This window comes from Bacillus sp. UNC125MFCrub1.1, assembly GCF_000701305.1.
GTDB lineage: Bacteria > Bacillota > Bacilli > Bacillales > Bacillaceae > Bacillus > Bacillus altitudinis.
In genome coordinates this window covers 889,147-944,437 of the sequence record NZ_KL370769.1, presented here as the reverse complement: position 1 = coordinate 944,437, position 55,291 = coordinate 889,147, and the positions used below count along the sequence as shown (strand labels likewise).

Annotated in this window: 64 protein-coding genes, 1 tRNA gene, 5 pseudogenes and 2 riboswitches (2 of these 72 running past the window's edge); of the genes and pseudogenes, 44 read left to right on the top strand and 26 right to left on the bottom strand. The window is 39.9% G+C overall.

The features are described 5' to 3' along the window. Positions 1-171 carry the end of a competence protein CoiA gene (locus N521_RS17615; protein WP_035392426.1) on the top strand. 990 nt of this gene lie to the left of the window's left edge, so 171 of the gene's 1,161 nt are visible here — the last part of the coding sequence; the start codon falls outside the window, past its left edge; the stop codon is at positions 169-171. 214 nt (positions 172-385) lie between these two features. After that, positions 386-2,212 carry an oligoendopeptidase F gene (gene pepF / locus N521_RS17610; RefSeq protein WP_285891535.1) on the top strand — a complete coding sequence of 609 codons (1,827 nt, stop codon included), beginning with the start codon at positions 386-388 and terminating at the stop codon, positions 2,210-2,212. Between the two features lie 234 nt (positions 2,213-2,446). Here the strand turns inward: pepF and N521_RS19740 are convergent, their stop codons facing one another. From N521_RS19740 to N521_RS17585, 5 genes are all read right to left on the bottom strand, one after another. Then, a complete protein-coding gene (locus N521_RS19740) occupies positions 2,447-2,620 on the bottom strand; it encodes a hypothetical protein (protein ID WP_035392421.1) in 174 nt (57 codons plus the stop codon). Between the two features lie 295 nt (positions 2,621-2,915). After that, a complete protein-coding gene (locus tag N521_RS17600; protein WP_007499002.1) occupies positions 2,916-3,827 on the bottom strand; it encodes a ClpXP adapter SpxH family protein in 912 nt (303 codons plus the stop codon). Then, positions 3,824-4,222 (bottom strand): globin domain-containing protein, encoded by a 399-nt coding sequence (locus tag N521_RS17595; RefSeq protein ID WP_007499001.1) that lies wholly within the window; start codon positions 4,220-4,222, stop codon positions 3,824-3,826. The genes N521_RS17600 and N521_RS17595 overlap by 4 nt, the downstream gene beginning before the upstream one ends. A gap of 277 nt (positions 4,223-4,499) precedes the next feature. Further along, a complete protein-coding gene (locus N521_RS17590; RefSeq protein WP_008348461.1) occupies positions 4,500-5,264 on the bottom strand; it encodes a lytic transglycosylase domain-containing protein in 765 nt (254 codons plus the stop codon). A 25-nt stretch (positions 5,265-5,289) separates the two neighbouring features. Then, the gene (locus N521_RS17585; protein WP_007498999.1) at positions 5,290-5,865 is read right to left on the bottom strand and encodes a CYTH domain-containing protein; all 576 of its coding nucleotides are present in this window, start codon (positions 5,863-5,865) and stop codon (positions 5,290-5,292) included. Between the two features lie 217 nt (positions 5,866-6,082). On the opposite strand from N521_RS17585, the gene N521_RS17580 reads away from it, so the two are divergent. The 4 genes from N521_RS17580 (at position 6,083) to N521_RS17565 (ending at position 8,888) form a co-directional block, all read left to right on the top strand. Further along, positions 6,083-6,448 (top strand): UPF0738 family protein, encoded by a 366-nt coding sequence (locus N521_RS17580; protein WP_008348459.1) that lies wholly within the window; start codon positions 6,083-6,085, stop codon positions 6,446-6,448. 33 nt (positions 6,449-6,481) lie between these two features. Further along, positions 6,482-7,111, top strand: a complete 630-nt coding sequence (locus N521_RS17575; protein ID WP_008348457.1) for a GTP diphosphokinase — start codon at positions 6,482-6,484, stop codon at positions 7,109-7,111. Between the two features lie 65 nt (positions 7,112-7,176). After that, entirely contained in the window at positions 7,177-7,977 is an 801-nt protein-coding gene (locus N521_RS17570; protein ID WP_008355343.1) for an NAD kinase, read from the top strand. A 17-nt stretch (positions 7,978-7,994) separates the two neighbouring features. Beyond that, positions 7,995-8,888 carry an RluA family pseudouridine synthase gene (locus tag N521_RS17565; RefSeq protein WP_035392659.1) on the top strand — a complete coding sequence of 298 codons (894 nt, stop codon included), beginning with the start codon at positions 7,995-7,997 and terminating at the stop codon, positions 8,886-8,888. A 40-nt stretch (positions 8,889-8,928) separates the two neighbouring features. On the opposite strand, the gene prpE is transcribed toward N521_RS17565, so the two are convergent. After that, positions 8,929-9,672, bottom strand: a complete 744-nt coding sequence (gene prpE, locus N521_RS17560) for a bis(5'-nucleosyl)-tetraphosphatase PrpE (protein WP_017359667.1) — start codon at positions 9,670-9,672, stop codon at positions 8,929-8,931. Between the two features lie 160 nt (positions 9,673-9,832). Between prpE and N521_RS17555 the strand changes: the two genes are divergently transcribed. The 10 genes from N521_RS17555 to N521_RS17510 all read left to right on the top strand — a co-directional run bounded on the left by N521_RS17555 (position 9,833) and on the right by N521_RS17510 (position 18,741). Beyond that, entirely contained in the window at positions 9,833-11,680 is a 1,848-nt protein-coding gene (locus tag N521_RS17555) for a monovalent cation:proton antiporter family protein (protein WP_007498989.1), read from the top strand. A gap of 53 nt (positions 11,681-11,733) precedes the next feature. Then, a riboswitch (TPP riboswitch) is annotated at positions 11,734-11,843 on the top strand. A gap of 78 nt (positions 11,844-11,921) precedes the next feature. After that, positions 11,922-12,632, top strand: a complete 711-nt coding sequence (tenA, locus tag N521_RS17550; protein ID WP_035392416.1) for a thiaminase II — start codon at positions 11,922-11,924, stop codon at positions 12,630-12,632. After that, positions 12,607-13,224: a thiazole tautomerase TenI gene (tenI, locus tag N521_RS17545; RefSeq protein WP_035392414.1), complete on the top strand. Its 618-nt coding sequence runs from the start codon at positions 12,607-12,609 to the stop codon at positions 13,222-13,224. Before tenA ends, tenI begins: the two co-directional genes overlap by 26 nt. Continuing rightward, positions 13,208-14,320: a glycine oxidase ThiO gene (gene thiO, locus N521_RS17540; RefSeq protein WP_035392410.1), complete on the top strand. Its 1,113-nt coding sequence runs from the start codon at positions 13,208-13,210 to the stop codon at positions 14,318-14,320. The genes tenI and thiO overlap by 17 nt, the downstream gene beginning before the upstream one ends. Further along, entirely contained in the window at positions 14,317-14,520 is a 204-nt protein-coding gene (thiS, locus tag N521_RS17535) for a sulfur carrier protein ThiS (protein ID WP_017367025.1), read from the top strand. Before thiO ends, thiS begins: the two co-directional genes overlap by 4 nt. Positions 14,521-14,524: 4 nt before the next feature. Continuing rightward, on the top strand, positions 14,525-15,292 hold the full coding sequence (locus N521_RS17530; protein ID WP_035392407.1) for a thiazole synthase: 768 nt from the start codon (positions 14,525-14,527) through the stop codon (positions 15,290-15,292). After that, positions 15,289-16,302 (top strand): thiazole biosynthesis adenylyltransferase ThiF, encoded by a 1,014-nt coding sequence (locus N521_RS17525; RefSeq protein ID WP_035392405.1) that lies wholly within the window; start codon positions 15,289-15,291, stop codon positions 16,300-16,302. The genes N521_RS17530 and N521_RS17525 overlap by 4 nt, the downstream gene beginning before the upstream one ends. A 17-nt stretch (positions 16,303-16,319) precedes the next feature. Further along, positions 16,320-17,126: a bifunctional hydroxymethylpyrimidine kinase/phosphomethylpyrimidine kinase gene (thiD, locus tag N521_RS17520; RefSeq protein ID WP_035392402.1), complete on the top strand. Its 807-nt coding sequence runs from the start codon at positions 16,320-16,322 to the stop codon at positions 17,124-17,126. 149 nt (positions 17,127-17,275) lie between these two features. After that, a complete protein-coding gene (gene fabI, locus N521_RS17515; RefSeq protein WP_035392399.1) occupies positions 17,276-18,052 on the top strand; it encodes an enoyl-ACP reductase FabI in 777 nt (258 codons plus the stop codon). A gap of 113 nt (positions 18,053-18,165) precedes the next feature. Next, positions 18,166-18,741: a CotO family spore coat protein gene (locus tag N521_RS17510; protein WP_035392397.1), complete on the top strand. Its 576-nt coding sequence runs from the start codon at positions 18,166-18,168 to the stop codon at positions 18,739-18,741. Positions 18,742-18,778: 37 nt separating this feature from the next. Here N521_RS17510 and N521_RS17505 read toward each other — a convergent pair whose 3' ends face one another. The 5 genes from N521_RS17505 to N521_RS17485 form a co-directional block, all read right to left on the bottom strand. Further along, entirely contained in the window at positions 18,779-19,222 is a 444-nt protein-coding gene (locus tag N521_RS17505; protein WP_008348434.1) for a CotY/CotZ family spore coat protein, read from the bottom strand. A gap of 212 nt (positions 19,223-19,434) precedes the next feature. Then, positions 19,435-19,926, bottom strand: coding sequence for a CotY/CotZ family spore coat protein (locus N521_RS17500; RefSeq protein WP_017367028.1), 492 nt, complete (start codon positions 19,924-19,926; stop codon positions 19,435-19,437). Between the two features lie 147 nt (positions 19,927-20,073). Continuing rightward, complete coding sequence (locus N521_RS17495; RefSeq protein WP_008348431.1) at positions 20,074-20,559, bottom strand: spore coat protein; 486 nt, start codon at positions 20,557-20,559, stop codon at positions 20,074-20,076. A gap of 88 nt (positions 20,560-20,647) precedes the next feature. Beyond that, positions 20,648-20,983: a hypothetical protein gene (locus N521_RS17490; protein WP_035392394.1), complete on the bottom strand. Its 336-nt coding sequence runs from the start codon at positions 20,981-20,983 to the stop codon at positions 20,648-20,650. A gap of 44 nt (positions 20,984-21,027) precedes the next feature. After that, positions 21,028-21,414: a spore coat protein gene (locus N521_RS17485; RefSeq protein WP_007498962.1), complete on the bottom strand. Its 387-nt coding sequence runs from the start codon at positions 21,412-21,414 to the stop codon at positions 21,028-21,030. A gap of 177 nt (positions 21,415-21,591) precedes the next feature. Between N521_RS17485 and N521_RS17480 the strand changes: the two genes are divergently transcribed. The 5 genes from N521_RS17480 (at position 21,592) to N521_RS17465 (ending at position 23,064) form a co-directional block, all read left to right on the top strand. Next, entirely contained in the window at positions 21,592-21,942 is a 351-nt protein-coding gene (locus N521_RS17480) for a DUF1360 domain-containing protein (RefSeq protein ID WP_008348424.1), read from the top strand. A gap of 71 nt (positions 21,943-22,013) precedes the next feature. After that, entirely contained in the window at positions 22,014-22,142 is a 129-nt protein-coding gene (locus N521_RS19935) for a hypothetical protein (RefSeq protein ID WP_265786067.1), read from the top strand. Positions 22,143-22,226: 84 nt separating this feature from the next. Beyond that, on the top strand, positions 22,227-22,448 hold the full coding sequence (locus N521_RS17475; RefSeq protein ID WP_008348420.1) for a hypothetical protein: 222 nt from the start codon (positions 22,227-22,229) through the stop codon (positions 22,446-22,448). 84 nt (positions 22,449-22,532) lie between these two features. Continuing rightward, on the top strand, positions 22,533-22,670 hold the full coding sequence (locus tag N521_RS19460) for a YjcZ family sporulation protein (protein ID WP_008348419.1): 138 nt from the start codon (positions 22,533-22,535) through the stop codon (positions 22,668-22,670). A 136-nt stretch (positions 22,671-22,806) separates the two neighbouring features. Further along, the gene (locus N521_RS17465) at positions 22,807-23,064 is read left to right on the top strand and encodes a sporulation-specific transcription regulator SpoVIF (protein WP_008348417.1); all 258 of its coding nucleotides are present in this window, start codon (positions 22,807-22,809) and stop codon (positions 23,062-23,064) included. Between the two features lie 16 nt (positions 23,065-23,080). Here N521_RS17465 and N521_RS17460 read toward each other — a convergent pair. Further along, positions 23,081-25,390 (bottom strand): annotated as a pseudogene (locus N521_RS17460) (ATP-dependent helicase). A gap of 126 nt (positions 25,391-25,516) precedes the next feature. Here N521_RS17460 and N521_RS17455 point away from each other — a divergent pair. Further along, on the top strand, positions 25,517-25,774 hold the full coding sequence (locus N521_RS17455) for a hypothetical protein (protein WP_008348414.1): 258 nt from the start codon (positions 25,517-25,519) through the stop codon (positions 25,772-25,774). Positions 25,775-25,857: 83 nt separating this feature from the next. On the opposite strand, the gene N521_RS17450 is transcribed toward N521_RS17455, so the two are convergent. From N521_RS17450 to N521_RS17440, 3 genes are read right to left on the bottom strand one after another with little or no spacing between them, the layout of a single operon-like run. After that, positions 25,858-26,292 carry a GNAT family N-acetyltransferase gene (locus N521_RS17450; RefSeq protein WP_008348412.1) on the bottom strand — a complete coding sequence of 145 codons (435 nt, stop codon included), beginning with the start codon at positions 26,290-26,292 and terminating at the stop codon, positions 25,858-25,860. Between the two features lie 6 nt (positions 26,293-26,298). Then, entirely contained in the window at positions 26,299-26,814 is a 516-nt protein-coding gene (locus N521_RS17445) for a YjcG family protein (protein WP_035392391.1), read from the bottom strand. Positions 26,815-26,866: 52 nt separating this feature from the next. Next, positions 26,867-27,607, bottom strand: a complete 741-nt coding sequence (locus tag N521_RS17440; RefSeq protein ID WP_035392388.1) for an esterase family protein — start codon at positions 27,605-27,607, stop codon at positions 26,867-26,869. A gap of 220 nt (positions 27,608-27,827) precedes the next feature. Beyond that, positions 27,828-27,949, top strand: a riboswitch (SAM riboswitch). 79 nt (positions 27,950-28,028) lie between these two features. Between N521_RS17440 and N521_RS17435 the strand changes: the two genes are divergently transcribed. The 3 genes from N521_RS17435 (at position 28,029) to N521_RS17425 (ending at position 30,523) form a co-directional block, all read left to right on the top strand. Next, positions 28,029-29,147 (top strand): methionine biosynthesis PLP-dependent protein, encoded by a 1,119-nt coding sequence (locus tag N521_RS17435; protein ID WP_035392386.1) that lies wholly within the window; start codon positions 28,029-28,031, stop codon positions 29,145-29,147. Beyond that, the gene (metC, locus tag N521_RS17430) at positions 29,144-30,322 is read left to right on the top strand and encodes a cystathionine beta-lyase (RefSeq protein ID WP_035392385.1); all 1,179 of its coding nucleotides are present in this window, start codon (positions 29,144-29,146) and stop codon (positions 30,320-30,322) included. The genes N521_RS17435 and metC overlap by 4 nt, the downstream gene beginning before the upstream one ends. Before the next feature lie 128 nt (positions 30,323-30,450). After that, positions 30,451-30,523: transfer RNA gene (locus tag N521_RS17425), tRNA-Val, on the top strand. A 158-nt stretch (positions 30,524-30,681) separates the two neighbouring features. Here the strand turns inward: N521_RS17425 and N521_RS17420 are convergent. Together N521_RS17420 and N521_RS17415 are read right to left on the bottom strand one after the other, a co-directional pair. Then, positions 30,682-31,626, bottom strand: a complete 945-nt coding sequence (locus tag N521_RS17420; RefSeq protein WP_035392383.1) for an acetyl-CoA carboxylase carboxyltransferase subunit alpha — start codon at positions 31,624-31,626, stop codon at positions 30,682-30,684. Between the two features lie 32 nt (positions 31,627-31,658). Next, entirely contained in the window at positions 31,659-32,105 is a 447-nt protein-coding gene (locus N521_RS17415) for a MarR family winged helix-turn-helix transcriptional regulator (RefSeq protein ID WP_035392380.1), read from the bottom strand. Between the two features lie 254 nt (positions 32,106-32,359). On the opposite strand from N521_RS17415, the gene N521_RS17410 reads away from it, so the two are divergent. From N521_RS17410 to N521_RS17375, 10 genes and pseudogenes are all read left to right on the top strand, one after another. Then, a complete protein-coding gene (locus tag N521_RS17410; protein ID WP_035392377.1) occupies positions 32,360-33,190 on the top strand; it encodes a sialate O-acetylesterase in 831 nt (276 codons plus the stop codon). A 491-nt stretch (positions 33,191-33,681) separates the two neighbouring features. Beyond that, a pseudogene (locus N521_RS19835) lies at positions 33,682-33,807 on the top strand (response regulator aspartate phosphatase); the annotation flags it as partial. 65 nt (positions 33,808-33,872) lie between these two features. Next, a pseudogene (locus N521_RS19830) lies at positions 33,873-33,944 on the top strand (hypothetical protein); the annotation flags it as partial. 39 nt (positions 33,945-33,983) lie between these two features. Beyond that, positions 33,984-34,364, top strand: a complete 381-nt coding sequence (locus N521_RS19825; RefSeq protein WP_051632390.1) for a hypothetical protein — start codon at positions 33,984-33,986, stop codon at positions 34,362-34,364. 641 nt (positions 34,365-35,005) lie between these two features. Further along, complete coding sequence (locus N521_RS17400) at positions 35,006-35,458, top strand: GNAT family N-acetyltransferase (protein WP_035392376.1); 453 nt, start codon at positions 35,006-35,008, stop codon at positions 35,456-35,458. Continuing rightward, positions 35,451-36,053, top strand: coding sequence for a YczE/YyaS/YitT family protein (locus tag N521_RS17395; RefSeq protein ID WP_007498941.1), 603 nt, complete (start codon positions 35,451-35,453; stop codon positions 36,051-36,053). Before N521_RS17400 ends, N521_RS17395 begins: the two co-directional genes overlap by 8 nt. 307 nt (positions 36,054-36,360) lie before the next feature. After that, positions 36,361-37,023 (top strand): type A chloramphenicol O-acetyltransferase, encoded by a 663-nt coding sequence (gene catA, locus N521_RS17390; protein ID WP_035392373.1) that lies wholly within the window; start codon positions 36,361-36,363, stop codon positions 37,021-37,023. 206 nt (positions 37,024-37,229) lie between these two features. Continuing rightward, entirely contained in the window at positions 37,230-38,348 is a 1,119-nt protein-coding gene (locus N521_RS17385; RefSeq protein ID WP_035392371.1) for a Rap family tetratricopeptide repeat protein, read from the top strand. Next, positions 38,338-38,511, top strand: a complete 174-nt coding sequence (locus N521_RS17380; protein WP_012009624.1) for a hypothetical protein — start codon at positions 38,338-38,340, stop codon at positions 38,509-38,511. The genes N521_RS17385 and N521_RS17380 overlap by 11 nt, the downstream gene beginning before the upstream one ends. Before the next feature lie 110 nt (positions 38,512-38,621). Next, complete coding sequence (locus N521_RS17375; protein WP_035392370.1) at positions 38,622-39,440, top strand: SMI1/KNR4 family protein; 819 nt, start codon at positions 38,622-38,624, stop codon at positions 39,438-39,440. A gap of 41 nt (positions 39,441-39,481) precedes the next feature. Here N521_RS17375 and N521_RS17370 read toward each other — a convergent pair whose 3' ends face one another. Continuing rightward, positions 39,482-39,730: a DUF2651 family protein gene (locus N521_RS17370; protein ID WP_035392368.1), complete on the bottom strand. Its 249-nt coding sequence runs from the start codon at positions 39,728-39,730 to the stop codon at positions 39,482-39,484. Positions 39,731-40,326: 596 nt separating this feature from the next. On the opposite strand from N521_RS17370, the gene N521_RS17365 reads away from it, so the two are divergent. Continuing rightward, entirely contained in the window at positions 40,327-41,223 is an 897-nt protein-coding gene (locus N521_RS17365) for a macrolide 2'-phosphotransferase (RefSeq protein WP_035392365.1), read from the top strand. A gap of 44 nt (positions 41,224-41,267) precedes the next feature. Here N521_RS17365 and N521_RS17360 read toward each other — a convergent pair whose 3' ends face one another. Beyond that, complete coding sequence (locus N521_RS17360; RefSeq protein WP_035392362.1) at positions 41,268-42,143, bottom strand: LysR family transcriptional regulator; 876 nt, start codon at positions 42,141-42,143, stop codon at positions 41,268-41,270. Positions 42,144-42,166: 23 nt separating this feature from the next. After that, on the bottom strand, positions 42,167-42,865 hold the full coding sequence (locus N521_RS17355; RefSeq protein WP_035392360.1) for a cysteate racemase: 699 nt from the start codon (positions 42,863-42,865) through the stop codon (positions 42,167-42,169). Between the two features lie 192 nt (positions 42,866-43,057). Between N521_RS17355 and N521_RS17350 the strand changes: the two genes are divergently transcribed. Then, the gene (locus N521_RS17350) at positions 43,058-43,582 is read left to right on the top strand and encodes a DinB family protein (protein WP_035392357.1); all 525 of its coding nucleotides are present in this window, start codon (positions 43,058-43,060) and stop codon (positions 43,580-43,582) included. Positions 43,583-43,586: 4 nt separating this feature from the next. Here N521_RS17350 and N521_RS17345 read toward each other — a convergent pair. After that, positions 43,587-44,150: pseudogene (locus N521_RS17345) on the bottom strand (GNAT family N-acetyltransferase). 16 nt (positions 44,151-44,166) lie between these two features. After that, positions 44,167-45,072, bottom strand: a complete 906-nt coding sequence (locus N521_RS17340; RefSeq protein ID WP_019743043.1) for a LysR family transcriptional regulator — start codon at positions 45,070-45,072, stop codon at positions 44,167-44,169. Between the two features lie 112 nt (positions 45,073-45,184). Here N521_RS17340 and N521_RS17335 point away from each other — a divergent pair, with 112 nt between their 5' ends. Then, positions 45,185-46,342: an MFS transporter gene (locus N521_RS17335; RefSeq protein ID WP_035392656.1), complete on the top strand. Its 1,158-nt coding sequence runs from the start codon at positions 45,185-45,187 to the stop codon at positions 46,340-46,342. Between the two features lie 113 nt (positions 46,343-46,455). Here N521_RS17335 and lpdA read toward each other — a convergent pair whose 3' ends face one another. Next, a complete protein-coding gene (lpdA, locus tag N521_RS17330; RefSeq protein WP_035392354.1) occupies positions 46,456-47,850 on the bottom strand; it encodes a dihydrolipoyl dehydrogenase in 1,395 nt (464 codons plus the stop codon). Positions 47,851-48,031: 181 nt separating this feature from the next. Between lpdA and N521_RS17325 the strand changes: the two genes are divergently transcribed. Both N521_RS17325 and N521_RS17320 read left to right on the top strand, forming a co-directional pair. After that, positions 48,032-48,601 (top strand): TetR/AcrR family transcriptional regulator, encoded by a 570-nt coding sequence (locus N521_RS17325; protein WP_035392352.1) that lies wholly within the window; start codon positions 48,032-48,034, stop codon positions 48,599-48,601. A gap of 20 nt (positions 48,602-48,621) precedes the next feature. Next, complete coding sequence (locus N521_RS17320) at positions 48,622-49,041, top strand: GNAT family N-acetyltransferase (protein ID WP_017359613.1); 420 nt, start codon at positions 48,622-48,624, stop codon at positions 49,039-49,041. 92 nt (positions 49,042-49,133) lie between these two features. On the opposite strand, the gene N521_RS17315 is transcribed toward N521_RS17320, so the two are convergent. Further along, a complete protein-coding gene (locus N521_RS17315; RefSeq protein ID WP_008348328.1) occupies positions 49,134-49,505 on the bottom strand; it encodes a BLB8/JUQZ-1 family protein in 372 nt (123 codons plus the stop codon). A gap of 338 nt (positions 49,506-49,843) precedes the next feature. Then, positions 49,844-49,903, bottom strand: a pseudogene (locus N521_RS20015) (YunG family protein); the annotation flags it as partial. Positions 49,904-50,155: 252 nt separating this feature from the next. Between N521_RS20015 and alr the strand changes: the two are divergent. After that, positions 50,156-51,337, top strand: a complete 1,182-nt coding sequence (gene alr, locus N521_RS17310; RefSeq protein WP_017359612.1) for an alanine racemase — start codon at positions 50,156-50,158, stop codon at positions 51,335-51,337. Positions 51,338-51,414: 77 nt separating this feature from the next. Here the strand turns inward: alr and N521_RS17305 are convergent, their stop codons facing one another. Beyond that, positions 51,415-52,527, bottom strand: a complete 1,113-nt coding sequence (locus N521_RS17305) for an NAD(P)-dependent alcohol dehydrogenase (protein WP_017359611.1) — start codon at positions 52,525-52,527, stop codon at positions 51,415-51,417. 212 nt (positions 52,528-52,739) lie between these two features. Between N521_RS17305 and N521_RS17300 the strand changes: the two genes are divergently transcribed. From N521_RS17300 to hag, 3 genes are all read left to right on the top strand, one after another. Then, positions 52,740-53,354: a TetR/AcrR family transcriptional regulator gene (locus tag N521_RS17300; protein WP_035392350.1), complete on the top strand. Its 615-nt coding sequence runs from the start codon at positions 52,740-52,742 to the stop codon at positions 53,352-53,354. A 146-nt stretch (positions 53,355-53,500) separates the two neighbouring features. Continuing rightward, entirely contained in the window at positions 53,501-54,982 is a 1,482-nt protein-coding gene (locus N521_RS17295; RefSeq protein WP_035392347.1) for a Kelch repeat-containing protein, read from the top strand. Positions 54,983-55,212: 230 nt separating this feature from the next. Next, a protein-coding gene (gene hag / locus N521_RS17290) for a flagellin Hag (protein ID WP_017367065.1) crosses the window boundary here: on the top strand, positions 55,213-55,291 show its 5' end (the start). The gene runs 824 nt beyond the window's last position; the window shows 79 of its 903 coding nt (coding positions 1-79); the start codon lies at positions 55,213-55,215; the stop codon falls past the right edge of the window.

Below are 55,291 nucleotides of genomic sequence, written 5' to 3'. Positions count from 1 at the left end.
AATGTCACAATAGAAGAAATCAAAGAGGTGATCATTTCATATGTACGGGCGCTTGTGAAACTAGGGTTTTTATACATGACGAAAGAGGGTAATTATCAAGTAACGTCGAATCAAAAGCCTATACGAACAGCAGATGAAGCGATAAAACGAGATGCTTTCTTATTTCATTAGCATGTTTCATGCCCACTTTGATCATGATAAGAAAAAGGTGGTGCTGCTATTGAATAGAAAGAAACGCTTTTTTCTCATTTTTTTAGTTTGTTTGGTATTTATTTCTGCATATGATTTGACAAACATAGTTCAAAACAAAGAAGATAAATACAACACCAATTTCTTTCACTTTCCGAAAGGTTGGTTCAACACAACTCATGCAAGGGGGATTCATATGACTTCACAAAATAACAACAATCATTTACCAGACAGAAGCGAAGTAAAAGAAGAAAACAAATGGCGCCTTGAAGATATTTTTGAAAGTGTCGATTCTTGGAATAAGGAATTCGAAGCTGTAAAAAAAGAAATTCCGAAGCTCGCCCAATTTAAAGGCAAGCTGGCCCATTCTGCTGATGTCTTGTATGAAGCCCTAACATTTCAGGATCAACTTTCTGAAAAGCTTGGCAAGCTTTATACATATGCGCATATGAAATATGATGAAGATACAACAAATTCATCATTTCAGGCTTTAAATGATAAAGCATCCAATTTATTTACACAGCTGTCTAGTACATCTGCCTATATTGTTCCGGAGATTTTATCTATTCAAGAAGATAAGCTGCAGCAATTTATTTTGGAAAAAGAAGAATTAAAACTTTATTCTCACGCTCTCGAAGAAATTAACAAAGAGCGTCCGCATATTTTAAGTGAGGAGCAAGAAGCTTTATTAGCTGAAGCCTCTGAACCTTTATCAACATCATCCACTACGTTTAGTATGTTTAATAATGCAGATATTTCGTTCCCTTCTGTTAAGGATGAAAATGGAGAAGAAAAGAAAATTACTCATGGCAACTTCATTACTTTTTTAAACAGTGATGATCGTGAAGTGAGAAAGAATGCTTTTAAAGCCGTTTATAAAACGTATGATCAATATAAGAATACTTTGGCGTCTACACTCAGCGGCTCGATTAAAAAGGATAATTTTTATGCGAAAGTACGTCAATACAAATCGGCAAGAGAAGCAGCGCTATCACGCAACAGTATTCCTGAAGAAGTGTATGACAATCTAATTGATACAGTTCATCAATATTTACCCTTATTACACCGCTACATTGAATTGCGTAAAAAGGTATTAAAGCTTGATGAAGTGCACAATTATGACTTGTATACACCATTAGTAAAAGATGCTGGCATGAAGCTGACCTATGACCAAGCAAAGGATTATATGCTGAAAGGGTTAGCGCCATTAGGAGAAGAATATGTTTCGGTATTAAAAGAGGGACTCGAAAATCGCTGGGTAGACGTTTATGAGAATAAAGGGAAACGAAGCGGCGCGTATTCTTCTGGAAGCTATGGTACGAATCCTTATATCTTAATGAACTGGCAAAATAATATTGATAATTTATTTACTCTGGCTCATGAATTTGGTCACTCTGTTCATAGCTACTATACAAGAAAGCATCAGCCATATCCGTACGGAAACTACAGCATTTTTGTAGCGGAAGTAGCTTCTACAACAAACGAAGCATTACTAGGTGAATACTTACTCAATCATTTAGAGGACAAAAAGCAGCGCTTGTATGTGCTCAATCACTTGTTAGAAGGATTTAGAGGGACGGTATTCAGACAAACGATGTTTGCAGAGTTCGAGCACCTGATTCATGTGAAAGCGCAAGAAGGGGAGGCATTAACGCCAGAGTTTATGACGAACCTGTATTACGACCTGAATAAGAAGTATTTTGGCGACGGTATGGTTGTGGATAAGGAAATCGGATTAGAATGGACCCGAATTCCGCATTTCTATTACAACTATTATGTGTATCAATATGCGACAGGCTATAGTGCGGCTCAGGCATTAAGTAAACAAATTTTAGAAGAAGGGAAACCTGCAGTGGAGCGCTATACAGACTTCCTTAAAGCAGGAAGCTCTGACTATCCAATTAACGTGCTGAAAAAAGCTGGTGTAGATATGGCATCAAAAGAACCAATTGAGGCAGCATGTCAATTGTTTGAAGAAAAATTAAAGGAAATGGAAGAGCTCATCTCAAAGACTGGTGAGTAACGAGAAGACTTCTGTCAGGTGTGTGAGTGCAAACTCACCTTTTGGCAGGAGTTTTTTCTTGAAATAAAAAAGACCAGATTGTTGACAAAGGGCTAAGATGAACTTGATTTTAGCCCTTTGACTTCTTTTTAGCGTGATAGAAAACCTTTGCACGCAGGACGACTGACACCGAATGCGAGGGTTTGCCTACACGATAGACCTCGTCTATATGAACGAGGTTTGTACATTCAATGATTACGATTTAAAACCTTTGAAGGTTTTTCGGTAATTCATTCGATAGAGTGTAAAGAGAATGGAAGCGAATAGGAGTGGAGATGTCAGGTAAAGAGGCAGCATCTTCATTAAGCCTAATATATTTAAACAGAAACATAAGCCAATGGCAACAAGTCCAATGGTTGTGCTGCGCATGCAGATCCCCCCATTTTTTTGTTACTTTCACTATATGAAAGTGACAGTCCTCTTATGTTTTGTGACAAAAATATGAACATATAGTATATCGGTTGTCATAAGTCGACAAAATTTGATATACTACAGATGTGAAATTAATCACATACAAACATTACCCCTTTGTTTGACCGTGAAAAATTTCTCCCATCCCCTTTGTTGTCGTTAAGACATAGTGAAACCGCGCTTATCCCGGCGCGGTTTCTTCGTACTTACAAATAGAACAAGTGTTCTTTTTGGGGTAAAGAAAAAACATGGGTCAGCACCCATGTTCATTCTCACAGCGGTAGACATCAAGATCTGAATGATTGTCTCCTTCTGTATAACGCCAAAACATTTCTTGATGTACTTGTACACGTTCTACCTTTTTAGCAAATGCGAGCTTTTTCATCTCGCGTTCAACTTCTTCAAGTGTCAGGTCATATACAACGGCAATTTCTTTTGCTGATGCAAATTGAAAGTAAGCGATAAACCATTCAATTGGCGGTCGTTCTGAAGGTGTTGGTTTTTCGCCAATCATTTCAAAGAGAATTTCCTCGTAAATATCATAAGAATATGCACCTGAAATCTTTAATCCTTCTTCACCATTGATCGTATTAAAAAAGGCGAAAGTGGGAAGCTCAGACACATCCATTTCAGCTGCGATTTTCATATCACATTGGAGCGCTTTGACAGCACTTTGAGAATGGATATCTCGCTGGAACTCTTCAATGTCCAGTCCAGCCGTTTTTGCATTTTCTAGCAAGACTTGTTCACTGGTGACGTCCTGCTGATGGCAAAAAAGCGATTCTTGAATGAGTCGTAAAAATTTCATTCCGCATTTTCTGCCTTGAAGTTCAGCTGCTTTTAATGCAAGAGAGGCGAGATAAGGTGATGTCACAATTTGTTCAGACAGCATTTGTTCTTTTTTGGTCTGAGTTTTCGTGGCAAATTTCCCCCACGCTTCGGTTAGCAAATGTTTTTTTCGTTTGCGGTTCAAAGCATTAATACTAGAACTTGTAACCGTTCGTAAAGTGAAGAAACGGCCATATTTCATTTTCAACTTTTTAATTGATGGCTCTAATAACCAGCAGTCCGGGCTGAGAGGATCAATGAATACATAGATTTCAATCGGCTTTTGAGGATGTCCGTGACAATGTGAGAAATATTGCTCATGCGGATTGCAGCTCAAGATCGTCCGTCCTTTTCAGGTATTTGGTTGACCATGTGACGAGCCGTCAAAGACAGTCGCTCAAATAAAAAGTCACGAATATCGCCGGTTAGTCCTACTTGATCCATTGCATCCTCCATGCATTCAAGCCATGCGTCCGCCCGCTCCTCAGTAATCGGAAAAGGGAGATGTCTCGCCCGTAGCATTGGGTGACCATGCTCCTCAGTATAAAGCGGCGGTCCGCCTAAATATTGAGTTAAGAACTGTTTTTGTTTTCTTGCTGTTTCTTTTAAGTCATCCGGGAAAATAGGATGAAGCAAAGGATGACACTTTACATTTTCATAAAAAGTATCAACAAGTTGCGATAGAAGTTCCTCTCCAACCGCTTCGTAAGGTGCGTTAAACGATTGTACCATGTTGACTACTCCTTTAACTCGTAGCTAATAGGATGGCTCACCCTATTGCGAATTTCATGTATTTCAAAAGTGATATTCAGTTTGTTCTATTTTGTTGTTTCTATTCTTGTATACTTATTTTAACAACCTCTACTCAATTCCACAAACAAACCGCTTTGGTCCTTTGGGAATAGTGAGGGAGACAGGTTCCGTGTTCAATTGACCATATCATAACACATTCAGTCAAAAAAGGGTGAAAAGCGACATACAAAAAACCGAAGAGGTTATTCTCTTCGGTTTAGGCGAAATATTGAGCTGTGATTTTCTTTACATAATTTTGTGTTTCTTTAAATGGAGGAATGCCTCCGTACTTATCTACATTCCCTGAGCCTGCGTTATAAGCGGCTAAGGCAAGTGAGACATTTCCATTATATTTTTGCAGCATTTGTTTTAAATACTTCGTTCCGCCTTCAATGTTTTGGGCTGCATCAAAGGCATTGTTCACGCCAAGTGATTTAGCAGTAGACGGCATAAGCTGCATCAGTCCAAGTGCACCTGCATGGCTGACAGCATTCGTGCGATAACCGGATTCTTGCTTGATCACTGCGTGGATCAGCTTTTCTGGAACTCCGTGCTTTTGAGCCATTTGTGAGACGATCTGATTAATCTCTTTTGATGAAGAGCCTGAAACAGCTTTTTGAAGCGGTGGTGTGTAGCTGTTATTTAAGACGTTTCCAATACCATTTGCGGTATTCAATTGGCTGTCATTTGCATAAAGAGACTGAGATTGAAGCTGTTCACTGCCCGCTATCGCAGATAAATATGGGTTCATTCGTGCATATTGCGTGTTCGGAGACGTTGATGGGTCCGATCCCATGAAAGCAGAAATGGAAAGCGGGAGACGAGATAATTCTGATCCGCCTAAAAAATCTTGCAACAGCGACTGGAATGAAGTCTCAGCGCTTGATTCTTGTCCAGCTGTGAGTTGTGTTTGTCCATTATCAGATTGTAACGTTTTGAGTGCTTGAAGCTGCATAAAGGATTGAAGTTGATTGACGTTCATCATGTTCCTCCTTCAAGGAATTCATCTATTCTTTTGTTTTCATTTTTTCTTCATAAAAGCGTACGACTTTGTTTTTCGTGTGTCTTGGTGGGATCTGAAATTGCTGAAGCAATGCTGTAAAGGCGGCTTGTCCAATGTCTAAATCGCTCACTTCAAATTCAAGTTCATAGTCCTCTACTGTTAAATATCGGCTGTGATCCAAAACAATTAAGCCTTCTTTGATCATTTTTTCTGCTCTTGACGTTTCCAGTGAACCAAAATACACGATTTGATCCTTTTGGATGTGAAGGTGTACTAATCTGTCTGCCACTTCACCTTCTGGCAGGTGGAAATGTTCAAGACTTGCGGGAGGATCGATCGTTTGGTGAGTTTCCAAAAGGCCGATCTCATGCGGTTCCTTTAATGTGAGGACCCACTGCCCGCCTTTTTCTCTCATTCGTAATGCAGCGAATTTGGATTTTATATCAAATTGAGGTGTATCAAAATAATAGTTGGTTTGAGTGTGGAAGTCCTCGTCCTTTAATTGAAAATATTCTTTTAGCTGTTCAAATTCTTCTTTCATTAATAATTGTTTTAGTTCTATCTCAATTTCCTGTGCCATTTTGACATCAACCTTTCATTTAGAGGAAATATGATTATTGTACATGAAAAGTTTCATTTTTTCTTATTTATTCCTTAAAAAGAGACGTATATAGATGCTAAATGAGGCAAAATGAACAACGAAATGGAGAAATCAAATTTTCTCAAAAAGTTCGGTTTATCAATATTGAACTTGATATGATAAAATAAAGCTGTACTTTGTTGTAAAGGAGATCATGATGCAAAACAGAATTGAAATCACAGAAGCAACTTTAAAAGAAGACAGGCTGATCTTGACGGTCCAGTCAGATGAGCAAATTCAAAAAGCAAAAGCATCAGGACAAATGCTTGTTGATTCTGATCACTTTGCGTTCGTTTACATACTTGAGACTGAGGAGTCTTTTACGTATCTTATTTTAGGAGAACATACATGGGCTCCATTAAAAGAAGCAATGAATCGTGAAATCCCTGTCTATTTGGCGGCGGAAGAGCAAACGCTAGAACTCATTCAACTTCATCAGGAATTAAACTATTTAATCGACAATATTAAAGACAATGCCAATTACGGAGATATGGAAGAGAAAGTGAAGAGCACATTCCTCTGAAATAATTAGGTATTTGGAATTGGGGGAAGTTTCATGGACAAAAAACAATGGGATCAATTCCTCGCACCATATAAGCAAGCAGTCGAAGAATTAAAAGTGAAACTAAAAGGCATTCGAAAACTGTATGAATTTGAGGATGACCATTCACCAGTAGAATTTGTCACTGGCCGAGTGAAACCCGTTGCCAGCATATTGGAAAAGGCAAAGCGTAAAAACATCCCGATGCATGAGATTGAAACGATGCAGGATATTGCAGGGCTTCGCATTATGTGCCAATTTGTAGAAGATATACAAGTCGTCAAGAAAATGCTTCAGTCACGAAAAGATTTCGTGGTTGTAGATAAACGCGACTACATTGCAGAACATAAAGAAAGCGGATACCGCTCGTACCACCTTGTTGTGTTATATCCGCTGCAAACGATCAATGGAGAGAAGCAGCTCCTCGTCGAAATCCAAATCCGTACATTAGCCATGAACTTTTGGGCGACCATCGAGCATTCTCTGAATTATAAATATAGCGGGAATATCCCGGAGAAGGTCAAGCAGCGCCTTCAAAGAGCTTCTGAGGCAGCATCTCTTCTTGATGATGAGATGTCTGAAATCAGAGGGGAAATTCAAGAAGCGCAAGTGGCATTTTCCCGGAAAAAGAAAAACGATAGCTGAGCCTAAGCTTGATCAAATATGATGCTGCTTTCTCGTCGCAGCAAGGTGGAAAAGGAGAAGAATTCATGAAATTTGCAGTTTCTTCGAAAGGGAATTCTGTATCTGACACACTCAAAAATAAAATACAGACCTACTTATTGGATTTTGGAATGGAATTAAATGAAGAGGAACCCGATCTCGTCATTACAGTTGGCGGAGACGGAACCCTTTTATACGCTTTTCACCGGTATAGCAACCGTCTGAACGAAACCGCTTTTGTCGGCGTACATACAGGCCATCTTGGTTTTTATGCGGACTGGGTACCGAGTGAAATAGAAAAGCTTGTGTTAGCCATTGCCAAAACGCCTTATCATATTGTGGAATATCCGATTCTTGAAGTCATTGTCAGGTACAACGATGGCGGCCGGGAAGAAAAATATTTAGCAATGAATGAATGTACGATTAAAAGTATGGAAGGTACACTTGTGGCAGATGTTGAGATTAGGGGTCAGCTTTTTGAAACATTCAGAGGAGATGGTCTTTGTTTGTCTACACCATCTGGCAGTACAGCCTATAATAAGGCACTTGGCGGGGCTATTATTCACCCATCCATTAGGGCGATCCAGCTGGCAGAAATGGCTTCAATCAACAACAGAGTGTTTAGAACGGTCGGTTCGCCGCTCATTTTGCCGGACCACCATACGTGTGTGATCAAACCGATTAATGATGTGGATTTTCAGGTGACGATAGATCATTTGTCGCTGCTGCATAAAGATGTGAAATCCATTCAATGCCGAGTGGCAGACGAGAATGTCCGGTTTGCCCGATTTAGACCATTTCCATTTTGGAAAAGGGTGCAAGATTCCTTTATCGGCAAAGGAGAATAAGAAAGAGGTTGTTCTCGCTGGAATACTTTAAGATAAACAAAACCATATCAGCCAAAGAAGAAGGCAGGCTGTTGAAGGACTACTTAATCGATCTTGGCATTTCAAAACGAATGCTGACAGATATTAAATTTGATGGCGGTGACCTTCTGATTAATGGAGAGCATGTGACCGTGAGATATGAGCTGCGCGAGGGAGACAGGCTCACCATTTTATTTCCCGAGGAAAAAGTGAGTGAAGGGCTAAAACCTGCGGCCATTCCGCTTGATATTTTATTTGAGGACGAGCACGTGCTTGTGCTGAATAAAAAGCCATATATCCCATCGATTCCTTCTCGAGAGCACCCTGAGCATAGTATTGCAAATGGGTTGCTTCACCATTATGCTAAGCAGTCCGTTCGACTGACTGTCCACTTGGTGAACCGTCTTGATCGTGATACTTCTGGTGTCATGTTAGTCGCTAAACATCGCTTTGCACACAGCCTTTTATCAAAGGCGCAGAAAAAAGGGGAAGTCAAGCGAACGTATAGAGCCATGACACACGGCATGATCACGCAAAAGGAAGGAACAATTAGAGCAAAAATTGCTCGAAAAGGGGACAGCATTATTGAACGAATGGTGAATGAATCTGGTCAGGAAGCCGTAACACATTATACGGTGCGGGCGGTACATACTCATTTAGATATGTCTGATGTGTCCCTTATCCTTGAAACGGGAAGAACTCATCAAATTCGTGTTCACATGCAATTCCTTGGTCATCCGCTTGTTGGAGATACGCTATATGGTGGAACAAGCGAGAGAATAGGCAGGCAGGCACTTCATAGTGAAACCCTTGTTTTTCCGCATCCGATAACAGGGGAGTCCATGACCTTTTCGGCTCCTTTGCCGGATGATATGACATTATTGCTTCAGTAAACAAGTAAACCCGGTCACCTGTCATGGTGGACCGGGTTTTTTATTGCGTGAAATGCTGAAATCTTGAATCATCATATGGCATAGATGAAGGAACAGATACTGTCTCAAGCTCTGGATATCTAAGGGCAGAGAGCTTGTGGCCAAAGACACAGCCTGTATCAATGTTAACCGTTCTACCGATAAATCTTGGTTCTTTTACGGGTGTATGCCCGTACACAATCCATGGTTTTCCGTGATATTCCTTTGCCCAGTCCTTCCTGACAGGTCGACCGTCTGGCCATGTTTCTCCGGTGACTGCTCCAAATAATAGATAAGACCTCATCTGTTTGTTCGGTTTTTTGCCAATATCCTTTTCCTTCATCGCTGCGTGTGCAATGATCAGTTCATTCGGAATCAGTACATCATAAAGCGGTGCCTTTTCAAATAAATGTTTAAATTCACGTGATAAAATGGTTTGTTCATCATGCGGCAGGTTTTTGATTTCGTTTACCGTTGTTTCAATGCCATGCAGTAATTTTACGGGATTTCCTTTCAAATAGCGATACAGCTTAAAACAATGGTTGCCAGGCACATAGCGGATGGCGCCCTTAGAATAGGCGTGTATGACAAATTGCATCACGGCAACTGATCGAGGGCCGCGGTCTGTTAAATCACCAACAAGGGCCAGTGTTCTCTTATCAGGGTGGACAGGTAGTCCGTGTTTGAGTTCGTATCCTAGTTTGTGTATGAGGGTAAGCAGCTCTTCGTAGCAGCCGTGGATATCGCCGATGATATCGAATTTCATAAAGGTTCCTCCTGATTTTTTCATCCATTTATCGGATATAAAGAAGTTTGAATTTTAGAAAATATAACGAATGGCTTTCATTTCATTTGGGCAATTGTTAGAATCAATGCTTTAACGTAAAACTTAAAAATTAAACATGAATGTTAGGAGGCTTTAGCCAATGGAGCATACATCTGTTTCATCACTCGTTGTCGTTATTATTGTAGCCTTTTTCACCCCCATTTTATTGCACCGATTTAAGCTGACCATCCCGGTCGTTGTCGCTGAAATCATCATGGGGCTCATCATTGGAAAAAGCGGTCTTCAACTAGTTGTTGAACACGACGCATGGCTAGATACGTTATCCATGCTAGGTTTTATTTTTCTTATGTTTTTAAGTGGACTTGAAATAGATTTTTCTTCTTTTGAATCAAAGAAGAAAGCGCGAGAACTACCAAATGGATTAAAAGAACCGAATACATTTAAAACAGCGACCATTATTTTTGTTGGCGTATTTTGTATGTCCTTTATCCTGTCTTATGCGTTTGTCCTTGCAGGATTTATTCAAAATGCCTTTTTAATGACGCTTATTATTTCCACCATCTCATTGGGTGTGGTAGTTCCTACCTTAAAAGAGGAAAAGTTGATGCAAACGAATATTGGTCAAATCATTTTGCTTGTAGCCGTCATTGCTGATTTGGTGACAATGATTTTACTTGCTGTGTTTTCCTCCATTTATGGCGATGGAACAGGGAACATGTGGTTGCTCTTATTATTATTTGCGGCAGGTATTCTTCTTTATTTATTTGGCCGGGTATTTAAGACAAAGTCCATTTTTCAGTCCATGTCAAAAGGAACGGTGCAAATTGGGACAAGAGCCATCTTTACTCTCATTATAGTCTTAGTTGCCTTATCTGAATCACTCGGTGCTGAAAATATTCTGGGGGCTTTTTTAGCAGGTGTGCTTGTGTCTCTTCTTTCGCCTAATAAAGAACTCGTACAGCAGCTGGACTCATTTGGCTATGGATTTTTAATTCCGATCTTTTTTGTGATGGTCGGTGTGGACCTGAATATATGGTCACTCTTTAAAGATCCAACCATCATGATCATGATTCCGCTACTGTTTATTGCATTATTGCTTAGTAAACTCGTTCCGATTCTTTATTTAAAAAAATGGTATGACATGAAAAAGGTCATTGGTTCTGGTTTTTTATTAACCTCGACGTTATCCCTTGTCATTGCTGCTGCAACGATTGGTGAGCGGCTTGGTGTCATTGATCATAAAATGTCAGGAGCCCTTATTCTAGTCGCTGTGCTCACGAGTGTTTTAACGCCTGTTTGGTTTAAGGCGTTATTTAAACAAGAACGTGAAACCAATCATAAAAAGCGTGTGACGTTTATTGGAGCGAATCAGCTGACGTTACCTGTGACGCTTGATTTACATCAGGATGAATATGACATCCGTATTTTACACGTCTTTCAGGAAAATAAAGAAGCCTTGCTTGCTGACTCCATCTTTGAAGTTGAAGCGATTGAACAATATGACGATGATACGCTCAGGCAGGCTGGCATTGGGCAAGAGGATGTGCTCGTTGTGGCTACAGGCAGTGAAACGAAAAATAAGGAAATTGCTTTATTTGCAAAAGAAGAAGGGTCTAAACAAGTCATTGCAAGTGTTAACAAAGCGGAAGCCGAGCTGACTTTAAAGGAAGCAGGGATCGATACCTTTTCTAATTTCTTATCATCTAAAACGGTGCTGAGGGCATTGATTGAAGCACCTGATGCGATTCGCTTGTTAACAAATGAGGATTCTTCTTTGTATCAAATTCAAATGAACAATCATCGGTATCATAATGTCATGCTGAGGGAATTTCCTTTTACCGGCGATTTGGTGTTTGTCCGTATTTTTAGAGGAATTGACAGCTTAGTACCGCATGGGGATACGACGCTTAGAAGCGGTGACCGCGTGCTTGTGTCTGGCTCCCGGGAGTATGTGGCAGGACTTAGAGCCCAATTAGAGTTGCAATGAACCCTTGACCGATGAACAAATCCTGATTAAGATAGAGGTACAACAATATATGTTTGATCCACTAGGGGAGTCCTTTAAAAGGGCTGAGATAAAAGTGTAGACTTTTAGACCCTCATTACCTGAACAGGTTCATACCTGCGTAGGGAAGTGGTGCGGTGTTTGACTATGCTTTTTACAAATTCCAAACCACTTTCCACGCGGAAAGTGGTTTTTTTATATGGAAAAACAGGAGGAGAGGAACATGACATTTTCGAACGAATGTAAAGAAGCAGCAGCTAGATGGTGGAATGGGAGCTTTACACACCCTTTTGTAAAAGGGATTGGTGATGGCACACTTTCACTCGATCGTTTCACTTATTATGTGATGCAGGATTCGTACTATTTAACTCATTTTGCAAAAGTACAGTCATATGGAGCCGCCATTAGTGAGGACTTACATACGACAGGCAGAATGGCATATCATGCGCAGGGTACGTATGAAGCAGAGCTATCACTGCATAGAAAGTTCACAGAACTGCTCCAGATCTCTGATGAAGCGCTGGCAAACTTTAAACCTTCTCCAACTGCTTATGCATATACCTCGCATATGTACCGATCTGTGAAAAGCGGTCGTTTTGAAGAAATTTTAGCCGCATTATTGCCGTGCTACTGGCTTTATTATGAGGTAGGAGAAAAACTGAAACAAACAACACCTGACCATCCGATTTATCAAGAATGGATTTTGACATATGGTGGGGATTGGTTTAAAGAGCTTGTTTTTGAACAGGTGAACCGTTTTGATGAACTTGCAGAAAAAGCGCCAGAACATGTGCGGGCTAATATGAAAGAAAATTTCGTGATTTCAAGCTATTACGAATACCATTTCTGGGAGATGGCGTATGAAAAAGAAATGTGGCAGACAGCATGCTTAGATGGGGTTGGTGCAAATGGAACTCCACGCAGTGACAAATGATACGCTTCCTGTCAGGGAGCTCATCAAGCAAATAAAAGACATTGCGTCTGAAGTAGACTTTATTCATATTCGTGAACGATCGAAGGCAGCAGGTGAGCTGGTTCACCTCGTGAAACAACTACTAGCAGAAGGTGTTCCGAAAGAAAAGCTGATTATAAATGACCGAGTTGACGTTGCGCTGCTGACCAATATTCACCGGGTTCATCTTCCAGGACACAGCTTTTCGCCAAAGGAATTAAGACAAAAATTTCCTCACCTCCATGCGGGGGTATCGGTTCATTCGATAGAAGAAGCTAAAGCAGCAGAGAAGAACGGGGCAGAGTATGTCATGTTTGGGCATGTGTATGATACCGCATGCAAACCCGGACTTCAGGCGAGAGGCATAAAGATTGTGGAAGACATGACTTCTTCGCTGTCCATTCCAGTCGTTGTCATTGGTGGAATCACACCAGAACGACTGCCAGAATTGATGCATGTTGATTTAAAGGGAATAGCCGTCATGTCGGGGATTTTTGCTCATCCTCAGCCGCGCAAAATGGCGCAAATATTTTCTAAAAAGCGAAAGGAGAATCCTTATGAACAAGCATTATGATGTTGCAATCATTGGTGGTGGAATCATAGGGATGTCGATCGCTTATCACCTTGCAAAAGCAGGAAAGCAGATTGTCTTATTTGAGGCAAATGAGATCGGGAAGCAAACGACGAGTGCGGCTGCTGGCATGCTGGGTGCACATGCTGAAGGAGAAGGTGATGAGGATATTTTCTTTCAAGTAGGCAGACAAAGTCAGGCTTTATATGAAAAATTAACAGTCGACCTTCAGCATGAATCGGGCATTGATATTCGGACATCAGTGGGCGGAATTATGAAGGTGGCTTTTACAGAACAAGAAAAGCGTGCGCTTTGCCGGATGCAGCATTTGCCCACATTTGAATGGCTTGAAGCAAGCAGCGTAAAAGAACGTATGCCTCAAATAGCAGATGACATCGTAGGAGCAGGCTTGATAGCAGATGATGTACATGTCGAGCCATATGCGGTATGCAGGGCTTTTTGGCAGGCGGCTGTTCGGCACGGAGCGGATGTGAAGGAGTTTACCCCTGTTATCGATGTGAAGAGGGGAAAAGAAACATTGACAGTCAGTACAGCTAAAGGCATCTTCACATGTGATCATCTGACTGTAGCAAGTGGTGTATGGTCAGGCCGTTTTTTAGAAGAACTGGGTTTATCACATTCTCTCTATCCCGTAAAAGGAGAATGCGTGTCTGTTTGGAATAACGGTCCAGCGCTTGCACACACCATCTATCATGATCATTGTTATATCGTTCAAAGGGATAGCGGTAAGCTAGTGATTGGTGCAACGATGAAGCCGAATGACTGGCAGGCCATTCCGACACTTGGCGGTATTGAAGCAGTTATTCACAAAGCATCTCAGCTCATGCCTTCTATTCGAGAGATGCCGATTGATCAATGCTGGGCAGGTCTTCGGCCAGCGACAAGCGACCGGCACCCCTATATCGGAAAACATCCAGAAGACGAGCGTATTCTTTTTGCAACGGGACATTACCGAAATGGCATTTTACTTGCGCCAATTACGGGGGAAATCATTCGCGGCTTGATAGTAGGCGAGTCTGTTCACAAGGAATGGCTTCATGCGTTTCGTATTGGGCGAAAGGAGGCATTGTTCGTATGAAAATTCAATTGAATGGAAGAATGGTTGATTTCGATAAGGAAAATGGCACGATTTTTGATCTGCTGTCAGCCTATCAACTTGAAAACCGAGTGGTGATCGTTGAAAAAAATCAAGAAATTATAGATAAAGAAGCCTTTCAACAGGTAAAAATTCAACCAAATGACACGATTGAAATCGTTCACTTTGTAGGAGGAGGATGACACCATGCTGCGCATTGGCGGAAAAACATTTACATCAAGACTATTACTAGGGACAGGAAAGTATCCATCATTTGAAGTTCAAAAAGAGGCGGTCAACGTATCAGAAGCTGAAATTTTGACCTTTGCTGTGCGAAGAATGGACATATTTGAACCATCACAGCCCAATTTTTTAGAGCAGCTCGATTTATCAGCCTATACATTGCTGCCAAATACTGCCGGGGCAAGTACAGCGGAAGAAGCGGTGCGGATTGCCCGTTTAGCGAAAGCTTCTGGACTGTGTGACATGATCAAAGTAGAAGTCATTGGCTGCTCAAGGTCTCTTCTGCCAGATCCAGTCGAAACGTTAAAAGCATCTGAAATGCTATTAGAAGAAGGTTTTATCGTGCTGCCATATACGTCAGATGATGTGGTGCTGGCAAGGAAATTAGAAGAACTTGGTGTCCATGCCATTATGCCAGGTGCTTCTCCAATCGGTTCAGGTCAAGGGCTTTTAAACCCTCTGAATCTATCGTTTATTATCGAACAGGCAAAGGTGCCAGTTATTATTGATGCGGGTGTAGGTTCGCCGAAGGATGCTGCTTATGCGATGGAATTGGGCGCTGATGCTGTATTACTGAATACAGCCGTGTCTGGCGCAAAGGACCCTGTGAAAATGGCCAAAGCGATGAAGCTGGCGATTGAATCTGGAAGACTCGGTTTCGAGGCAGGCCGTATTCCACTCAAAAACTATGGAACAGCCAGCAGTCCGCAGGAAGGAATGCCAGCATTTTGAGCACACGTTATTCACGCCAAGAGCTTTTTAGGCCGATTGGAACAGAAGGACAAAAACGGCTACACGCCTCAAAGGCCGTCATTATTGGGGCTGGGGCACTTGGAACAGCGAGTGCTGAAATGCTCGTCCGTGCCGGCGTAGGATCTGTCACCATTTTGGATAGAGATTATATTGAATGGAGCAACCTGCAGCGTCAGCAGCTATACACAGAACAAGATGTTCTTGATCGGCTGCCAAAGGCTGTGGCTGCTGAGAAAAGACTCAAGCAGGTAAACAGTGACGTTCACGTGAGAGGCATCGTCATTGACGTGACCGCTCAAAATATTGATGAGTACGTCAGCGGGGCATCCATCATCGTGGATGCAGCGGATAATTTTGAGGTGAGAATGATTGCGAACGATGCGGCCGTCAAACATCAAATTCCGTTCCTTTATGGGGCCTGTGTAGCAAGCTATGGTATTCAATTCACAGTGATTCCTGGTGAAACACCATGTTTACACTGCCTGCTTGAGCATTTACCTGCACAAGGCATGACATGTGATACATCAGGAATTATTAGTCCAGTTGTGCAGCAGGTTGCGGCCTATCAAGTGGCGGATGCACTGAAGCTTTTAACAGGACACCAAATCACGCCGGTATTAAGATCGTTTGATTTATGGACAAACGAGCGATCTGATATTCGATCCGTTACGTCTTTAAAAAAGAAAAAATGTCCAAGCTGCGGTCTTAAGACATATCCATTTCTCTCATATGATCAAAGAGCAAAAGCAGATGTATTATGTGGACGAAATACTGTACAAATTCGCAGTGCACTAGGGGCACCCCCTGCGCTGCATGAAGTAGCCAGTCAGCTAAAGAAAGCAGGAATGGATGTGCTGGAAAATCCTTATTTGCTTTCGTGTCAGAAGGATGAGTACAAGCTTGTTTTATTCAAAGATGGCAGAGCGCTTGTACATGGGACAAATGATATTGCGAAAGCGAGAACGATTTATCATCAATGGATTGGCTAATGAGAGGGTGAGATGACATGACGATTAAGAAAGCATTAACCATCGCAGGTACTGATTCTGGTGGTGGAGCAGGTATTCAAGCAGACTTGAAAACCTTTCAGGAGCTTGGTGTGTACGGAATGTCCGCCATTACGGCCATTACCGCTCAAAACACACTTGGCGTTCACGGTATTTATCCTCTGTCTATCGAGGCACTCAAAAGTCAAATCGATGCAGTAGCAGAAGACTTGTTGCCAGATGCCGCTAAAACAGGGATGCTGTGGAGTGCCGACATGATCAGTGTCGTTGCTGAAAAGACGAAGCAATATGACTTGAAACTAATTGTCGATCCAGTCATGATTGCTAAAGGCGGCGCTTCTTTATTAAATGAAGATGCGGTCTCTGCTATGAAAACACAGTTACTACCTGTCAGTTATGCAGTCACACCGAATCTCCCTGAGGCAGAAGTGCTGACAGGCATGCGCATTCAGACAAAAGACGATCGCCATAGAGCAGCAGAACGACTTTATGAGCTTGGCACGTCCTATGTTGTGATCAAAGGAGGTCATAGTCCTTCAGACGGCCTCATTACAGACCTTTTGTACGATGGAAAAAGCTTTTTTGAACTCACGAACGAACATATTGATACACCACATACACACGGAACAGGCTGTACATTTGCAGCGGCATTAACGGCAGAAATAGCAAAAGGTCGTTCCATGAAGGAAGCCTTTGAAACGGCAGAAACCTTTGTCCATGAGGCGATCAAATTTCCTCTGAATATTGGCGCTGGGCACGGACCGACTAACCACTTTGCTTATCAGCAAAACAGAGTCAAAGCATAAAAAGAAGACTGTCTTCACTTGTGAGGACGGTCTTTTTTCTGAAATAAAAACTTTCTTTCAACGGAAATTGTCAATATCTCATGATTTGTGATAAGATTATGATCAGGTACTAATACTATGTCTTGAAAAAATAGGAGGCTTTAATACATATGAACTTTTCTTTAGAAGGCCGTAATATTGTGGTGATGGGTGTTGCCAATAAACGAAGCATCGCTTGGGGGATTGCTCGTTCACTTCACGAAGCAGGAGCTCGTTTGATTTTTACTTATGTTGGAGATCGTCTTGCAGAATCAGTAAAAGAACTAGCAAGCACGCTAGAGCGTGATGATTCCATTATTCTTCCTTGTGATGTGACAAGTGATGAAGAAATCGAAAAATGTTTTGCAACGATTAAAGAAAAAGTACAAGTCATCCATGGTGTTGCACATGCGATTGCATTTGCGAACAAAGAAGAGCTTGTCGGTGAATATTTGAACACGAATCGTGAAGGTTTCCTTTTAGCGCACAACATTAGTGCCTATTCACTAACAGCTGTAGCAAAAGCAGCACGTCCGCTCATGTCAGAAGGCGGAAGCATTGTCACACTTACTTACCTAGGCGGAGAGCGCGTTGTCTCTAACTACAATGTCATGGGTGTAGCAAAAGCAGCCCTTGAAGCAAGTGTGAAATACTTAGCAGCTGATCTTGGAGCGGAAGGCATCCGTGTGAACAGCATTTCTGCTGGTCCAATTCGTACGTTATCTGCAAAAGGAATCAGCGGCTTTAATACGATCCTGAAGGATATTGAAGAGCGTGCACCGCTTCGCCGTACAACGACTCCTGAAGAAGTTGGCGATACAGCACTATTCTTATTCAGTGATTTATCCCGCGGCATGACGGGTGAGAATCTTCATGTTGATTCTGGCTTCCATATCATTGCCCGCTAAACGAATAATTGATTTGCAGCATACCAATCACTGGTATGCTGTTTTTTATTTTTCTTCTGATTTGGGGTGTCCTCTCATATATATAAGGAATGAATCATTCGGGAGGGATCAGTATGTCAAATAAAGGTGATGAGAATCAAAAGCCACTTATGTATATTGTTCAGCCGAGCTATGATGAATCAGCGCCGGCCATGCAAAATATTGTGAGAAAGCGCAAGAAGTCAGAAAAACCTTCAGAAACCAAAAAAAGCGCCAAAGAGCATGCAATCGAAGAGAGCGTGCAAGAACCTGTATCACAGGAAGTAAAGCAGAAAAAAGAAGAGCCGCCTGCGCTACAGCAAGAGCGGGAGATCAATCAAGAAAAAGATAATTCACAAAATCGAGAGCCAGTACAAGAACAAGAAAAACAGCCAGAAGGCGTATTTCATGAAACAAAAGAAGAACCAAGAAGAAAACGAGTGAAGAAGCCGTTAAGCCAAATGAATATTGAGGAGAAAGTCGATTTTCTTACAAGTCTGCCGCATAATATGCCGAGAGCGCTTTGCCTCATTGAAGCCGATGGAAAAACATATAGAGGAATCATCATGGAGAGACAAGACAATATGGTCGTCATCCGCACGGCAGGCGGCGGTAATCCAGTGGAATTAGCAATTGGTGATATTTCTTCTATTCATCCACTTGGTTTTTAATGAACATAAAAAAAGTCCCATAACGGGACTTTTTTTGTTAGCAGCTACGGTTGATGAGTCTTGGATTTAAGCACTCGATTGCGCAGAAGCAGTCAAGGTCTACTTCAATGCAATATTTTGATTTTTCTAAACGGAACACATCACATACGGAATCTTTATCTGTAAAATCTAAAATATGACGATCTTTGTCAAATGCAATAAGCAAGCTGAGTGTTGCGCAGTGATCAGAGATGTGTTCGACTCTGAAAAATGCAGTGCTGAAGCAAGGGCCAGCATCTACTTCTCCGACGTTTCCGAATGCGACGAATGGTTTTGATTTTGAGGTAAATAGAACAAACGGGACAGTGTCACCTAATGAATGTGATGGAGAAAGGAGATTGCTGTAACAGCTGGTCGGGCAATCCTCTTCGACGGCATTTTGTAAGTCGTTTATGTTTTCAACAGCCTCTGCTACACAGTTCCATGAATGTTTGCGGCTCATATTCAACCCTCCTATACAAGGAAATTTGTTTGAGTGTTTGAGCACTGTCATCATCATCTATAAGCTTTATTACGTGTCTCGCCGGTTGATGCATCTAATGTCAATCAATGCGGAAGCGGCCGCCTTTTGCTGACTGCTCCGCATGATTGGTTGTCATTCGTGAGGAAGGGGATGCTTTGACTCATGACAAGTTAGATGAGCGGGCGATTGGTTTAGCCGTGGTGATGATGCTTTTTATCTTTTGTTGGCATGACTCTGTCGACAAGTTCTGGATTTAAACATTGGATCGCGCAGAAACAGTTCAAATCAACTTCGATACAAAAGTCCGTTTTTTCTAAACCAAAGAAGTCAGGATCGCAAGGGTGACAAACGCTTAGCGTATGTCCGTGTACATCAACAGGTCTTAACACAGATAATGTGGCACAGCAGTCATGCAATTTTTCAACCCGGAAGAAAATGGATTCGAAGCATTGGCAATCGTCAACAAATCCTCCAATGTTTCCGAAAGTAGAGAACAATCCGCCCTTTTTATCAAAAAGTAAAAACGGAATCGTATCTTTTCCAGAAACTGTCGGGCTTAATAAATTACTGTAGCAGCTCGTAGGACATTTATCTTCTACAGCTTCCTGCTCTGCTAAAATCTTATCAACCGCATCGCATACACAGTTTTCATCATGTCGGCCATGGTGTTTTCCGCAGCTCATGGATTTCAGCTCCTTTAACAAGGTATTTGACTTTAGTCCTTAACAACATATGTATGCGCCCTCTAGTTGGTGTGGGTAAATGACTATTTATCTTTGTTGTATTTTTAGAAAAAGGAAAAGCAGAGCTTTTCGCTCTGCTTTTGTACATTAGAGGATACCAATTGCAACGATCGTCGCAACAAGTGTCTGTGTAAGCGTTTGGATGGCAATAGAGATGTCCGCATCGATTGTAGAGACTGTAACGTTTCTAGAGTTTTCGATGACAAGTTTCTGGCGATTTGTTTGTTTGTGGCTAGCTGCTTGCAATAGATCTTGCGTGACGCGGTCAGCTAGGTCACCATCAGCGATTGAGATGTTTGTAATGGTGATGATCGCTGTTTGAACAGCTGCTTGGATAGATGCTGCAACCTGTGCATCAACAGAAGAGACGTTAATGTCACAAGAATCTCTAACGATAATGACTTCCTCAGATGTCTGCTTTGTGACACTCACTTGATCAAAGTCTTGTAAAACATCTTCATCATCATAATAGTGGCCGTCACAAACTGCTTTTCTTTCGTAGTTATGATGGTAATCGCCGTGGTGTGTACAGTTGCGATCTAGAGCGACCCAAGAGTATGGTTTAGAATCCATTTCTTTTCCTCCTTCCGTTTACTTTATTAAATGCTGGAATGATTGGTTTTGTCTCGGGCATTTATCCTAGCAGGCAACCCATTTTTATTTAATCGTTATTTTGCTGCGCTTGACGGCGCTGCTGGATACGTTCTCGAAGTGAATTTCGTTTAGGGCGCACTTGTGGTTCAGGCTCGACCTCTTCTGCATGTTTTGCTGCCTCTGCCTGACGCTTTTTCTCTTGCTGCTGCTGTACGAAATCATCTGCTTTCTTTTGTAAATCCTGAACCAGCTTCAAAATCATTCTTCTTTGATCTTCTGAAAGGTTTGCTTTCTGATCATCTGTGACATTATTTTTGTTTAAAATATCACTCACAAGAAGGCTTGTTAATGGATCAACATCAGTGTTGATTTGAAACTCCTTTTTTTCGTTCTCTTCAGCCACGATTATTTCACCTCTTTCATACGTGATGTTAGAAAAAGAAAGGGTCAAAGAATGCCGGCTTCAACTAAAAGTACATTCAGTGTTTGAGTGAGAATTTGGACGGAGTTCATAATGGATGCATCAGATAATGTAATCGTGACGTTATAACAATTGATGATTTGAATCACTGTTTTCTTTTGAACTGTCACTTGTTGTGCAGCTAAAAGCTGTTCTGTGATGTCTGCAGCCAATTCATCATCTGGTACAAGAATTTGAATTAAAAGAGTAATGATTGTCGTTACGGTCGCTTGAAGGGAGAGTGCGGCTGTTACATCTGTTTTATGAATCGTGACATTTTCGGAATCCTTGATCTCGATGAAATCATCATAATTGCTGATTAATTCGTTTAACAGTTGTGTGTATAATAAATCAGCACTTTCTTCAATAGACAATACTTTCACTCCTTTCTTATCTATACATTATTTAATGCAGCAGAGGCTCAAGGTGGAATCGGAAAGCATGAAAAAGTACAACCCAATTTTATTTGCACTCGATTCATCATGGTGGTCTTTCTTTTTGCATATATAAAGAAAGGACGGAAAAAGAAGAATGAAGGAGGTGGAGGTTCCATGAGCGGCGCTTTGTCATTTGCTATATTTGCCCTCGCATCCTTTAGGCTGACGAGATTGATCGTGTTTGATACGATTACAGCCCCCTTTCGCCGTCTATTTCATGAAGAGCAAGAAGAGGTGAACGAACAAGGCGAAGTCGAGACCTATATCGTCATTAAGGGGAAGGGACTGCGATCTTGGATAGGAGAGCTGTTAAGCTGTTATTGGTGTACGGGTATATGGTGCACTGCTGCTTTACTTGCGATATACATATTTTTTCCTGTCATCAGCATGTGGCTTAATTTACTATTAGCGATTGCCGCCGCAGCAGGCTTGATTGAAGCAGTCGTGTCGAAGCTTGTGAAATAAACAGGCATTCTGATCAGACACGCTTAAAGAAAATGCATATACTAACATGGAATAGGAAAGGAAGGGTTGCGATGAAACAAACTGAAACACCGTCACATATGCTTCAAGGGTATCCAGCGCAGTCAAATCAACAATCTGTATATACGAAGAAAATCAAGAAGACTGGCTGCGGCTGCGGGAAGAAAAAGAAACCTCAATAGGGAAAAACAAAAGCCGGATTTATCCGGTTTTTTTGTTGCGCTTTTTTTGGGTGATGCATATGTAAGAGAGAAGGGGTGACCAGAATGGATGCATTCGAACAATTAATCGGTTCCTTGTTCACTAAACCCCATGATGGGAAAGAGCAAGCGCACGAAAAAGCTGAAATGGATCTAGCGAATAAAGCGAAGGATCTTGAAGAGCACTTAAAAGCATTTGGCGAGAAAATGGATACTTTTGCGAAAGAAACAGAAGCATTCATGATCCGTCATGGAGAGGCAGATTACGTCTTTAAACAGCAGAAATAAAAATTCCGCACTTTTTTATGTGATCGTCCAAACCATTTCATGTATTTTTCATATTTTGTAAGGGAGAAGAGGAGGTGCTTAAATATGAGTTGTTACGGTTACGGTGGCGGTTATTGCGGAGGTTATGGTGGCGGCTACGGCGGCGGTTATGGTTCAACTTTTGTTCTTGTCGTCGTGCTTTTCATCCTTCTAATCATCGTTGGTGCTTCTTTCTTTAACTAAACAGTAAGAAGGTGAGGGAAGCAATAGGGAAGCCTTTTGCTTTCCTTTCTCTTTGCTGACAAGGCAGCAGGATAGGCACATATCTCGCCTATTTTCATATAGTAAGGTGATTACTCCACAAAGAGGAGGCAAAGGAATGGATAATAAATTCTTTAAAAGCGTGGAAAATAAAACAGGTGTAAATATGAATGATGTCTTTAAGCTTGCAGGTTCTTTGCAAAACGCGAACTTTAAAGATGAGAATACCGTTCGAGGTGTCATTAAAAAAGTGGCGCAGCTTGCAAACAAACGTGTACCTAAAGAAATGGAAGACAAAATCGTTCAATCGATTACAAGTGGAAAAGAAAAGCTTGATTTTAATACAATCGCTAAAATGATGAACAACAAAAAATAAACAACAGGCTCTCCATTTAAAGGGGGGCCTGTTGTTTTTGTGTGAATAATTCACGATTTTTCTTTAAAAGAGGGTACAAAAAGCGGGAGCGGTGAGCCATTTTTCCTCTTCTATATGATGGAACGGATAGATAAAGGGATAGTTCTGCTCTCGTCATGGCAACGTATAATAAGCGCCGCTCCTCTTCAATGGCTTCTTCATCACCGTTTCTCAGCTCATCAAGTGCAAAGTCATGAGGGAGCGCCCCATCAACCACGCTCGTGATGTACACTGTTTGGAATTCTAGTCCCTTCGCACGGTGGATCGTCATGAGCTGAACGCCTGGTTCATCTGATTTTTCCTTTTCAGCAGATTTCATATGTTCGGCATGAGCGAGGAAGGCTTCAATTGTTTCAAAACGTTTCGCCGCTGTTTTCACATCTCGTACATCGTCTGTTCCTTTTTCAAGCACATTCGTATCATTCACACGTTTTTTTAAATAATCACCAAGTCCCATCCTTTGTTCAATAAACGCTACAGCTTCAGATGGCTTTAACGATTTTAACGTTCGAAACAGGGGAACGATCGATTGCAGTTTTTTGCGCTGAAACGGCTGAATGTCTGTTAGCTTTCCAAGTGCCTCTACCATAGAACAATCTTCCGTAATGGTCAGTGCCTTCATGGTATTCAGTGTTTGCTGCTTTAAAAAGAAAACGGGCAGCAGCAGCTTCATTGCGGCGACATCATCTGCATCCTGACTTAGCGAAAGAAAAGCGAGCAGCACCCGAACAATTCTTCTGCTATAAAAGGCTTTTACGCCAGCATCGGTTTGATACGGAATCGCCGATTGATGAAGACGTTCATAAATCGCACGGCCTCCTGTATTCGTTCTAAACAGCACGCAAAAGTCATTCGGTTTTGCACCGTTTTTAATTTTCTCCTGAATATCTGCTACGATCATGGTCGCTTCCTCTTCCTCGTCATATGGATAAAAAAGAGTCGGCGGAATTTTCTCCACGCGAACGGCTTTTAACGTTTTCTCGTAACGATGCTGGTTCTTCTTAATAATGGCGTCTGCACTTGCGACAATCGTATGATGAGAGCGGTAATTTGCATGTAAATGGACGATCTCGGCCGAAGGATAGTCCTGTTTGAAGTCAAGAATAAAAGCAGGATTGCTTCCTCTAAATGCATAGATGGCTTGATCATCATCGCCTACACAAAATAGCTGCTCGGATTCTCCAGCTAAAAGCTGGATTAATTGATATTGTACGGGATTAATATCTTGAAATTCATCTACTAAAATATACTTGAATCGTTCTTGATATTGTTTGAGCAATTCAGGCTGCTTAGTCAGCATGTGTAAGCAGGCAATCGCCATGTCATCAAAGTCAAATTGTTGATTTTCACGCTTTTGCTGTTCGTATGACTGATAGATTGTCCACATTTGCTTTTCTTTTTCATCTTTCAGCTCAGGAAGTTCGTCTGGCAAAAAAGCATTTTTCCAATAGCCGATTGATTGCAGCACTTGATCGGTTGGATAGTCTTTTTCATCAAGTCCTTCATGCATGATTGCTTTTCGAATATACTGCTCTTTTTGCCAGTCGAATTTAATCAAATGCTGTCCGTTCTATTTGCCCCGATCATCGTGAAGCAGCATTTTATAAAATAGACTGTGGAATGTGCCTGTCACAACTTGGCTCGCCTGTGAAGGATGAAGCTGATACTGCATACGTAGTCTTTCTTTCATTTCACTGCTTGCTTTTGTGGTGAAGGTCACGAGCAGGATATGGTGAGCAGGGATTTGATGGTGCGACATCAGATAAGCAGCTCTTGCTGTCAGTACCCTTGTTTTCCCGCTGCCGGCGCCAGCCAGCACAAGCATCGGACCGTCTTTGTGTGTGACAGCTTGGAGCTGCGGTGCGCTAAAGGTGATGTGTGGAAAGAGGTCAATGGTATGCACTTCTTCATTCTTTTCTAAATGAAAGGTTTCGCCAAATTGAATGGATCGTGGTTCCTGCCAGTCATCCGATTCTTCTGTTTGTGAGATGATCTGTTTGCCGGTTGGAAAGCGAAAGCCGCCAAGTTCTTTGTAGGATGCCTCTTCCTCTCGTTCAGCCGGTTTCTTTTCCTCTTGTTGTTCTCTTTTTTCGCAAATCTCTTGCTGAGATATTTGCTTATGGATAAAGGCAGGTTCTTCATGTATATTTAATCTGAAAAAGACGGGTTGTCCGCAATATGGGCAAGATAAATGCCCTTTTTTGCCCTCATCATGGAGGAATTGATAGTGTTCTCTCGAATATGTATGTAATGAGATCGTTCGATCATGTCGTCGTGCGCATTTCAAAGCTAGTCCTCCAATAGTCAATCAATGTTAAAAAGAAACACATCTAATCATATCAAATGAGGCGTGTTTCAAACAGTCATAATTAGGGAATAGTAGAGTAGAAGAGAAGCAAAGGAGGCGTTCTTGATGGGATATATAGCCCCGATTCAGCCGGATCTGTATTTTCAATATATCAATCGTCCTGCTCCTCAGGATAAAGAAGACTATGCGAAAGTGACGAAGGTCACCCGCACCTTTCATGACAAGGTATACAGAGAGCTGGAGAAAAAAGAGGACTTAGTGACAGAAGCGGAAACGAAAGTACAGCAAAAAAAGCGGGAACGCTTTGTACGAGATATGTTTATGGAAGAAGGTAAGGGCGTTCATATCAATACTTACGTCTAAATGACTGCGCTTTCTTCCTGAGCGAACGAGATGGAATCAATAAAAAGCCAGAGCATCCATGATGCCCTGGCTTTTTATTTTCGTTAAACGGATAGTGTTTTTGTCATTTTGACATGTGTAATCCCTGCTTCTTCAAACGGTTCTGAAACGGCTTTGTAGCCTTTCTTTTCGTAGAAGGGAAGAGCTTGGACTTGTGCATGCATGACAGCTTCTTTCGCCCCGTTTGCCATCGCTTCAGACTCAAGTGCTTCTAAAAGCTGGTGGCCAAGGCCGAAAGAGCGCGCCTCTTTTAATACACAAATTCGTTCAAGCTTTGCCTTATGACCTTCAATTATGCGCAGTCTAGCAGCAGCTTGTGGTTTGTTGTCATCATTATAAATGACAAAGTGAATGGCTTCGTCCTCAAGTTCATCAATTTCGATCTCTAACGGGACTTCTTGTTCTTTTACGAAAACTTCTTTTCGAACATAATAAGCATCTTCTCGTTGTGTTTGTTCTTTTACGATGACTGTATTCAAATGTCTTTAACCCTCTTCTCCTAAGATAAATGTTTCATAAACGGTCCAAGAACCGTTCTCTAATTGATATAAAAGATGGAAGCGGTCAACCGTTTCCTCGTGGTCAATTTTTCTCAGCTTCAATGTGCCTAGAACGTCTGAATGCTCATCGTCTGATAACTTTTGAGCCACTGTCACATGCGGAACAAATGCATATTCAGGTGTACCAGCAAGCGGATCAGTGTACAACTTCTCATTGAGAGTCATTAATTCTTCGTTCGGTTCTACTTTCATATAAATCACGTTGTTTGCAGGAGCGAATGAACTGAATTTTTTAATACGTAACGTAATAGGAGAAGCATTTTTTGCGTACTCTCGCAAGGTGGAGACGACCTCAGCTGCTTCTAGATCCGTTAATTCAAAAGGTGTTCTTAATGTTAAATGAGGTGGTATGAGTGCATAGTTCGGATCATAACGTTTCCGATAAGAGTTCGCAATGTCTTGCAATTTTTTTGATGGAAATAAAACAACTCCGTATTTCATCATGTTCCCTCCTGATTAAGAAAGTATTTATTATTTTTTATTATAACAAAATTCAGTTGATTAACGAATATGGGAGCATTCTTTTTAACGAAGGTGAAATGAGCGGCTGCCAAAACGTCCATTTATGATCGCCTTCGAATGTCTCAAATAAATAATCCGCACCGGACTTCTCCAAAAGGACCTTTAATTCTTCGTTCGGCTGAATAAAGTCAAGCACTTGCCCATCTGTCGTTTTCACAGCTGTTTCTTCTAACCCGATTTGATGGATAATGGCATAATGAGCAAGGGATGATGACTGTTTGACTGCTTGCAGAACCGATTCATCCACGTAAGGAGACTGCAAAATCAGTCCGCCAAATAACGAAGGATAATCAAGGGCTGTCATAAGTGAGATCGTAGCACCTAATGAATCACCAATAAATGTACGACCTGATCCAACTTGATACGTTGGATAGTGTTCATCAATATACGGAACTAGTTCATTTGCCAAAAAGCGTTTATACGCCTCGAACTTTGGTCCGTCTGGATGATACGTATTTCGCCTTTCAGTCACATTTTCATATGGGACACCAATGATAATCGAGCGTTCCATTTCTTTGTTTTGCATTAATTCTTCCGCTTGTCTGCCTATTTTACCTAGACGGAAATAATCATGACCATCTTGTGCAATGATGACATGATATGTATAAAGGGGGGAGTAATTGACTGGCAAATAAATTAAAATGGTCATATCTGCCCCAAGTTCTTTTGACTGTAAGGTTTCTTCTTGAATGATGCCTGTTTTCTTCACCATAATCCATTCCTCCAGCTAACCAAATTCATCATAAGTGAAACGTTTCCATTCATTGTAACACGAAAAACAGCGTTGTTCCTATATGCTAACATGCAATCAAATTGGCTGACATCCAATCTGCTGCAAAATACAGAAAATTTTAATTAATCGTTACATTTCCCCTTGAAAAATGAGGTTTAATGCGTTACAGTATTAAGAATTAGAACAGACAGACAACACATTCTTATCGTGAGAGGTGGAGGGACTGGCCCTTTGAAACCTCAGCAACCGGTATGCATCACTTCATGTGATGTACCAAGGTGCTAAATCCAGCAAGCAGCTTTTTTGCTTGGAAGATAAGAGGAAGCGATTAAACCCCTTCTTCTTATGAAGAAGGGGTTTTTCTGTTTTGAAATTAGATTTTTACTTAGGATGGTGTCAAATGACAGAACATGTGGAAACGAAGTTAGCGCAAATTGGAAACCGCAGCGAAGAGGTGACTGGTACTGTCAGTCCTCCCGTTTATCTTTCAACAGCTTACAGACATAGAGGCATTGGGGAATCAACAGGATTTGATTATATTCGGACGAAAAACCCAACAAGGCAGCTTGTAGAAGATGCGATTGCTTCACTCGAAGAAGGAACGGCCGGTTTTGCCTTCAGTTCGGGAATGGCTGCCATCCAAACGATCATGGCGCTGTTTGAGAGCGGGGATGAACTCATTGTTTCATCAGATTTATATGGCGGTACATACCGTCTATTTGAAAACGAATGGAAAAAGTACGGACTGCGCTTTGTTTATGATGATTTTTCAGATGAAGACTGTTTACGCTCTAAAATGACCCCAAATACAAAAGCTGTCTTTATTGAAACGCCAACAAACCCACTCATGCAGGAAGCGGATATTCTAAAGGTTGTGAAAATCGCAAAAGAACATGGTGCATTGGTCATTGTGGATAACACCTTTTATACGCCCGTCTTGCAAAAACCGATTACACTTGGAGCGGACATTGTCATTCATAGTGCAACCAAATATTTAGGCGGACATAACGATGTTCTTGCCGGACTTGTCGTCACAAAAGGGGAGCAGCTATCGGAAGACATGTTCCAGCATCAAAACGCCATTGGGGCGGTTTTATCTCCATTTGACTCATGGCTTTTAATGAGAGGAATGAAAACATTGGCGCTGAGAATGCGCCAGCACGAAGCAAATGCGAAGGAATTAGCTGACTTTCTAAAGCAGCAGCCAGAAATTCAAGATGTCCTTTACCCAGGAAAGGGAGGCATGCTGTCATTCCGAGTAGCCAAAGAGGACTGGGTCAATCCATTTTTGAAGCAGCTGAAAACGATTTGTTTTGCTGAAAGCCTTGGCGGAGTCGAAAGCTTCATTACGTATCCTGCAACGCAAACCCATATGGACATCCCAGAAGAGATTCGTATTGCAAACGGTGTTTGTAACAAATTGCTCCGTTTCTCAGTCGGGATTGAGCATGTGGAGGACCTAAAAGCAGACCTGAAACAGGCACTATCAAATGTGAAAGAGGAGGTACACACGAAATGACCACACACGATTGGACACTAGAAACACAACTCGTTCATAATGCGTTTAAAACAGACCGTTCAACAGGTGCAGTCAGTGTACCGATTCAACATGCATCGACGTTTCACCAAAGCAGCTTCGATGACTTTGGTCAATATGACTACTCCAGATCAGGTACCCCTACACGTCAGGCATTGGAGGATACCATTGCAGCGCTAGAAGGAGGAACGAGAGGGCTTGCCTTTGCGTCAGGTATGGCAGCCATTTCAACCGCTTTTCTTCTATTATCAAAAGGAGATCATGTCCTTGTCACAAGAGATGTGTACGGAGGTACTTTCCGAATGATCACCCAAGTTCTTTCAAGATTTGGGATTGAGCATACCTTTGTGGACATGACCAATTTGAATGAAGTGAAACAAGGCATTCAATCAAATACAAAAGTCATTTACATGGAAACACCGTCAAACCCTACACTCGGTATTACGGATATTGAAGGTGTCGTACAGATTGCGAAAGAACATGACTGTCTGACTTTCTTAGATAATACGTTTTTAACGCCTGCGCTTCAGCGTCCGCTGGACCTTGGTGTAGACGTTGTGCTGCACAGCGCAACGAAATTTTTAAGCGGTCACAGTGATGTACTGTCAGGCTTAGCCGTGGTGAAAGATGAGAAGTTAGGAGACGAACTTTATTCGCTGCAAAACTCCTTCGGGGCGGTACTTGGCGTACAGGATTGCTGGCTTGTGCTTAGAGGATTAAAGACCCTTCAAGTCAGATTAGAAAAAGCCAGTCAAACCGCATTAGAACTAGCTTCATTCCTCAAAGAACATCCTGCGGTCAAAAAAGTATATTACCCAGGATTAGATGATCACCCAGGGGCAGACATTCAGCGGAAACAGGCGAGCGGTGCAGGTGCTGTTCTTTCATTTGAACTAGAAAACCAAGCGGCTGTCAAAGAATTGGTCGATGGCGTCACATTACCTGTATTCGCCGTCAGCCTCGGAGCAGTCGAATCCATTCTTTCCTATCCGGCCAAAATGTCCCATGCCGCTATGCCAAAAGAAGAAAGAGAAAAAAGAGGCATCACGGATGGTTTACTTCGATTAAGTGTGGGCGTAGAAAACGGAGAAGACCTCAAAAGGGACTTCAAACAAGCACTAGATCAACTAAAGCTAGCTCTTGTGAACCAATCATAAAAGTCAGTGAAAAGCCGGTGCAGATACCGGCTTTGTGCCTTTTTTGAACAAAACCATTGACGACTGACGATGATGGTTATATAATAGAGACTGTCAGTAACAGAAAGCCCAGAACTGATACATAACCCGATTCCGTAGCTCAGCTGGGAGAGCGCTACCTTGACAGGGTAGAGGTCGCTGGTTCGAGCCCAGTCGGAATCATCGTTGAAACCCTTGCCTAGCAAGGGTTTTTTGTTTTTTTGACAACGAATTTTTGTTCTGTTTTCTTTTGGTCGGGGACGAATTGGGGACGAACTTTATCACCAGATTGGATTTTTAGAATTAAAAAATCCCTTTTCCATACCGATCACACACTATTTTCATTTATTATTCTCTATTTGTCTATACTTTTCATATCGCTGTTGTATAAGCTCTTCCGAGGATAATCGTATCAATTTTTTAAGAGATGATTCGATTGCAGATTCAATCAATTTTGCCTGTGATTTTATATCATTTTGTGCTCCACCCTTAATCTCAGGAATGATTTCATCAATAATTCCTAAATGCTTTAAATCTTTTGCTGAAATTTTCATGTGTTTAGCAGCTTCTGGAGCATACTTAGCGTCCTTCCATAGGATAGATGCTGCTCCTTCTGGCGAAATGACCGAGTACCATGAATACTCTAACATATGAATATGGTTACCGACACTAATGCCAAGGGCTCCACCACTTGATGCCTCTCCAATTACAATACAAACAATTGGCACTTTAAGTGTAGCCATTTCCAATAGATTTCGAGCTATCGCTTCAGAAATTCCACGTTCTTCAGACCCCTTGCCTGGATAGGCGCCAATTGTATCAATAAATGTAATAATAGGGCGATTAAATTTATTAGCTTGTTTCATCAATCTTAGCGCTTTTCTATATCCTTCTGGATGAGACATTCCAAAATTTCTTTCTATATTTTCCTTTGTACTTCTCCCTCTTTGATGACCAATAACCGTAACGGGCATCCCTTTAAATTTTGCAATACCACCTATCATTGCTTTGTCATCACCATATAATCGATCACCATGAAGTTCGAAAAAGTTTGTAAACAATAAAGGTATATAATCCAATGTCGTGGGCCGGTTACGTAGCCTTGCAATTTGAACTCGTTGAAAAGGTGTAAGATTAGAATAAATTTCATCTTGCATTTTATTTAAACGTTTTTCTAATTCTTGAATTTCTGATGATAAATCTACATTATGTTCTTTCATCATTTTCTTTAATTCATCAAATTTCTCTTTTAGTTCAATAATAGGACGTTCAAAATCCAAACTCATTTTATCCTCCAAAGGGTATGATTTACCTCACTCTAATCAAAAGACTTAGAAATAGAATCAATAAATAATTCAAAACCATCCACAACTATTTTTTGTTCTGATTCTGATAAATTACTGAGGATACGTTGATAAAATGTAAGGGATTGTTCTCTTAAGCGATTAACAGTAATGTGACCTTTTTCTGTGAGGTGCAGAAAAAGTTCTCTTCTGTTTTTTTCATTTACTTCACGATAAACAAGTCCCTTTTTTACTAACTTATCTACCAATCTACTTACAGTTGAAGTCTCTAATCTAAGTTTATTGGATAGTTGCCAAACAGTTAATTTTTCCATCTCTATTTCCTCTAAAGCCATCATTTGAGAGGTTGGTAGAGGTTTTTCAAATGGTCCATTGGGCAAATTTTGAGATTCAAAAACCCCAGTTATTATAATCATTTTCTTAATATCTGATCTTAGTTTTAAGGCATCTTCTCTTTTCAAAAAGGTCACCCTCCTAAAATTCATGTATGATACATCAATTGTATTATACATGAATATGTTTTTTTTACAAGTTTAACGTAAGCCAATATGACAACATGGACAAGAGATTTATTCTTTCTTCTTGTTAAAATGGTTTAAGTGGATTGATCCATAGTCGATCCACCTGATTGATGCATCAGGATCTTACCCTAAGTAATTACTGTTTACTGTTTTTTCAACAAAAATATGAAAAATGAAGAGAGGGGGAGAAAAATATGAAGTCATTTTTACTAATTGGACAATCTAATATGGCGGGTCGAGGCTTTAAGCATGAAGTGCCGCCAATTTATAATGAAAGAATCATGATGCTGCGAAATGGAAGATGGCAAATGATGACTGAACCTATTCATTTTGATAGGCCGGTAGCTGGTGTAGGACTGGCGGCTTCCTTCGCGGAGACTTGGTGTAAGGATCATGAGGGAGAAAAAATTGGTCTTATTCCATGTGCTGAAGGTGGCAGTTCCATTGATGAGTGGTCACGAGATGGGGTATTATTTCGTCATGCAATAAATGAAGCTACATTTGCAAAGGAAGATAGCGAATTGGCCGGGATATTATGGCATCAAGGAGAAAGTGACAGCCAAGATGGAAAATACAAAGAATACAATGAAAAAATACGAAGATTATTTCATGAGCTAAGAACTGAATTATCTGTACCTAACATTCCGCTTGTGATAGGTGGTTTGGGCGATTTCTTAGGAAAGACAGCATTTGGCGCAGGATGTGTGGAATATCAACTGATCAATGAGGTACTACAAAAATATGCACATCATCATGAAAATTGTTATTATGTTACTGCGAAAGGCCTTATATCTAATCCGGACGGAATTCACATCAATGCGATGTCCCAAAGAATATTTGGGATAAGATACTATGAAGCATGTCGAAAAACAGAACATATACATGAACCATTACCAAATGAACATGAGCTAGTGAATGACTGTCATAATAGAATGAAAACCTCAGCGGAGAATACATATATAGCACTAGAAAAATTCACGTTGGGCAAGATAACTTACGAAGAGTTGCTGCAGGCTTTAACTTAGGTAAAGGTCATGGTAGTCTTTGAATAAACAGAAACATGATATATCTTTTGAAAAGATGATTGTGGTGGTAAAAACAGATAAAGCTTCCTCCTGAATACAGTAAATCACATTCAGGAGGAGATATAAAATGTTTAAACAAATAGTCGAAAGTTTTCCATGAAAAGAGTACTTTCATCATTATATGACGGTAGCCTGATGCTCATATAGCTAGGTGATCGATCTAGACATCACGAAATTGTATGCAATATTAAAAGAAAAAAGGCTAGATTCAATGCAAATTACCTGAAGACAAAAGGTATTCTCATGGAAATCTAGAAGATGAAGGCAGACTGAAATGAGTCTGCCTTTTTGTTTTGTGAGGATAAAGACATGTGCCAAAGGTTTATTGATGTACACTGGTTCTTTTTGCGGTTTCTTTTCGGTGCCTTGTAAATTTCTGTATGTCATAATAAATGTAATATAAGGGAATTTTGTGGAAGGGGAGTAAGGGGATGGAGAAAGTTCTTTCTTCACATGTTGGTGTGAAAATAAATGAATGGTATAAAATGATTCGGCAATTTAGTGTGCCGGATGCAGAGATTTTGAAAGCTGAGGTTGAATGGGAAATAGATAGTATGATGATTTTAAACGATATGAGAAGTCGCTCCCCCACTTACATAAAGCACTAAATCTTGCTGAAGAAATAAATGATCAAAGATTAATTGCTAAAACTTATTTGAATCTTGGAAATACGTATGACAGGCAACAGGATTATATTAAAGCTGCGTCCTTCTATAAAAAAGGACTAGATAAGATGAGTGAAAACAATGAAGATATTAAACCAAGATTATTTTTTAGTTTAAGTTGGACCTTGTTTAAAAGTGATAACACAAGAGAAGCACTTGATTATATCGCAAAAGGAATAAAAAGTGCAACAGCAGAAAACAATCTGTTTTATAAAACATTGCTCAATTCATTAAAGACAATTTATGTCGATGAAGGTATTGAAAATGTACGAAAAATGTTTAAAGGATTAGAAGAAAAGAAGTTGTATCCTTATATTGAAGAGTTTGCTTTAAGCCTTGCAAATCTCTATGAGAAAAGAAATGATTCGGAGAGGGTAGCAGATTATTATAGAACCGCCATAGAAGCTCAAACCGAAATCCAAAAAGGGGAGTGTTTATATGAATATTAAAATGAAGATATTGATTAGCGCCGCTTTATTGGTAGGTGCTGCTTGTCTGGGTTCTCTTAATTACTCAAAAGAATCAACTGATCGAAATACCACTGTATTTCCTCAAAAAACTGATCGAAACACGACGATGATCGATCCAAACTCAATATTTGAAAACGTATAGGCAAAATGAAAACAGACCCTCCACGGTCTGTTTTTTTATTGGGACGGATTGGGGACGAACCTTTTCAGTTTTCTTCAGAAATGCACATTTTTTATCAGAAAGGCTAATCATAGAACCTTATTAAATCAGTCTTTTTCGGGGAAGGACAAAGTAAAACCCCTGACTTTTATGGCTAGGGGATTTTTTCTGAGAACTTTCTTCAAATGTTAATCACAAAAAAACAAAGGCACCAAAAGTGAGAAGTGTAACGCCAAGAGATACCAAACTGATAAGTGGCGTAATAGTTCGCATTAATTCCGCTTCGACATTCACTACTAAAACCAGCTTTCTCAATTTCTTTCTCTTGCAAAATGCCCACTATCTTAAAAAACTTGTATTTTTGTTGTAATTGCAATAAAAATATTTTATTCTTACTAGTATAAGACCATATAAATGCTTCACCTAGTTCAGACTAATATCAGAAAAGGATTGATAAACAATGCATATAAAAAAAATAACAACTGAAAATGATTTACAAGTTGCTCTTAATATTAGAAAGTCGGTCTTTATTGATGAACAGCAAGTACCTGAGTCTGAAGAATTTGATCAATTTGACACTCTTCAGGAACAATGTCAGCATGTCTTGGTATGCCATGAGAATGAACCTGTCGGAACAGGTCGGGTGCGTATTGTGGATGGTACAGGTAAATTGGAACGAATTTGCATCCTAAAACCTTATCGTAATTACGGTTTAGGCAAAGTGATTATCAGAGAACTGGAAAAAATCATGCAAGAAAAAGGAATTACAAAGATAAAGCTGCATGGACAAACACAAGCAGAAGGTTTTTATAAAAAACTTGGTTTTCAAACTGCTTCAGATGAATTTATGGAAGACGGGATTCTGCACGTTTTAATGATAAAAGAATTATCTTTAAGTAGAGATCATGTCTAATAAAAAAAAGTATGTTTCTTACGGTTTAGGTGTACTCGTATTAAGTTTAGGAATTTCATTAACAATACAATCAGGACTAGGTGCTTCCCCATTTGATGCCCTTTTAGTTGGCCTTTCCAAAGAATTTGGTCTTACCGTAGGGAGCTGGGAGGTCTTGATTTCTATCATCATCTTAATTTGCAATTCTATATTAGTGAGAAAAAAACCTGTTTTTTTAGGTTTGATTACAGCGTTCGTGACTGGAATCGGTATTGATCTGTGGTTACTCCTCATCAAATATGTCATTGATACAAGCACGTGGTTTAGCAAACTGACTTGCTTTGGAGCTGGTTTGATATTCATTGGTCTTGGAACAGCCGTATATCTTCAAACAAAATTCGCATCAACACCAATTGATCATTTAACACTCATTCTTCGAGATATTTCAAAAAGAACCATCGCATTTTCGAGAACAATATTATATGCATTTTTCTTCATATTAGCTTTTATATGCAAAGGACCTATCGGTGTTGGAACCATATTAACGATTTGTTTCGGAGGCATCATTCTTCACTTTTTCATGCCTATTGTTAACCGTCGGTTATTATCAAATTGATGATTTGGCTGGGTACGATAAATCAATTAAAAAGCTTCTATAGTAAAGGTAGAAGTGAATAGAGGATAGCGCTGATAATTACAAATTCTATATTGGCAGGGGAGAAATATATATATATCACTAGAACAGTTCACGTTAGGGAAGATTACTTACGAAGAGTTGCTGGAGGCTTTATCATAAACAAAGCTCATGGTAGACTTTGAATGGACAGAAACATGACATAACTCTTGAAAGGATGATTGTGGTGGTGAAAACAGATAAAGTCTCCTCCTGAATACATGAAATAACATTCAGGAGGAGATAAAAAATGTTTAAACAAATAGATGAAAATTATCCGAGAAAAGAGCACTTTCATCATTATATGACGGTAACCCGATGCTCATATAGTCTGGTGATCGATCTAGATATCACGACATTGCATTCAATATTGAAAGAAAGAAATCTGAAAGTATATCCTGTGCAAATTTATTTGTTAGCAAGAGCTGTGCAAAAAATACCGGAATTTCGGATGGATCAAGTGAACGATGCACTTGGTTACTGGGAGATTCTCCATCCTAGTTATACGATTTTAAATAAAGAAACAAAGACATTTTCAAGTATTTGGACGCCTTATGACGAAAACTTTGCTCGGTTTTATAAAAGCTGTGTAGCGGACATGGACACTTATAGCAAAAGCAGCAGCCTATTTCCGAAACCTCATATGCCAGAAAACATGTTCAATATTTCAAGTCTGCCGTGGATTGATTTTACTTCTTTTAACCTTAATGTATCTACAGATATAACTTATTTACTACCAATATTTACGTTAGGTCAATTTAAGATGAAAGAAGAAAAAATCATCTTGCCAGTTGCGATTCAAGTCCATCATGCTGTTTGTGATGGCTATCATGTCGGTCAATATGTGGAATATATGAGGTGGCTTATTGAACATTGTGAAGAGTGGTTAAATGATTCAATGCAAATTACCTGAAGACAAAAGGTGTTCTCATGGAAATCTAGAAGATGAAGGCAGACTGAAATGAGTCTGCCTTTTTGTTTTGTGATGAGAATGAAAATGTTCCAAAGGTTTACTAAGGCTATATTTGTTCTTTTTGCGGTTTCTTTTCGGTGCTTTGTAAATTCTTGTATGTGATAATAAATGTCATATAAGGGAGTTCAGTGGAAGGGGGATAAGGGATGGAGAAAGTTCTTTCTTCACATGTAGGTGTGAAAATCAATGAATGGTATAAAATGATTCGGCAATTCAGTGTACCAGATGCAGAGATTTTGAAAGCTGAGGTCGAACGAGAAATTGAACGAATGGAAGAGGATCAAGATCTGCTCATTTATTATCAATTGATGTGTTTTCGCCATCAGCTTATGCTCGATTATATTAAACCTTCAGAAAAACGATCGCCTTCTGTTTCTGAATTGGTTGATAAAATTGAGAATTCTAATCATCAACTTTCGGGTATGTTGCAATATTACAATGCTTTTTTTAGAGGAATGCATGAATTTAGTAAGAAAGAATATGTACAGGCTATTCAATATTACAAGATCGCTGAAAGGCAGCTTGCACTGGTTGTCGATGATATTGAGCAAGCGGAGTTTCACTTCAAGGTGGCTGAAGCCTACTATATTATGAAACAAACTCATGTTTCTATGCATCACATCATAAAGGCGCTAGATATTTATAAAGAACATGAGCAGTATAAAGTTCGCCAAATTCAAAGTCTAATTGTCATTGCAGGAAATTATGATGATTTCATGAGATATGAAAAGTCGTTGCAACATTTAAAGACTGCTTATTCAATTGCTGTGGGCGCAAACGATCAACGTTTAGTAGCAAAAACATTATTAAATATTGGTAATACATATGATAGGCAATCAAAGTATACAGAGGCAATAAAGCATTATAAAGAAGTGTTAGATGTCATTTCTTCGGAAAATAGTGACATAAAGCCAATCACTCTATTTAGTTTGTGTTGGTCGCTGTACAAGTCTAATCAAACTGATGAAGCGGATCTGCTCGTTGAAGATGGACTTAAATATTCCTCAAAGGTAAATGATTCGCTAAGTGTCTTGTTATTTAAAGCATTAAAAGCTATTTATATGGATACTAATGAACAAGCTTTGAAAGAAGTGTTTGATGTTTTTGAAGAAAAGAAACTACATGTCTATGTGGAAGCATTTGCTCAAAGTGTCGGATTATTTTATGAAAAAAAAGGGGACTTTAAAAAAGCTGCCGAATATTACAGAAAGGCTCTTAAGGCTCAAAATGATATTCAAAAAGGAGAGTGTCTGTATGATTATTAAAAAATTACTAATCATTTTATCCATTGTATTGTTAAGTGTTTCAACAGCAGAAACTTTAAAAATCATTGAAACGAAATCAATTCGGAATACAACAATGGAGGAACAAAAATCAAATCGAAACACGACTATGATTGATCGAAATACAACTTCTGAAAACGTATAGACAAGATTAAAACAGACTTTAAGAGTCTGTTTTTTTATGAAGTAGAATGAGCAAATGAACAGTTGGCCAATGTTATACTTATCTCAGATAGATACGAGGAGGCATCCACTTTGAAATCATTCTGGGAGAAAGAAGAAGAGAGTCCTTTTACGTTAGAAAAGATAGATGAAGAACAAATTCTTGAAGCAGAGGGAACGCTTGGTGTCACTTTACCTGATACATACAAAAAACTCATTTTAGAATGGAATGGTGGTTTTACAGTTCGTAATGCTTTTCCAACCGAACGGCCGAATTCATGGGCAGAGGATCATGTTCAATTCGACCATCTAAGAGGAATCGCCAAAGATGATGGAATTATGAATAGCGCTCAGTTAAGTGATGAATTGGAGCTGCCAGAGGGACTTGTTTTCATCAGCGGGGAAGAAGATACATGGATCGCCATGGATTATCGAGAAACGAAGGAACATCCTCCTATTCACTATTTCGATTTAGAGCTGGAAGTAGATTTTAAGCTGGCAGATTGTTTCGATGAATTTGTTGAGCGGTTATATACAGCTGAAGATGCGATGGTGGAAGTAGTAGAGATTGAGGAGGAAGCTTCGGATTTATATATCAGTAAAGAAGAGCTTGAACACATTTTTGATAGAGGAGACCTTCGTCAGCAGAATCTCTTCAAAATGGCACATTATCCGATGGAAGACACTGAAGAGATCTTGCGCATGAAACAGTGCATTCAACAGATAAAAGATCAACATGTCTTGTATGAAACAGCTACTGCTATTCACTCCAACCTTCTGTTAAACCCAGATATGCCAAGGAATGACCGTATTAATCAAGAGCTGCAAGAAATTGCTGAACTTCTAGAAAATAGTGGAGATCCTAATACCGCCTTTTTGGGAGAGGACATTCATCCAGTGAAAAAACGTTAGTGAAAGATGAAAAGCCCTTTCCAGGGCTTTTCGAATTTAGTTTATGATCTCTTTTTATTTAAAATTTTCATAATGAATAATGCTATATATGAAGCAATGAATGAGCCTAAAGTGTAAACAACAGCCCAGCCAAAGAAAGAGACATTGAAAAGTGTAAATGTCAGAATGAGCAAAATGATAAAGCTCACAATTGGCATGAAATAAACCTTTTGTACAAACAATGTGACGATAAAAGAAGCGATGATCATACTGACTGGAAGCAAGCCGAATGCGAATTCTAAATGAGTCATATCCATTCTCCTTTTAAATGACTTAGCTACATTTGATTTGTTCTCATTGTCTCTCATACACTCAAAATTCCTAGTACATCGGGTTTTTGAGTTTAGTAAATTATATTAGACAGAAGAATCAATAACCATATCATAACACATGAAATGAAATTATTTCATTTTATGTAATTTAAAGGGTGTTTGCTGATTTTAAATCTTTCTTTTTGTCATCTTATTGAAAGTCATATTTAAATAAAGTATAGTAAATTTATATGATAAAGAGGAGGATGGTTAAAAATGATGCATGCAGGAAGATTACGCCAGAAAACTTTGAACAATCAGTAATTTCATATGTTCAAAGGCTCTGTTTTCATCAAACGGAGTAAACGGGGTAGTCTGCACATTTTTAATGATCTTCAGCGGGAAAGTATGCAATTTCACTAGAAAAGAGGCAGCTAATCGATCTGTCTTTTTTTTGTATGTTTTTTATGATGCAAAGAAAGGCATATGTCTAGCTTTGTTTACTCTGACCACATAAAGTAGCCTGTTTGTGGGTTTTGTGATGATATTCTTGATGCCTATTGATCATGACTAAATGAACAATTGGAGGAATGGATATGAATAGACTGGAATTAAAGCAGTTAGTCAAACATCACGGATTAGAGATTTTAGAGAATACCATCAAAATAAATGAATCAGGTGTGGATTTCCGTGTCGCTCACGTCGAAGATTTACATGGTGATAAATGGATATTAAGAATGCCTCGCAGACCTGAATCAATGAAACATACCTTACAAGAAAAAAAGACATTAGATTACATTAGTAATCAGGTTCACTTTCAGGTTCCTAAGTGGTCTATCTTTACAGAAAATCTGATTGCTTATAAACAATTAGAGGGGGTACCGGCAGCTAGTATTGATGTGGAACAGCAATCTTATGAGTGGAGATTTGACCAAACGAATGTACCGCAGGCTTATTATGAATCATTAGGAAGAGTTTTAGCGAATGTACATTCCTTAGATCAACAGCCATTTAAAACGATCGGTGTGGAGATGCTCAGTGCTCATGAATTAAGAGGATCAATGAAACAGCGAATGGAACGTGTCAAATCGCAATACACCATTAACAGCGGTTTATGGGAGCGCTGGCAAGAATGGCTAGCTAAAGATTCTTTATGGCCGCCTTTTGTGGGAGTGAAGCATGGAGATTTGCATCCTGGTCACATTCTGATTGATGAAAATCAATGTGTTACTGGTGTGATTGATTGGTCTGAAGTGGGGGTTGGTGATGTATCTGCCGACTTTTTGTCGCATCAACTTCTCTTTGGGAAAGAAGGATTAACGAAACTTATCCATGCGTATGAAAAAGCAGGCGGGAGAACTTGGTCAGGAATGGATGAACATATAATAGAACTTCTGACGACAAGTGCGATCACTGTGGCCGAGTACGCACAGAGATCAGGATTGAAAGATATGTACGAAACGGCAGCATACATGTTGGCAAACGAAAGCTAATCTATCAGAACAAATCCAAAAAAAGCCCCTAAAAAGGGCTTTTTTTAATCTAATTCATGAAAAAACTGTTTGAGTTGATCAATGAAAACGGATTTGGATTTTCCTTTTTTATAAATGAACTCTAAATTGATGTTGAAATGAATGGATGGCTCAATTGAAATTTGTTTTAATGTTCCTTGTTTTACTTCATTTCTAACACAATGATGAGGTAGAAACGATAGTCCCATTCCTTGCAGCACTAAATTTTTTGCAGTTTCCATATGATCAACCTCAATGGAGATGTTCGGTGTAATATTGTTTTTTTGAAATAATCGGTGGAGCATCAACCAATCAAATGACCCATAGTCAAAGAAAATAAAAGGTTGTTCTTCTAGTTCATTCATATTGATGTTGCCTAGGCTGGCAAGCGGGTGATGAGTTGGGACGAACAGCCCGATTGGATCGCTGAAAATCGGGATTGATTCAATTTGAGGATGTGTTTCAGTCCTGACAATGCCAAAGTCTACTTGGTTGTTAATCACTTTTTGGACAACATCCTTTGAATGTCCTGTTACAATTTTCACTTTCAGGTTTTCGTATTTTTCTTTTAGGGCGGGCAATATGTTAGGCAATAGATTATTGGAAATAGAGGATGCGCATCCAATCGTCAATTCATAAGGGATCATCGTTTGTTTGAGACTATGCTTTGCTTCTTGATAAGAATGGAGAATCTTTTTGGCATGCGGGTAAAACTGTTCACCTTTTTCCGTCAGAGATAATTTATTTCTCTGTCTATCAAATAATTTCAGGTCTAATTCTTTTTCTAACGATTGAATACGTGCTGATACAGAAGGCTGGGTTAAATACAGTGCTTCTGCAGCTTTATTGATACTGCCTAGCTGGCATACATAAATAAACGCTTCTATATTCTCAATATTCATGTTATCCCCTTATATGACGTTCTTTAAATGTTTAGCTTTTCAAGCTCATATACTAATTTTACAGCTTCTTTCGCCAAAATGACAGTAGGGTCAATCACTTTCACAGCTTTGGTTGACCTTAGAACTAGAGGAATTTCTGTACAGCCGGCAATGATGGCTTCTGCTCCTTGATTGATTAAAATTTCTGCAGCTAACGCCAGTTCACTTTCGCCTTTACTCAATTTCCCTGCTTTCACGGCATAAATCCCATTCATCACACTTTTCTGAAGGTTTTCACTAGGAGTCATGACATCAATCTTGTGATGGGCACAAGCCTTTTGATAGAGCTGGGTTTTTAATGTGCCATCAGTACATAGTAAGCCCACAGACGTATAGTGATGTTTGTTCAGGTGCTTTGCGGTTTCTAATGGCATATTCATGATAGGGATATGAGTGGATTGTTGTACGTTTTCTAAAAAGAAGTGAGCGGTATTGCATGCAATCAGAATAAAGTCCGCTCCTGCGCGTTCTAATCTTTTAGCTGATGCAATCATATATTCTGTAGGATCTTCGCCTTTCCCAAATATAGCATTGGTTCTATCAGGGATTTGCGGATCATTATCAGCAATCACATGGAGATGATCCTGATCTTTTATCGCTGGTGTATGAGAAATGATTTTTTTCATCAGATCAATCGTCGCTAAAGGGCCCATACCACCCATAATACCAATTGTTGTAGACATGCATATCACCACATTTCATTTTTTTCTATTATAAAAAAAGAAAGGATGGTGAGTGTTATAGAAAAGTTCTATTTGTATATAGAAGGTTGATTAAAAGCACCTTTTATTTTCTTCTTTATCTGTTTTGCGGTATGAGTTGCAATCTAATCAAAAAACATTAGAATAAAGAAAAATTGATAAAGGAGCTACCATATGAATTTCAATTTGAATGAAGCTTTAGATATGTTGAGTCGAACTCCTCGTACATTAGAAAGTCTTTTGTCAGGTTTATCGAAGGATTGGCTTTACAGTCGTGAAGGGGAGGGAACGTGGAATCCCGTTGAAGTCATTGAACATTTGATTGAAGCAGAGAAATCCAACTGGATTCCTCGATTAAGTGTCATTCTTGCTGATGGAGAGAATACCCCATTTCCTGCATTTGATCGCTACGCCCATTTGAATCAAACTGAAAGACAGATAGAACAAGCACTAGCGGAGTTTCATCATGTGCGGATGGAGAATGTGGCATACATTCAGCGTATGACACATTCAAGTCTTGATCTAGAGAAAAAGGGCGTCCATCCAGAATTTGGCATCGTGCATGTGAGCGAATTACTTTCTGCGTGGGTTGTCCATGATTTCACCCATATCTCCCAAATTGTTCGAGTCATGGCGGAACGATATCGAACCGATGTGGGTCCATGGAGCGCTTATTTAGGGATTTTGAATAGGAAATAAATGATTAATGACGCTTCGCGGCCCACTCGGATTGAAGAATCGCATATTGATACTCATCGACCCAATGTCCTTTTGACATATAATTTTGTAGCAAATGTCCTTCGCGTCTCATGTCTAAACGTTCCAGCACTCGAATAGATTTTTCGTTTCGTACATCTGTAAAGGCAATGATTTTATGCTTGTTCAGTGTAGTGAAAATATATTCGATTATTGAATTCAAGGCTTCATGAATATAGCCCTTTCCTTAAAATTCAGGCGCGAGTGTAAATCCTATTTCAACGATTCTAGGCTCGCTGCCGAGTGTATGAATGGCGCAATCTCCTATCAACTGATTGGATTCAGATAAGGCAATCGCGTATTGAAACCACGTCCCTGGTTGATTAGGTTGTTGCGTCATTTGGTGTTGAACAAATGATTCAGCGTCTTCGTGCGTGTAGTTTTCCCAGGATTGAAATGTGGCAATAGAGGGGTTTGATCGGTATTGATAAAATGCTTCAATATCCTGCTGATCAAACTGACGAATCACGACCCGGTTTGTTCTTGTAAATATGCTGTTTGCATTCTTCATGTGTTACCCTCACTTTTTAGTTTGTTCTTGATTTGAAAAAGTCTATTAGCCATTCAGATAGCTGTTTTTGCGCTTTGGTCACAAATCGATCGGCATAATACGTTAATTCAAGATGCCGAACAGGAGCAGGGGCAGAAATAGGGATAGAGACAATATTAGGCCATGCTGAATGTTGCTTTAACAGCCCTCTTGGCTGGATGGTGGCGCCGATCCCGGCTTCAACCAACTGCAATAGTGAAGTGGCAGACCCAACATCCATGACCGTGTCCAATTCAAAACCGTGTTCTTTACATACGTCATCGACCAAATCTCTTCCTAGGTAGCCTTTTGGATACATGACCAGTGCATGCTTTGTCAGCTCTTTTAGCGTCACTTCACGCCTTTTTGCCAGTTCACTGTCTGAATGAACAAACAATTCGTAGGGCTCATCGCCAAGTGGAATTTGAATCAGTCGTTTATCCGCAGGCCCGCGCAGCCCAATTCCGATATCGACTTTATGTGAGAGCACCTCGTCACGAACAAAGATGGTCGAAAAAGCCTTTAGGTTGATCTCTGGATACAGCGTTTTAAATTCTACAAAAAGCGGAACAAGCTGAAAGTCAAGATCAGAGGGAAGGACGGCAAGCCGAACGGTACCCCGCTGTTCAGATAACAGTTCTTTCATGGCATTTTTTGCATCTCGTTCAGCCTGAAGCATTTTCATGCCATATTGATAAAGAAGCGTACCAGCTTCAGTTGCAACTACTTTTTTACCGATTCGGTCAAAGAGCGGCATCCCAACTTCAGCCTCAAGCAGCTGAATCTGTTGGCTTAATGTAGGCTGTGATATACCTAGTTGCTCTGCAGCCTTTGTGAAATGTAAATGATCGAATACAGCCATAAAATAGGTAATGTGACGAGTATCCATATGCCATCCTTTCATTAATGATAGTATTTTCCTATCATCATAATACGAATTATTGTATTGATCAATGAATGAAGCGGATTTATACTCATAGTAACCTCAACAAGATGAGAGAGGAAGAAGAGTATTGATAAAAAAAATATTTTATTTAGCTGCTTTATTTTTAGCTGCCTTAAACTTGCGCCCAATCATTACATCCGTAGCTTCTATGATGAGCATGATTCAATCAGACCTTGGCGTTAGTGCACTCACGGCAAGTCTTTTAACCACTTTGCCGGTCTTGTGCATGGGAGTGTTTGCCCCTGTAGCAACGAAACTAAGCCGGCGGTTTGGATTAGAGAGAACCCTTTTTTTCTCAATTTTTCTTATCACAATTGCGACTGGACTGCGTGGTACAAGTCAAACGGTTACCATCCTTCTTACGACTGCTTTTGCAGGAGGAGTTGGAATTAGTTTTGCCGGACCATTGTTGTCTAGTTTTATTAAAAAGTATTTCCCGAAAAGTCCTGGGATTGTCAGTGTGTACTCTATATCGATGACAGTTGGAGCTGCACTTGCTTCGGGCTTGACCATTCCGATTTACCTTCGCAGTGAGCATAACCTTCCACTTGCGTTATCTTGCTGGGCGGTTTTAGGCGTTATTGCACTGATTTTATGGCTCGGTCTAGCTCGTCAAAACCAACAAGCGGATCTTTCAGACGTGCCGCTGAGATTACCGCTGCGAAACAAAAAAGCCATTCAATTCTCCTTGTTCTTTGGCTTTATGTCTAGCATGTTCTATTCGTTAACAGCGTGGATTTCACCCATTGCGCTTGATTTTGGGAATAGTCCGCAGTATGCCGCCATGCTGCTTACGATATTTACGCTCATTCAGATTCCGGTGGCATTACTCGTTCCAAACATCGTCAATCGTCTAGGAAAGCCGAAATTATTTCTGATTTTATGCAGTTTGTCAGAGCTGATTGGCCTCATATTCCTTCTATTGCCAATGCCGATCCTGCCAGCTGTTATTTTTCTAGGGATTGGAGCAGGTGGATTATTTCCTTTGGCGCTTATGTTGCCTATTATTGAAACGCGTACGCCAGAAGAAGCCGGTACATGGTCAGCGATGTCACAGATGGGCGGGTACATCATGGGAGGATTTGGTCCATTTTTAATCGGTTTGATTTTCGATATTAGCGGACATTTTCAAGCTGCTATTGTCGCAATGCTCGCCATCGTGATGCTGATGATTGGCGTGCAGTTATCGATGAAGTTAGGGGGAAAACGTGATGAGGTATCCAATTAAAGATCAATATACCGCTGCTTTTATATCATCACTCAATTGAAATCTCCATAGCCTATATCTAAGTAGGCTATGGAGATTATTTTGCTCAATCGAACCAGATGCACCTGAATGAATTATCGTGCCAGATTTTTTTCAACTTTACGAGTGGCCATTTCTGCAGCCTCCATGATCATTTCACCTAATGTTGGGTGAGGATGAATCGTCATGGCTAAATCTTCTACTGTAGCACCAATTTCAATAGAGAGAGAAAGTTCTGATATAAGAGTAGATGCCTCTGCACCTACGATTTGTGCTCCTAAAATAAGGCCAGATTCAGCATGGGCCACAATCTTCACAAATCCTTCTGGTTCTTTTAATGCCAGTGCTCGACCATTAATAGAGAACATTGTTTTTCCAGTAACAGTCGGAATGGATTGTTGCTTGCAATCCGTTTCGCTTAGTCCAACACTCGCCAATTCTGGGCTGGAAAACACAACAAGTGGGAGCGCTTTATAATCGATCATCGAAGGTTTACCAGCGATTGCTTCTGCTGCCACTTTCGCTTCATATGAAGCTTTATGAGCCAGAGCAGGACCCTCGGTGATATCACCAATCGCATATATGTGCGGAATGGAAGTTCTGCATTGTTCATCAATTTTAACCAGTCCGTTAGGGGTAATGGATAAACCGATAGAATGGAGACCTAATGCTCCATCTGTATTCGGTTTTCTTCCGACAGTAATCAATGCATATTCCGCTTTCACCGTGTAACTTTCTTTCTGTTTCTCATAATGAAGATCAATTCCGCTCATATGCTGCTCGGCATCTATGACGTTTGCTCCTGTAATCACGGTGATGTCATCTTCTTTCAATTGTCGAACAACAGGAGAGACAAGTTCACTTTCAAAGCCAGGCAATACTTGATTGCCGCCTTCTAGAATGGTGACTTTAGATCCAAACCTTGCAAACATCTGTCCGAGTTCAACACCAATATATCCACCCCCAACTACGACAAGGCTTTTAGGGATTTCGGAAAGGGATAGTGCTTCAGTGGAAGACAATATACGACCTCCGAAAGGGAGTGATTTAATTTCAATTGGACGAGAGCCGGTTGCTAATATAAGGTGTTTGAAGTTGATTCGTTTTTCACCTTTTTCGGCATGTTGAATCACCGCTGTATGCTGATCGAACAAGCTTGCATCGCCTTCCAGAATGGTAACTCCCGCTGACTTTAACAAAAATTGGACGCCTCCAGCTTGTTTTTCCACAACCGCTTTTTTGAACGCTTGAGCTTCATTGAAAGAACCGCTTTCTTGAAAACCATCCCATTGTGTGCGGAGTTTGAACCGCTCTGCTTCTGCTATTAGCGCTTTAGAAGGGATACAGCCTACATGGGTGCATACGCCACCTAATTGTTCACGTTCTACAATCGCTGTCTTCATGCCGAGATGAGCTGAACGTAATGCTGCCACGTAGCCTCCCGGACCTGATCCAATCACTAATGTATCTACTGTTTCAAAATGAATCATTTCTTGCACCTCTAATTTTAAAATATGATGATCATAATATATTATAGTCATCATATTTTAGCGAAGTCAATCCCATCTGAGTGAGCAAAGATGGATTTTAGTCAATTGACACATGATAATATGATGAATATAATATTTTAATAAATACACTTAGATGAGTTAAAAGGAAGGAGAAAAGAGGATGCCTTATCCGAAAGGTCATAAGTCAAAAGTGAGAGAGCAGATCATCGCAAGTGCTGCACGAGCATTTCGAACAAATGGCGTCCGTAGTATCAGTTTGCCATACATTATGAAAGGGGCAGGTCTAACTCATGGAGGGTTTTACGCTCACTTTAAGAACAAGGATCAGTTGGTGATAGAGACTTTTCATTTTGCTATTACGGATACGATCAAGCTGCTGCAAAGTGTTGCAGACAAGAAAACAGACCAGCCTCGAATTCAGACGATCATTGACTTTTATTTAAGTTCCGTTCACCGTGATCAGACGGAGATCGGCTGTATATTGCCTGCACTGGCAGGGGAGATTGCTCAATTATCGCAAGAGGTACGTAAAACCTATACAGATGAATTGAAACGGTTTATGGCGTTTACAGCTGATACGGGAAACATAGATCTCTCTACCAGTTACGCACTAGTAAGCAGCATGATTGGTACAATTGCTCTTGCACGAGCTGTCAATGATTCGCAGTTCAGTGATCAATTGTTAATGGCAGGTAGAACACAGGCAAAACACATTTTAAATTCAAATTAAAAAACATAGGGGATGTTGCGATGTTGATTAGAGAAGCAAGCATAGAAGATTATCCACAATTAAGACAAATCTATTTAGAATCCCGACGTCAGAGCTTTCACTGGCTCAATACAGAAGAAATCAAACTGCAAGATTTTGATCAAGATACGCAGGAAGAGCAAATTTTCTTAACTGAGGAGAACAATAAAATCCTTGGATTCATCTCATTATATGTACCAGATCGTTTTATTCATCTCTTGTTTGTACATCCAGAAGCTGCTGGTCAAGGGGCTGGCGATCTGTTGCTGAAACATGCGATCAAAGTGCTCGGAACACCAGTCACCCTCAAATGTGTATCCGAAAATCACAAAGCTTTGTCTTTTTATCAAAAAAGAGGATGGAAGGCTGTTGTAGAGGAAGGGGAGCCTGGGGCGAAGTACTGGGTGCTTGCTTATGAATAAGGATAAAATTGTAAAATAATCTAATGTGACTCACACGTTAGGTATTGGTGATCCTGCTTAAAAAAAAGCCTCCATAATAGAGGCTTTTTAATTTACTTTCTAACCGTTATATAAAGAGCGCCTAATAGAGCGCCATTTGATTTATACATCCATACTTCTACTTGGTTACTACCTGAATCTTTTAACCCTTTAATATCTCTACCGGATACAGAGACATACTGTGATCCTTTCACAACAACAGCATATGAGGCAATGTCATCAATAGGATAACTAGATCCTACGTTAATTGTGATATTTCTTGCATTTGTTTTAATTGGAGCATCCGCGGATAAAGATTTTAGCGTAATAGGCATAGATGAAAGATGATTAGTTTGAACGGATTCTTGAGCAGAAGCAACCCCTCCAATAGTAAAAGTCAATGCAGAAACAGCAATAAGAGAATACATAGATTTCTTCATTTTCATTCTAAAGCACTCCTTTTAAATTAGTTTACAAGTCATTAATTCGATATTAAATCGAGATATTCCTGTTAAAAAGTGTTAATTAATTGTGAACATTTTCCTTTCGGGATGAATTGAAATTTTCTGTGAAGAAAACGACTTAATATCTATCTATTAAAAATTTAAAACATTATTTTTTAGTAAGAATATTGCTCATTACTCGTATTGCTAAAGCTCCTTCTCGATTTGAATATCTACCTATTTTAAGAAATTTCCTCAGAGAATTGTGAAGAGGAAAAGTCTAATCTTTTCCCATGGATGATATTGAAAAAAATCTAGCCATTTCCTAATTCTATCTTCATTCATTCGCCGCTTAAAAGATCATTTACAACTAAAGAAGTGACACGGCATTGACCGTTTGCGGGACTCTATTTTGAACTAGATTGTGAAAGCCAAGCTTTATCAAGAGCATCATAATTATTTCAGTTTTGTAAGGTCCTATCATTAATGTCATTTCAGTGTGAATGTAAGTATTCAAGTCTATATAGGCTTTTTCAAGAATTAACAGGTCTTGGTTCTTATTGAATGTTTTTTGTATAAATGAATAAAGATAGACTATATGTTAAAACGAACACAAATTACAGAAGAAACTTATGTTAAAAGGAGGAACGATTATGAAAAAACTTTGCCGGGAAGTCTGGATCGAAGTTAATCTTGATGCGATTAAAAGAAATATCGAAGCCATTCAAGCGCATATTCCAAAGAAGAGTAAGATCATGGCTGTCGTGAAGGCGAATGCTTATGGACACGGTTCAGTGGAGGTAGCGCGGCAGGCACTAGAAAGCGGTGCGACGGAGCTCGCAGTTGCTAGCTTAGAGGAAGGCATTGTGCTGCGAAGAGCAAAAATTGAAGCGCCGATTTTGGTTCTTGGATTTACACCGCTCGACTGTGTGAAAAGGGCCGCAGCCTGGAGAATCGACCTCTCCGGCCTTCGAGAAGACTGGATTGCTCAAGCAAACGAGATCTTAGCGAAAGAAGAAAGCCAGCGCCGGCTTGGGATTCATGTCAATGTTGACACAGGGATGGGGCGATTAGGTGTACGGACAAAGGAAGAGCTGTTAGCGGTGGTGAAGGCGCTTGAAAAGAGTGAAAACCTGAGGTGGGATGGAATATTTACGCATTTCTCCACTGCGGATGAGCCTGACCCTGATTTCACGTTGCTGCAGCACAGCATCTTCATTGATTTTCTTCGGTTTTTGAAAGAAGAAGGGATCAAACTGCCGACCGTACATATGAACAATACAGCTGCTTCGATTGCGTTTCCTGAATTTAGTGCCGATATGATCCGGCTTGGTATCGGACTTTATGGATTGTATCCCTCGCAATATATTCAAAGCTTAGACGCTGTTCAATTGGAACCGGCACTAAGCTTAAAGGCAAGAATTGCTTTTGTAAAAGAAATGGTTACAAAACCTAGGACGGTCAGCTATGGGGCAACCTATGTGGCAAAGCCTGACGAAGTTATTGCGACCATACCGATTGGTTATGCAGATGGGTACTCACGTGCTTTATCCAATCGAGGGTTTATGCTTTTCCGCGGAAAACGAATGCCGATTGCTGGCCGAGTCACAATGGATATGACCATGATCAGCTTAGGAGAGATGAAAGCAAAGCAAGGCGAGGAAGTCGTCATTTATGGCCGTCAAAAGGGCGGAGAAATTTCTGTTGATGAAATTGCTGAAATGCTCAATACGATTAACTATGAAGTCATTGCAACATTAAGCCGCCGTGTTCCAAGGTTTTATCGTCGAGGCGGGAAGATTATTAAAATATCGACGCCGGTGATGTATGTGTGAAGGTAAGGACAGCATGAAATTGCAAAAAGCCCCTTTATATGGCAAGGGGGCTTTTGAGTTTCATGTCTTATTTCGGCTTAAGCTCGATACTCTTTATCTAAAATAAGAATTGGTTTAATCGTAGATCCATTTTTAGAATCTTCAAAGGCTTGTTCAATCTCTTCTAATTCGTAGAATTTTGCTAGTTTTTCAACTGGGAATTGTCCATTTTTAAAGAACTTGACTAGTTTAGGAATGAATAGTTGAGGAACGGCATCTCCTTCTATCACACCTTTTAACGTGAGCGCATTGAGCATGAGATCATTGGTCACATTAAACGTTAAATCGCGCTTTCCTACTGCTACTGTTGCACAAGTTCCTTTGACACGCAGGCAGTGAAGAGCAGCTAGCGTGACTTCTGGTACTCCAGTTGTTTCAAATGAGTAATGTGCTCCTTTTCCTTCTGTGATTTCCTTAATTTTTTCAGCTGGGTTCTCATGTTTACTGTTGATGACATGTGTTGCACCTAATTCTTTTGCTAGCTCAAGGCGGCTATCATGGATATCAACGGCAATAATCGGATCACAGCCTGCAATTTTTGCTGCCATTAACCCACTTAAACCAACAGCACCTGTACCGAACACAACAAAGCTTGTACCTGGAGCTGGAGCAAGTGAATTTAAGACAGTACCGCTCCCAGTCATTAAGCCGCAGCCGAATGGTCCTAAATAACGTAAATCAGTTTCTTTGTCTACTTTCACCACATTTTTCTCATCAACCGTTGCATATGTACCAAATGACGATTGACCAAAAAATTGTGATACATCTTGATGATCATGTGTATGGATAGGCGTTTCATTATGTTTATTACGACCAGAAAAATTCAGTGGAATCATGTTTTCACATCCACCAGCGTTCCCGTCAAGACAATTATGGCAATGACCGCAATAAGCGAAACCTAGTACAACGTGGTCTCCTTCTTGAACGGTTGTGACATTAGAACCTGCTTTCACGACAATACCAGAGCCTTCATGTCCTAATAAAGCAGGACGTGGGACAGGAAGCGTGCCATCTAATACAGTGGCATCCGTATGACAAACGCCAGATGCAACGATTTTGACAAGCACTTCATCTGCTTTTGGATCATCTAGTAATAGTGTTTGTTTCTCGAAATCTTTTTCATTTGTTGTGACCATCGCTTGAATTTCCATATCATGTGCCCTCACTTTTTATATAGTATGATATTCTAAAGAAGTTAGATCAAATGTCACAAAAAATTCATTTCTTTATGACTAAGTTGATTGTAGGACGAAAGATTTTTCGTTTCAATCAGCAAAAAATCTTTTTTGTATAGGTTTTCAACACAAATGAAATTATGTATCTCTAATCAACATTTTTTAAAAAGTGTCTAAAGGAGGGGCCCATGATCAAAAAAGAGGATCGTCGTGTTGAGCGGACAAAAGAAACACTTCGTCAAACATTCAAAATACTAGTAAAAGAAAAAGGATATTTGCACGTAAAAGTGAAGGATATTGTGGAAAAGGCAAACTATAATCGGACGACATTTTATGTGCATTATGAAAGTAAAGATGAATTAGCAGCAGATGTTATTCACCGGGAAATGGTCGATTTCGAATATGAATTTTGTAAGCCGACTCGTGAAAATCCACTGTTGGATTTAACTCGCATGAAACCAGAAGGCACTGATGTATTTCAATATATCGTTGAAAATCGCGACTATTATGATTTATTAGTGATGGAAGACCGAATTCCCCACATACAAGAACAATTGCTTAAGAAAATACAATATATCTTCAAAAATAGAATGTCATTTGTGAGTGATCAGTATGAAGAAATCAACGACAGTTATTTTGTCCAGTATCGTTCATACGGGATCTTTGGTTTTATCATTGAATGGATCAGAAATGACTACAATGCATCTCCCTCAGAAATGGCACGCCGTATTATCAATTTATTATATATTCAGTCCTCACTTATGATTCAGTTGAAAGACGAAGAAGTGATTATGAAAAGGTGATGTCAGATAAATTTGATATATGTTAAATGATATTAATAGAAATAAGTGCATCCTGAATTTACGATGGGGCACAATGATAAAAATTAAATTTTATTACAAATATGTCGATAAAAGGAGGGGAATTTAAGAGATGGAGGAAAGAAAAGATGAAAAAAGGATTATTTTTAGTGTTTTTAGCCATTTTTATGATGGTCACAATTCATCCGTTAAATGCTCATGCAGCTGAGACAAATGGTTGGACGAAGCGAGCGGACTTACCGGAAGAACGTATCGGAGCAAGTGTAGGTGTAGTTGACGGAAAAATATATGTATTCGGTGGAGCTAGCCAGCAGTCTAAGTTCAATGATTCAACATATATGTATGATCCTAAAACTGATTCGTGGACAGAAAAATCAGCTATGCTAAGGTCAAGAACAGGTGCTGCTTATGCGACAGTAGATAAAAAAATCTATGTCATTGGCGGTCTCTATGAAACGACTAAAACAGTTCATAGAACTATGGATGTTTATGATACAGAACTTGACCAATGGACAGAAGAATCAATTAAGATGCCTGATAAATTTATATATAAATCCTATACAACAGGTGCCTTACGAGCTGTTACAGTTGGAGAAAAGATTTATATCGTATCCTCTTTATCATCCTATAAAGAAAATTTTTATTCTTATGATACGGTAAGTGGAGAGTGGGAATCTTTAGATAGTTCCCTATTAGTGAATCACCAAGGTAGAAGTATTTCAGAAATAAATGGGAAAATATATATTGCTGGTGGTGAGGCTAATGTTAGCCGAGGGAAAGATAAAGACATTTTAGAATATGATAGGTCGCTAGGGAAGTGGCAACGCTTAAAGGATGTTCAATTAAATTCTTTTGCCTATGAAGCTGCATTTGCGACATATAATCATAAACTATTTATCATTGGTGGACAGCAAATTGGAGATAGATCTAGCAAATTATTAAAACAAGTTCAAATATTTGATCCAAAAACTAGTCAAGTTAAAGATTCTTTATATGAAATCCCTGAAGGTAGAGTTGGATCTGTGGCAGTTATTGCTGATGATCAATTATATGTTATTGGTGGAAGAGACTATGCTGAATCAATTGGTAGTCATTCTGTCAAAAACAATTTTAAATCTGTTATCTCTATTCCATTAAAAGATCTGCAAAAAGTGTCAACGGATCAGGAGGAAACAAAGCCAGGTGATGATACAACCGAAGAGCCGAAAGATCAGGACGGGACAAAGCCAGGTGATGATACAACCGAAGAACCGAAAGATCAGGACGGAACAAAGCCAGGTGATGGTACAACAGAAGAGCCAAAAGATCAGGACGGAACAAAACCTGGTGATGGATCAACCGAAGAACCGAAAGATCAGGATGGAACAAAGCCAGGGAAAGAATCAACAAAAGGTATACTTTCAATTACTATGATAAACGGACTGCAAAAGGATTATCTGCTCTCAATGAAAGAAATCAACAATTTTCTTAACTGGTACAAAGAAAGAAGCTTTGGAATTGGGATGAACTTCTATGAAATCAATGATGAGCATAATAAAGGGCCTTTTACAAGTAAGAAGGATTATGTGGTGTACCAAAATATCCTAATGTTTGATATCAAACAATACTGATATTCATATAATGGAAAAACTGCTGGTGAAAGATCAGTAGTTTTTGTTTTTGTGAAATTGTTAAAATTAGGACTAATGTCATTAAAAATGCGTTATTTTTTAAAAAATCTGTTAAACATCCTATAACCATATCCGATATTAAAATTGTCAGGGTTGATAAGCCCTAGAACGAAGGACTTTTTTCAGACAAGGACGTCTGTCAGGTCCCACATACATGGAGGTAATAGGAAATGAGAATTAACCACAATATCGCAGCACTTAACACATTAAACCGTTTATCTGCAAACAACGGTGCGAGCCAAAAGAACA

Excerpts from the sequence above, each read along its gene's own strand:
- pepF (WP_285891535.1), top strand. The coding sequence starts at position 386 with ATGACTTCACAAAATAACAACAATCATTTACCAGACAGAAGCGAAGTA.
- N521_RS19740 (WP_035392421.1), bottom strand. The coding sequence starts at position 2,620 with ATGCGCAGCACAACCATTGGACTTGTTGCCATTGGCTTATGTTTCTGT.
- N521_RS17595 (WP_007499001.1), bottom strand. The coding sequence starts at position 4,222 with ATGGTACAATCGTTTAACGCACCTTACGAAGCGGTTGGAGAGGAACTT.
- N521_RS17590 (WP_008348461.1), bottom strand. The coding sequence starts at position 5,264 with ATGAACGTCAATCAACTTCAATCCTTTATGCAGCTTCAAGCACTCAAA.
- N521_RS17585 (WP_007498999.1), bottom strand. The coding sequence starts at position 5,865 with ATGGCACAGGAAATTGAGATAGAACTAAAACAATTATTAATGAAAGAA.
- N521_RS17580 (WP_008348459.1), top strand. The coding sequence starts at position 6,083 with ATGCAAAACAGAATTGAAATCACAGAAGCAACTTTAAAAGAAGACAGG.
- N521_RS17575 (WP_008348457.1), top strand. The coding sequence starts at position 6,482 with ATGGACAAAAAACAATGGGATCAATTCCTCGCACCATATAAGCAAGCA.
- N521_RS17570 (WP_008355343.1), top strand. The coding sequence starts at position 7,177 with ATGAAATTTGCAGTTTCTTCGAAAGGGAATTCTGTATCTGACACACTC.
- prpE (WP_017359667.1), bottom strand. The coding sequence starts at position 9,672 with ATGAAATTCGATATCATCGGCGATATCCACGGCTGCTACGAAGAGCTG.
- N521_RS17555 (WP_007498989.1), top strand. The coding sequence starts at position 9,833 with ATGGAGCATACATCTGTTTCATCACTCGTTGTCGTTATTATTGTAGCC.
- tenA (WP_035392416.1), top strand. The coding sequence starts at position 11,922 with ATGACATTTTCGAACGAATGTAAAGAAGCAGCAGCTAGATGGTGGAAT.
- tenI (WP_035392414.1), top strand. The coding sequence starts at position 12,607 with ATGGAACTCCACGCAGTGACAAATGATACGCTTCCTGTCAGGGAGCTC.
- thiO (WP_035392410.1), top strand. The coding sequence starts at position 13,208 with ATGAACAAGCATTATGATGTTGCAATCATTGGTGGTGGAATCATAGGG.
- thiS (WP_017367025.1), top strand. The coding sequence starts at position 14,317 with ATGAAAATTCAATTGAATGGAAGAATGGTTGATTTCGATAAGGAAAAT.
- N521_RS17530 (WP_035392407.1), top strand. The coding sequence starts at position 14,525 with ATGCTGCGCATTGGCGGAAAAACATTTACATCAAGACTATTACTAGGG.
- thiD (WP_035392402.1), top strand. The coding sequence starts at position 16,320 with ATGACGATTAAGAAAGCATTAACCATCGCAGGTACTGATTCTGGTGGT.
- fabI (WP_035392399.1), top strand. The coding sequence starts at position 17,276 with ATGAACTTTTCTTTAGAAGGCCGTAATATTGTGGTGATGGGTGTTGCC.
- N521_RS17510 (WP_035392397.1), top strand. The coding sequence starts at position 18,166 with ATGTCAAATAAAGGTGATGAGAATCAAAAGCCACTTATGTATATTGTT.
- N521_RS17505 (WP_008348434.1), bottom strand. The coding sequence starts at position 19,222 with ATGAGCCGCAAACATTCATGGAACTGTGTAGCAGAGGCTGTTGAAAAC.
- N521_RS17500 (WP_017367028.1), bottom strand. The coding sequence starts at position 19,926 with ATGAGCTGCGGAAAACACCATGGCCGACATGATGAAAACTGTGTATGC.
- N521_RS17495 (WP_008348431.1), bottom strand. The coding sequence starts at position 20,559 with ATGGATTCTAAACCATACTCTTGGGTCGCTCTAGATCGCAACTGTACA.
- N521_RS17480 (WP_008348424.1), top strand. The coding sequence starts at position 21,592 with ATGAGCGGCGCTTTGTCATTTGCTATATTTGCCCTCGCATCCTTTAGG.
- N521_RS19935 (WP_265786067.1), top strand. The coding sequence starts at position 22,014 with ATGAAACAAACTGAAACACCGTCACATATGCTTCAAGGGTATCCAGCG.
- N521_RS17475 (WP_008348420.1), top strand. The coding sequence starts at position 22,227 with ATGGATGCATTCGAACAATTAATCGGTTCCTTGTTCACTAAACCCCAT.
- N521_RS19460 (WP_008348419.1), top strand. The coding sequence starts at position 22,533 with ATGAGTTGTTACGGTTACGGTGGCGGTTATTGCGGAGGTTATGGTGGC.
- N521_RS17465 (WP_008348417.1), top strand. The coding sequence starts at position 22,807 with ATGGATAATAAATTCTTTAAAAGCGTGGAAAATAAAACAGGTGTAAAT.
- N521_RS17455 (WP_008348414.1), top strand. The coding sequence starts at position 25,517 with ATGGGATATATAGCCCCGATTCAGCCGGATCTGTATTTTCAATATATC.
- N521_RS17445 (WP_035392391.1), bottom strand. The coding sequence starts at position 26,814 with ATGAAATACGGAGTTGTTTTATTTCCATCAAAAAAATTGCAAGACATT.
- N521_RS17440 (WP_035392388.1), bottom strand. The coding sequence starts at position 27,607 with ATGGTGAAGAAAACAGGCATCATTCAAGAAGAAACCTTACAGTCAAAA.
- N521_RS17435 (WP_035392386.1), top strand. The coding sequence starts at position 28,029 with ATGACAGAACATGTGGAAACGAAGTTAGCGCAAATTGGAAACCGCAGC.
- metC (WP_035392385.1), top strand. The coding sequence starts at position 29,144 with ATGACCACACACGATTGGACACTAGAAACACAACTCGTTCATAATGCG.
- N521_RS17420 (WP_035392383.1), bottom strand. The coding sequence starts at position 31,626 with ATGAGTTTGGATTTTGAACGTCCTATTATTGAACTAAAAGAGAAATTT.
- N521_RS17410 (WP_035392377.1), top strand. The coding sequence starts at position 32,360 with ATGAAGTCATTTTTACTAATTGGACAATCTAATATGGCGGGTCGAGGC.
- N521_RS19825 (WP_051632390.1), top strand. The coding sequence starts at position 33,984 with ATGAGTGAAAACAATGAAGATATTAAACCAAGATTATTTTTTAGTTTA.
- N521_RS17400 (WP_035392376.1), top strand. The coding sequence starts at position 35,006 with ATGCATATAAAAAAAATAACAACTGAAAATGATTTACAAGTTGCTCTT.
- N521_RS17395 (WP_007498941.1), top strand. The coding sequence starts at position 35,451 with ATGTCTAATAAAAAAAAGTATGTTTCTTACGGTTTAGGTGTACTCGTA.
- catA (WP_035392373.1), top strand. The coding sequence starts at position 36,361 with ATGTTTAAACAAATAGATGAAAATTATCCGAGAAAAGAGCACTTTCAT.
- N521_RS17385 (WP_035392371.1), top strand. The coding sequence starts at position 37,230 with ATGGAGAAAGTTCTTTCTTCACATGTAGGTGTGAAAATCAATGAATGG.
- N521_RS17380 (WP_012009624.1), top strand. The coding sequence starts at position 38,338 with ATGATTATTAAAAAATTACTAATCATTTTATCCATTGTATTGTTAAGT.
- N521_RS17370 (WP_035392368.1), bottom strand. The coding sequence starts at position 39,730 with ATGACTCATTTAGAATTCGCATTCGGCTTGCTTCCAGTCAGTATGATC.
- N521_RS17365 (WP_035392365.1), top strand. The coding sequence starts at position 40,327 with ATGAATAGACTGGAATTAAAGCAGTTAGTCAAACATCACGGATTAGAG.
- N521_RS17360 (WP_035392362.1), bottom strand. The coding sequence starts at position 42,143 with ATGAATATTGAGAATATAGAAGCGTTTATTTATGTATGCCAGCTAGGC.
- N521_RS17355 (WP_035392360.1), bottom strand. The coding sequence starts at position 42,865 with ATGTCTACAACAATTGGTATTATGGGTGGTATGGGCCCTTTAGCGACG.
- N521_RS17350 (WP_035392357.1), top strand. The coding sequence starts at position 43,058 with ATGAATTTCAATTTGAATGAAGCTTTAGATATGTTGAGTCGAACTCCT.
- N521_RS17340 (WP_019743043.1), bottom strand. The coding sequence starts at position 45,072 with ATGAAAGGATGGCATATGGATACTCGTCACATTACCTATTTTATGGCT.
- lpdA (WP_035392354.1), bottom strand. The coding sequence starts at position 47,850 with ATGATTCATTTTGAAACAGTAGATACATTAGTGATTGGATCAGGTCCG.
- N521_RS17325 (WP_035392352.1), top strand. The coding sequence starts at position 48,032 with ATGCCTTATCCGAAAGGTCATAAGTCAAAAGTGAGAGAGCAGATCATC.
- N521_RS17320 (WP_017359613.1), top strand. The coding sequence starts at position 48,622 with ATGTTGATTAGAGAAGCAAGCATAGAAGATTATCCACAATTAAGACAA.
- N521_RS17315 (WP_008348328.1), bottom strand. The coding sequence starts at position 49,505 with ATGAAAATGAAGAAATCTATGTATTCTCTTATTGCTGTTTCTGCATTG.
- alr (WP_017359612.1), top strand. The coding sequence starts at position 50,156 with ATGAAAAAACTTTGCCGGGAAGTCTGGATCGAAGTTAATCTTGATGCG.
- N521_RS17305 (WP_017359611.1), bottom strand. The coding sequence starts at position 52,527 with ATGGAAATTCAAGCGATGGTCACAACAAATGAAAAAGATTTCGAGAAA.
- N521_RS17300 (WP_035392350.1), top strand. The coding sequence starts at position 52,740 with ATGATCAAAAAAGAGGATCGTCGTGTTGAGCGGACAAAAGAAACACTT.
- N521_RS17295 (WP_035392347.1), top strand. The coding sequence starts at position 53,501 with ATGAAAAAAGGATTATTTTTAGTGTTTTTAGCCATTTTTATGATGGTC.